Source organism: Starkeya nomas (assembly GCF_902703545.1).
GTDB classification, from domain to species: domain Bacteria; phylum Pseudomonadota; class Alphaproteobacteria; order Rhizobiales; family Xanthobacteraceae; genus Ancylobacter; species Ancylobacter moscoviensis.
Map to the genome: position 1 here is coordinate 4,352,637 of NZ_CACSAS010000001.1, position 56,629 is coordinate 4,409,265.

The following is a 56,629-nucleotide window of genomic DNA, read 5'->3' on the forward strand; positions in this document are numbered from 1 at the left end:
TGTTGATTTCCACTGAGATCTGACCCGGCAGGAGCGGATTTTTCCATCGAGAAGTGACCCATGTTTTCACCACGTCTCACGCGGCCCACGCGGGAGACAGCGGAGTGATCGACATGGAGTTATTGAGCGTCATCCGACGCTGGCATCTTCGGGATCGTTGCTCGATCCGGGAGATATCCCGCCGCACCGGCCTCTCACGAAACACGGTGCGCAAGTATCTGCGGGCGGACAGCGTCGAACCCCGATTTCACGTCCCCGAGCGCCCGAGCAAGCTCGATCCCTATGCCGACAAGCTCGCGGCGATGCTGCGGGTCGAGACCGGCAAGTCGCGCAAACACAAGCGCACGGTCAAGCAGCTGCACGCCGATCTGGTGATCCTCGGCTATGAGGGCTCCTACAATCGGGTGGCGGCCTTTACCCGGGACTGGAAGGCAGCCCAGCTTCGCGAGCACCAGACCAGTGGTCGCGGCACCTTCGTGCCCCTGGCCTTCGTGCCGGGCGAGGCGTTCCAGTTCGACTGGTCGGAGGACTGGGCGATCATCGCCGGCGAGCGCACCAAGCTGCAGGTCGCCCACGTCAAGCTGTCCTACAGCCGCGCCTTCACGCTGCGAGCCTACCTGCTCCAGACCCACGAGATGCTGTTCGATGCCCACAATCATGCTTTCCGGATGCTGGGCGGCGTGCCGCGGCGGGGCATCTACGACAACATGAAGACGGCCGTCGACAAGGTCGGCCGGGGCAAGGAGCGCCAGGTCAACATCCGCTTCTCGGCCATGGTCAGCCACTTCCTGTTCGAGGCGGAGTTCTGCAATCCGGCTTCCGGTTGGGAGAAGGGGCAGATCGAGAAAAACGTACAGGATGCCCGTCATCGGCTCTGGCAACCCCTGCCGAACGTCCCCTCGCTGGAAGCCTTGAACGAGTGGCTGGAGACCCGGTGCCGGGAGCTGTGGACACAGATCGAGCACGGCGCGCAACCCGGCTCGATCGCCGATGTGTGGGCCGAGGAGATCCGCCACCTGATGCCGATGCCGCGGCCGTTCGACGGCTTCGTCGAGCACGCCAAGCGTGTTTCCCCGACTTGCCTCGTCCATCTCGAGCGCAATCGCTACAGCGTCCCGGCCTCCTTCGCCAACCGCCCGGTGAGCCTGCGGGTCTATCCCGACCGGATCGTCGTCGTCGCCGAGGGGCAGGCGATCTGCGAGCATCAAAGGGTGTTCGCACGATCCCATGATCGCCAGAGCCGCACCGTTTATGACTGGCGCCATTATCTGGCCGTGGTCCAGCGCAAGCCCGGCGCCTTGCGCAACGGTGCGCCCTTCGCCGAGATGCCGCCGGCCTTCCGGTCTCTGCAACAGCACCTGCTCAAGCGGCCAGGCGGTGACCGCGAGATGGTGGAGATCCTGTCCCTGGTCCTCCAGCATGACGAGCAGATCGTGCTCACCGCCGTTGAACTCGCCTTGCAGGCCGGCGTGCCGACCAAGACCCATATCATCAACCTGCTGCACCGCCTGATCGACGGCACACCGCTGAGCACGCCGACGATCCCGGCTCCTTCCGCCCTCACGCTGACCACCGAGCCTCAGGCCAATGTCGAACGCTATGACGCCCTGCGCCGGGCCAGGGAGGCACGCCATGCGTCATGATCCGGCCAGCGGAGCCCTCGTCATCATGCTGAGAAGCCTCAAGATGCACGGCATGGCGCAAGCCGTCGCGGAACTCACCGAACAGGGATCTCCCGCCTTCGACACCGCCATGCCGATCCTCTCGCAACTTCTGAAGGCAGAGACCGCCGAGCGGGAGGTGCGATCGACCGCCTACCAGCTCAAGGCCGCCCGCTTCCCGGGCTATCGCGACCTCGCCGGCTTCGACTTCACCAGCAGCGAGGTCAACGAGGCGCTCGTGCGCCAGCTCCATCGCTGCGAGTTCCTCGACGACGCGCACAACGTCGTCCTGGTCGGCGGGCCGGGCACCGGCAAGACCCACATCGCCACGGCTCTTGGCGTCCACGCCGTCGAGCATCATCACAGGCGGGTCCGCTTCTTCTCCACCGTCGAGCTCGTCAACGCCCTCGAACAGGAAAAAGCGCAGGGAAAGGCCGGTCAGATCGCCGGCCGGCTCACCCACGCCGATCTCGTCATCCTCGATGAGCTCGGCTACCTGCCGTTCAGCACCTCGGGCGGCGCCTTGCTGTTCCACCTGCTGAGCAAGCTCTATGAGCGCACCAGCGTGGTCATCACCACCAATCTCAGCTTCTCCGAATGGGCTACCGTCTTCGGCGACGCCAAGATGACCACGGCCCTGCTCGACCGGCTCACCCACCACTGCCATATCCTCGAGACCGGCAATGACAGCTTCCGCTTCAAGAGCAGCTCGGCAAAGCCACCCAAACCCACCAGGGAGAAGCCGCGAAACTTGACCGCCACCTGACCCCAGACCACCATCAACCCGGGTCACTTCTCAGTGGAAATCCAGGGTCACTTCTCGACGGAAATCAACAGCGGCAGGCTGAGCATGATGTCTCCATCCCTGACCAGAAGCGGCAGGGCGAAGCCTATTGCGCCTCGCGCGGCTATCAGCTTGTCGAGACCTACGTGGAGCCGGGCGCTTCGGCGACCAACGACCGCCGCCCCGAGTTCCAGCGCATGATCGAAGCGGGTACGTCAAAGCCCGCGCCCTTTGACGTGGTGGTTGTCCATTCGTTCAGCCGATTCTTCCGAGACCATTTCGAGTTGGAGTTCTACGTCCGCAAGCTGGCGAAGAACGGCGTCAAGCTGGTCTCGATCACGCAGGAAATGGGCGACGACCCCATGCACGTCATGATGCGGCAGATCATGGCGCTGTTCGACGAGTATCAGTCCAAGGAAAACGCCAAGCACGTCATCCGCGCCTTGAAGGAAAATGCGCGGCAAGGCTTCTGGAACGGCTCGCTCCCTCCTATCGGCTATCGCGTCGTCGCGGCCGAGCAGCGTGGGGCCAAGACCAAGAAGAAGCTGGAAATCGACCCGCTCCACGCCGACACGGTGCGACTGATCTATCGGCTCGCATTGGAAGGCGATGGCACGACCGGCCAGATGGGCGTCAAGAATATCGTCTCCTATCTCAACAGCCGCCGCATCTTCACCCGCGACGGCGGGCGCTGGGGCATCGGCCAGGTTCACCGCATCCTGACGCGCCGCACCTATATGGGCGAGCACGAGTTCAACAAGCGCAGCAAGACCAAGGAATTGAAGCCGATCAGTGAGATCGTGGTGGTAGAGGTTCCGCCGATCATCGACCGCGAGACGTTCGACACCGTGCAGGCATTGCTCAAGGCCCGCAACCCCAAGGTCATGCCATCCGCCGTCATCAGTGGCCCGACCATGCTGACCGGCCTGATCCATTGCGCCAAGTGCGGCGGAGCCATGACTATCCGCACCGGCAAGGGCGGGCGCTACCGCTATTACGCCTGTTCGATGAAGGCGCGACAGGGACCGACCGCCTGCACCGGCATGGCGGTGCCGATGGAGAAGCTGGACGATCTTGTCGCCGACCACCTCGAAGACCAGCTTCTCCAGCCCGAGCGGCTGGAAACCATCCTCGCCAGCGTTCTCGACCGGCGGCAGGAGCAATCCGAGCGCCGCCGCGAGCATATCTCGGAACTGAACAAGCGCGCCGCCGAATCGGAACTGCGTCTCAAGCGCCTCTACGACGCCATCGAGACAGGCGTGGCCGACATCGACGATCCCGCCCTCAAGGATCGCATCGACGGCCTCAAGGCCGTCAGGGACCAAGCCAAGGCCGACGCCGAGCGCGCCCAAGCCATGCTCGACAACTCCGGCGCAAAGGCCATTACCCCGCAGATGGTCCGCACCTTCGCCCAGAGCGCCCGCCAGCGCATCCGCCTCGAAGGCGGCGGCTACCGCCGCGACCATCTTCGCGCGCTCGCCCAGCGCGTCGAGGTTGCGGACGGAGAGGTTCGGATCATGGGATCGAAGACCCGGCTGCTTCAGGCGCTGACCGGAAAAAGCAGCGTAAACTCAGTGCCCACTCAGGGACTGAAGTGGCGGAGGGAGCGGGATTCGAACCCGCGATACGGTTCCCCGTATACACACTTTCCAGGCGTGCGCCTTCAACCACTCGGCCACCCCTCCGTCCGCGGGCGCGGTGGCCCGTCGGTCCTCGACGAAGCGTCCGGGCGGGCCGGCGCCGATCCGTCGAAGAGGCGCGGAATATAGCGAAGCATGCCACGCTGGCAAGCCGTCCCGCGGCGGATTTGCGCAGGATGGGGAAAGCCCGCCGCCGACCGGCCGGTCCGCCCTCCCCGGAGAGCGTCCGGTCGCATGGGAGCCGCCGGTGCGGCGCCTCAGTTCAGCGGCGCTCCGGTCGAGGTGATGGAGCAGGTCGCCGCGTCGGCCTTGGGCCCGAGGAGATGCACCTGGTCCTGTCCCTTGGCACCCGCGACGATGTTGTAGAGGGTCGTGCTCGCCGAGCCGACGGGTTCGCCCTTTAGCGTAAACGCGCAGCTGACGGCGACTGAGCCCACGGTGGCCGACGTATTGTTCACCACCGAGACGCCCATCACCGTCCCGACATCGTTGGTGAAGATGTCGCCCTGTTCGAGCTTGAGGCCGGAATCGGCGGCCGCTGCCGATCCGGCCAAGAGAGCCAGCGCTCCCACCGCAAGCCGATGGAAGGCTCGCATTCCCGTCGCATACATGATCACGCCCCGGCATGGCCCGCGGCGGCGTTCGGGCCGTCTTCTGGCTGCAGGTTCACCGCGCGCCGCAGCGTAGAGGAAGCGGGGCAAAAGTCGAGATGAGCCGACGCCGCCACCATGCAAGCCATGGGAGTCGAGTGTGGGGCGGTGAAAGATGACGGTGAGGTTCGCGGCGGGATGCGCGGGGAGGAGCGGGCGCGCAGCGGGTAAACGTGTCGAGAGCTCACCAGTCGTTGCGCGCTGTCGACTGCATAGTCCCACCGCGAAGTTGTCACGGGTGCTGCTGTCCGGCGCAGAGAACCATGAGACGTACATCCGCGGCCGTGTCATGGGTGTGGATAACTTTGCAGAAAATGAAGTATACATGACGTTTCAGGTAAATAATCGTGGCTAGACAATGGTTTCGTCGAATGTATAGTCCGCCCTGCAGGATCGTGTGTCAGGGGGAAGCGGAATGAATCCGGGCGTGTGTCTCGCCGGGCGGCGGCGTGCTGGTATCGGTCTGCTCGGTGCCGGCATGGCGGCTCTGCTGCTTGCGGCCTGCTCGGAAGAGAACAAGTACGTCGCGCCCCCGCCGCCCAAGGTCACGGTCGTCGCGCCGCTTCAGCAGGCGGTGACACGATACCTCCAGTTCACCGGCAACACCGCTTCCATCAACTCGGTCGATCTGGTCGCCCGCGTCGAAGGCTTCCTGATGTCGATCGACTACAAGGACGGCGCGGTGGTGAAGAAGGGCGACCGCCTGTTCCTGATCCAGCAGGACACCTATCAGGCCAATCTCGATCAGGCGAAGGCGCAACTCGCCTCCGCCGAGGCGCAGCTGACCAACAACCAGGCCGAATATCAGCGCCAGAAAACGCTGGGCCAGCAGGACTTCTCCTCGCAGGCCACCGTCGACAAGGCGCGCGCGGCGATGGAGCAGGCGCAGGCCTCGGTCGACGCGGCGAAGGCCAATATCGAGATCGCCACCATCAATCTCGGCTACACCACGGTGATCGCGCCGTTCGACGGCATCGTCACCCGCCACCTCGCCGATGTCGGCCAGCTCGTCGGCCACAGCGAGCCGACCAAGCTCGCGACCATCGTGCAGATGGACCCGATCTACACCTACTTCAACCTGAACGAGAACCAGGTCCTGCGCATCAAGCAGGCGCTCGCCGCGCGGGGCCGGACCATCGAGCAGGTCAAGGAGGTCGAGATCGACATCGGTCTCCAGAACGAAGGCAACGACTATCCGCACAAGGGCCGGCTGGACTACGTCTCGCCGGAGCTCGACCCCTCGACCGGCACGCTGCTGGTGCGCGGCCTGTTCGAGAACAAGGACCTGTCGCTGCTGCCCGGCCTGTTCGTGCGGGTGCGCGTGCCCGTGCAGGACATTCCCGACGCCCTGCTGGTCGAGGACACTGCCGTGGGCGCGGCGCAGCAGGGCAAGTACGTGCTCGTCGTCAACAAGGACAACGTGGTCGAGCAGAAGGTCGTTACCGCCGGCCAGCAGGTCGGGCAGTACCGCGTGATCGAATCCGGCCTCGCCGCCGGCGACCGGGTGGTGATCGGCGGCATCCAGCGCGCGACGCCGGGATCGAAGGTCGACCCGGTCGAGGCGCCGCCTCTGGCGCCTCCGCCCGCGGCCGGCACCGAACCGGCGAAAACCGAACCGGCCGCCCAGCCCGCGCCGGCGAGCAAGACCGGCAACTGAGGCTGGCAACCGACTTTCGCGACCCCTGAACCGGACCGCTCGAACCGAAGGCCCGCAGCATGATCTCCCGCTTCTTCATCGAACGGCCGGTTCTCGCCAACGTGCTGGCGCTGGTCTTCGTGCTGATCGGCGGCGTGGCGCTGATCAAGCTGCCGGTGGCGCAATATCCCAATGTGGTGCCGCCGACCGTTCAGGTGACGACGCTCTATCCCGGCGCCAGCGCCCGCACCCTGGTCGATACCGTCGCGCTGCCCATCGAGCAGCAGGTCAACGGCGTCGAAGGCATGCTCTACATGCAGTCGACGAGCGCCAGCGACGGCACGTACACGCTGACCATCACCTTCGCCATCGGCACCGATCCGGATTTCGCGCAGGTGCTGGTGCAGAACCGCGTCGCCATCGCCATGGCCTCGCTGCCGCAGGCCATCCAGGTGCAGGGCGTCACCACGCAGAAGAAGTCGACGGCGATCCTCCAGTTCGTGACGCTGTATTCGCCGGACGAGCGCTACGACAGCCTCTTCCTCGCCAATTACGGCGTCATCAACCTGCAGGACGAGATCGCCCGCATCGAGGGCGTCGGCAACGTCAACATCTTCGGCGCCGGGCAGTACGCCATGCGCGTCTGGCTCGATCCGGACGAACTGCAGGCCCGCCAGCTCACCCCCGACGACGTGGTCAGCGCCATCCAGCAGCAGAGCCAGGAGGTCGCCTCGGGCGTGGTCGGCATGCCGCCGGTGCCGAAGGGGCAGAACTTCCAGTTCACGCTGCTGATGGACGGCCGCCTCAACGACGCGGCGGATTACGAGAACATCATCGTCAAGGTCTCGAACGCCGATGGCGGGCGCATCACCCGCCTGCGGGACGTGGCGCGGGTCGAGCTCGGCGCGCAGACCTACAGCCAGACCTTCACCTTCAACGGCAAGGCCGCCGCGGCGCTCGGCATCTTCCAGCTGCCGGAGGCCAATTCGCTGGCGGTGGCGACCGCCGTGCGCGAGAAGATGGCCCAGCTCGCCAAGGACTTCCCGCCCGGCCTCGCCTACCAGATCCCGTTCGACACCACGGTCTTCGTCAACGCCTCGGTCAACGAGGTCTACAAGACGCTGTTCGAGGCGGGCATCCTCGTGCTCATCGTCATCCTGGTCTTCCTGCAGGACTGGCGGGCGACGCTGGTGCCGGCGACCACCGTGCCGGTGACGATCATCGGCACCTTCGCCGCGATGGCGGCGATGGGCTTCACGGTGAACCTGTCCACCCTGTTCGCCATCGTGCTCGCCATCGGCATCGTGGTCGACGACGCCATCGTCATCGTCGAGGGCGTCGCGCGCCATATCGAGAAGGGCCTGCCGGGCCGCCTCGCCGCCGAGAAGGCGATGGACGAATTGTTCGGCCCGATCATCGGCATCACGCTGGTGCTGATGTCGGTGTTCCTGCCGGCGGCCTTCATGCCGGGCCTCACCGGTCAGCTCTACCAGCAGTTCGCGCTGGTCATCGCCGCCACCGCGCTGATCTCCGCCATCAACGCCATGACGCTGAAGCCGACGCAGTGCGCGCTCTGGCTGCGCCCGCCGGTGCCGCCGGAGAAGCGCAATTTCTTCTATCGCGGCTTCAACGCGGTCTATGACCGGGCCGAGCACTGGTACGCCGGCCTCATCCGCCGCATGGTGCATGTGAGCTACCTCACGGTCGCGGTCGCCCTGGTGCTGATCGGCGTGGCGATCTGGGGGCTGACGCGCGTGCCCACCGGCTTCCTGCCGACCGAGGACCAGGGCTACGTGCTGATCGGGGCGCAGCTTCCCGATGCCGCCTCGCTCCAGCGCACCAACGAGGTGATGCAGCAGATCTCCGACATCGCCTCCAAGACGCCCGGCGTGGAGAACGTGATCGCCATTTCCGGCGTGTCGGTGCTGGACAACAACGCCACCCTGCCGAATGGCGGCGTCGCCTATGTCATGCTCAAGGACTGGGACGTGCGCGACAAGGCCGGCGAGGGGCTGCTGGAGATCTACACCTCGCTGAACAAGGCGCTCGAGCAGGTCGACGGCGCCATGACCTTCGTGCTGGTGCCGCCGGCGATCCAGGGCATCGGCAATGCCAGCGGCTTCACCATGATGGTCCAGTCGAAGAACGGCAGCTTCGACTTCGCCGAGCTGCAGAGCCTGACCCAGTCGGTGGTGAGCAATGCGTCGAGCCAGTCGTCGCTGCAGCACCTGAGCACGTCGTTCCGGGCCAATGTGCCCCAGCTCTTCCTCCAGATCGACCGCATCAAGGCGGAGACGCTGGGCGTCACCGTCGGGCAGGTCTTCGCGACCGTGCAGGGCTATGTCGGGTCGAGCTACGTGACCCAGTTCAACCAGTTCGGGCAGACCTTCCAGGCCTATATCCAGGCCGAGGCCGATTACCGCCGCACGCCCGAGGAAATCCTCAACCTGAAGATCCGCACGCCCGGCGGCGATATGGTGCCGCTCGGCACGCTGGCGAAGGTGGAGCCGGCCTTCGGCCCGCCGCTGATCACGCTCTACAATCTCTACCCGGCCTCGACGGTGCTCGGCGCGCCGGCGACCGGCTTCAGCTCCGGGCAGGCGCTCGACATCATGGCGCAGGTCGCCGACGACACGCTTCCTCCGGGCACCGGCTTCGAATGGAGCGCCATGTCCTACCAGGAGGCTGTGGTCGGCAACGAGGTCTATTACGTGTTCGGCCTCGCCATCCTGCTGGTCTATTTCGTGCTCGCCGGCCAGTATGAGAGCTGGATCCTCCCCTTCTCCGTGCTGCTCGCCGTGCCGCTGGCGCTGCTCGGCACGGTCGGCGCGCTCACCGGGCTCGGCGTTTCCAACAATCTCTACACGCAGATCGGTCTGATCCTGCTCATCGCCCTGTCGGCGAAGAACGCGATCCTCATCGTCGAATTCGCGCGCGAGAAGCGGGCGGAGGGCATGGAGATCATGGAGGCGGCGGTGGAGGCCGCCCGGCTGCGTTTCCGGCCGATCCTGATGACCTCCTTCGCCTTCATCCTGGGCGTGCTGCCGCTGGTGCTCGCCACCGGCGCCGGCGCCAATTCGCGCAAGTCCATCGGCATCGCCGTGTTCAGCGGCATGCTCGCCTCGACCTGCCTCGCGGTGCTGTTCGTGCCGTCCTTCTACGCCGTCCTGCAGCGCTTCGAGGAATGGCGCGCCGGGCGCAAGGATGCTCCCGCCCAGCCCGCGTCGGCGGCGGGCGAGGAAGCCTCGCCCTCGGCGACCTGACGCCGGATTCGCGCCATGCCAGCCCGTGTCGCCTCAATTTGCGGCAGCGGGCTGATGCTTCCGTGGGCTGCTTCCGCGGGCCGTGGCCGTCGCCCGCATGGCGACGGCCGGTGGTGCCATGACACAGGGCAATCCGGCCGCGCGCCGTTTGCATTGCCGATGCGGCACGATTCGTGCGTTCAGCCCTGTTGTTCCGCTTCGCGCGGCCCGACTAGGATCGGTGTCGCGCGGGTCGATGTTCCGTCTGTCAGTTGGTGCCTATGACAATCTTCGCCAGCCTGCATCACGTCACGGCCTACAAGTATGACCGTCCGGTCTCGCTCGGGCCCCAGATCATCAGGCTGCGCCCGGCGCCGCACTGCCGGACCCCGGTGAAGAGCTACGCGCTCAAGGTCACGCCCTCCAACCACTTCGTGAACTGGCAGCAGGACCCGTTCGGCAACTGGATGGCGCGCTTCGTCTTCCCGGAGAAGGCGACCGAGTTCCGCGTCGAGGTCGACCTCATCGCCGACATGACCGTCTACAACCCGTTCGACTTCTTCGTCGAGGAATATGCCGAGAAGCTGCCCTTCGCCTACACGCCCGAGCTCGCCAAGGAACTGATCCCCTATCTGGAGCAGGAGGAGGGCGGCCCGCTCATCGACGCCTTCGTCGAGGAGGTGCGCCCGTCCGAAGGCACGCCGACCGTCGACTACCTCGTTGCGCTCAACCAGAAGCTCCAGCAGCGGGTCGGCTATCTTATCCGCATGGAACCGGGCGTGCAGAAGCCCGACGAGACGCTGTCGCTCGCCGCCGGCTCCTGCCGCGATTCCGGCTGGCTGCTGGTGCAGGTGCTGCGCCGGCTCGGCCTCGCCGCCCGCTTCGTGTCGGGCTACCTCATCCAGCTCAAGCCCGACGTGAAGGCGCTCGACGGCCCGACCGGTACCGAGGTCGACTTCACCGATCTGCACGCCTGGTGCGAGGTCTATCTGCCCGGCGCCGGCTGGATCGGCCTCGACCCGACTTCCGGCCTGCTGTGCGGCGAGAGTCATCTGCCGCTCTGCGCCACGCCGAACTACGTCTCCGCGGCGCCGATCACCGGCGGCTTCACGGCGGAGGAGGGCACCAGGACCGAGTTCGAATTCGACATGAAGGTCACGCGCGTGGCCGAGAAACCGCGCGTGACTCTGCCCTTCTCCGACGAGGCGTGGGCGGCGCTCGACGCGCTCGGCGACAAGGTCGACGCCGATCTCGCGGCGCAGGACGTGCGCCTCACCATGGGCGGCGAGCCGACCTTCATCTCTATCGACGACTATCAGGGCGCCGAGTGGAACACGTCGGCCGTCGGCCCGACGAAGCGCATGCGCGCCGACGACCTGATCCGCCGCTTGCGCAAGCGCTTCGCGCCCGGCGGCATGATGCATTACGGCCAGGGCAAGTGGTATCCGGGCGAAAGCCTGCCGCGCTGGACCTTCTCGCTCTACTGGCGCAAGGACGGCAAGCCGATCTGGCGCGATCCCGATCTGATCGCCGCCGAGAACCTTGCCGGCGCCACTACCGAGGATTCGCGCGTCTTCACCGAGAACCTGGCCGACCGGCTGGGCGTCGGCGCGAGCTATGCGGTGCCTGCCTATGAGGACCCGGCCCACTGGATCCTCAAGGAAAGCGAGCTGCCGGAGAACGTCGACCCGTTCGATTCCAAGCTCGAGGACGCCGAGGCGCGCGCCCGCATCGCCCATGTCTTCGAGCGCGGCCTCGGTCGCCCGAGCGGCTATATCCTGCCGGTGCAGCGCTGGCAGTCGCGCGCGACCCGCGGCTGGGTCAGCGAGAAGTGGCGCTTCCGGCGCGGCAAGCTGTTCCTGGTGCCGGGCGATTCGCCGGTCGGCTTCCGCTTGCCGCTGGCGGCCCTGCCCTGGGTGCCGCCGGCCGCCTACCCTTACGTGAATCCGGCCGATCCGATGGTGGTGTCGGGCGAGCTGCCCGATGCCGAGACGCTGCACCAGCTCTACCAGCGCACCTCCTTCGACAACGAGAACCAGCAGGAACAGGTCGACCAGGTGCTCACCGGCACCGGCTCGGTGCGCACCGCGCTCGCCATCGAGCCGCGCGGCGGGCGGCTCTGCGTGTTCATGCCGCCGACCGAGCGGCTGGAGGATTATCTGGAGCTGCTCGCCGCCATCGAGGTGACGGCGGCGGAACTGAAGCTGCCGGTGCATATCGAGGGCTACACCCCGCCGGTCGATCCGCGCCTCAACGTCATCCGCGTGGCGCCCGATCCCGGCGTCATCGAGGTGAACGTCCACCCGGCGTCCAACTGGAAGACCTGCGTCGAGATCACCCGCGACCTCTATGAGGAAGCGCGGCTGTCGCGCCTCGGCACCGAGAAGTTCATGGTCGACGGGCGCCACACCGGCACTGGCGGCGGCAACCATGTGGTGATCGGTGGCGCCACTCCCGCCGACAGCCCCTTCCTGCGCCGGCCGGACCTGCTCAAGAGCCTCGTCACCTACTGGCAGCGCCACCCGTCGCTGTCCTACCTGTTCTCCGGCCTGTTCATCGGCCCGACCAGCCAGGCGCCGCGCGTCGACGAGGCGCGCCACGACAGCCTCTACGAGCTGGAAATCGCCATGGCCAACGTGCCGGTGCCGGGGCAGGGGATGGCGCCGCCGCCCTGGCTGGTCGACCGGCTGTTCCGCAACCTGCTCACCGACGTCACCGGCAACACGCACCGCTCCGAGATCTGCATCGACAAGCTGTTCTCGCCGGACGGGCCGACCGGCCGCCTCGGCCTCGTCGAGTTCCGCTCCTTCGAGATGCCGCCGGACTGGCGGATGAGCCTTGCGCAACAGTTGCTACTGCGCGCCCTCGTCGCCCGCTTCTGGCGAGAGCCGCAGGACGGGCCGCTTGCCCGCTGGGGCACGGCGCTGGCCGACCGTTTCATGCTGCCCCACTTCGTCTGGGCCGACTTCATGGACGTGCTGCACGATCTCGGCGCCGCCGGCTATCGCTTCGACCCGATGTGGTTCGAGGCGCAGCGCGAGTTCCGCTTCCCCTATTTCGGGCAGGTGGAGCATGGCGGGGTGACGCTGGAACTGCGCCAGGCGCTGGAACCGTGGCATGTGCTGGGTGAGGAAGGGGCGGTCGGCGGCACGGTGCGCTTCGTCGATTCCTCCGTCGAGCGCCTGCAGGTGCGCGTGGAAGGGCTGAACCCCATCCGTCATGTCGTGGCCTGCAACGGCCGGCGCCTGCCGCTGCTGCCGACCGGGCGTTTCGGCGAGCACGTGGCAGGCGTGCGCTTCAAGGCATGGCAGCCGGCCTCGGGCCTGCACCCGACCATACCGGTGCACGCGCCGCTCACCTTCGACATCGTCGACCTGTGGTCGAACCGTTCGCTGGGCGGCTGCGTTTACCATGTCGCCCATCCGGGCGGCCGTAACTACGAAACTTTCCCGGTGAATTCCTACGAAGCGCAGGCCCGGCGTCTGGCGCGCTTCCAGGATTACGGCCACACTCCCGGCTACCTGTTCGTGCCCCCGGAGGAGGCGTCCGCCGAATTCCCGGCCACGCTCGACCTGCGGCGTCCGGCGAGGGTCTGACCCGCCGGAGCGTAGCCGTGCGCATGCGTCGCGGGCAGGCCGGTTGCGTTCGCCATCCCCGGCGGCGCAGAGAGGGAGCCATGGCCGGTCGCAGTGAGCCGCAGGCCCGCACGCGCCGCTTCGAGGAAGAGGCGGTCGAGGCGCTGCTGGCGGGATATCAGCCCTTGCCGGGCGTCCACGATGAGCTCGTGGACGCGGAGGGGCGTCCGCGCGCGCATTGGACCTCCTTGCTGGCGGCGCTGGCGGAGATGGGCGTCGACGAGGTGAACCGGCGCTTTCAGGCGGCCGACCGTCATCTCTACCGCTCCGGCGTGTTCTATCGCGTCTATGACGATCCGAACGGTGGCGAGCGGCCTTGGCCGATCGCGCATCTGCCGCTCGTCATCGACGAGACCGAGTGGCGCGCGCTGGAGCGCGGCCTGATCCAGCGCGCGCAGATGCTGGAAGCCGTTCTGGCCGATCTCTACGGCGAAGCCAATCTCGTGCGCTCCGGCGCGCTGCCGGCGGCGGCGGTCGCCGGCAATCCGGACTTCCTGCGCCCCATGGTCGGGGTGGACCCGCATGGCGGCAGCTTCCTGAAGATTTATGCGGCCGACATCGGTCGCGGCCCGGACGGGCGCTGGTGGGTGCTCTCCGATCGCACGCAGTCGCCTTCCGGCGCCGGCTACGCGCTGGAGAACCGCATCGCCATCGCCCGCGCGCTGCCGGACCTCGCCCGTTCGCTCAATGTCATGCGCCTGGCCGGCTATTTCCAGGCCATGCGCGCCGGCCTGACGAGGCTCGACCGCTCGGGCGAGGGGCGGGTGGGGCTGCTCACCCCCGGTCCGCTCAACGAAACCTATTTCGAGCACGCCTATCTCGCCCGCTATCTCGGCTTCGTGCTGCTGGAGGGTGACGACCTGACAGTGCGCGACAATGTTGTCTATGTGCGCACCGTGGCGGGGTTGAAGCGGGTCGATGTGCTGCTGCGCCGCCTCGACGCCGACTATGCCGATCCGCTGGAGCTCAATCCGGGCTCGCATCTCGGCGTGCCCGGACTCATGCAGGCGATCCGCGCGGGCAGCGTCGCGGTGGTGAACGCCATCGGCGCGGGCGTTGTCGAGGCGCCGGCCATGATGGGCTTCCTGCCCCGGATCGGCGCGCAGGTGCTCGGCGAGAGCCCGATCCTGCCGAACGTCGCCACCTGGTGGTGCGGCCAGCCGGCCGAGCGCGAGCGGGTTCTCGACGGGCTCGACGATCTCGTGATCGCTCCGGCCTTCCAGCGCACTTTGCCGGGGTTGCTGGACGAGGGGCCGGTGATCGGCGCTGACCTCGATCTGGCCCGGCGGGCGGCGATCCGGCATGCCATCCGCACGCGCGGCGTCGATATCGTCGGCCAGGAGACGGTGCGGCTGTCGACCATGCCGGTCTGGCGCAACGGCAGGCTGGAGCCGCGGCCCTTCATTCTGCGCATCTTCGTGGCGGCCACCGAATCCGGCTGGACCGTCATGCCCGGCGGTTTCTGCCGCGTGTCCGACAGTCTCGACGCGCGCGCCGTGACCATGCAGAGTGGTGGCCGCTCGGCCGATGTCTGGGTGCTGGACGGGGCGCCGGTGGAGCAGACCACGCTGCTGCCGGCCGCCGGCCGCGTGGAGGTCAAGCGCCAGACCGGCCCGCTGCCGAGCCGCGCGGCGGACAACTTCTTCTGGCTCGGGCGCTATGTGGAGCGCGCCGAGAGCACGCTGCGCCTCTTGCGCACGCTGGCCGGGCGTCTCTCCTCGACCGCCGAAGGCGGCGGCGCCTCGGTGCCCAAGCTGCTCGATCTGCTGCAGTCCTGGGGCGCAGCGCCGGACGACGTCACCCGGGCCAAGCCCGTGCGCCACGTCCTCGCCGCCCTGTCGCGTCGCGACCTGCCGGGCGCGCTGCCGAATCTCATCGAGGCCGCCCGCCAGACCGCCTCGGTCATTCGCGACCGCCTGTCGCCGGATGCGTGGCGTACCCTTGCCGATCTGGCGCTGATGATGGCCGAGCCGGTCCCTGCCGCCAGCGCCGAGCCCGACGCCTATGAGCGCACGGACCGGGCGCTGCGTTCGCTCGCCGCCTTCTCCGGCTTCGCGTCCGAGAACATGAACCGCCTGTCCGGCTGGCGCTTCCTCGATCTCGGCCGGCGCATCGAGCGCGCCATCGCCACCTGCCGCGTCACGCGCGCCCTCGTCGGCGATACGCCGACCGCCGGCACGCTCGACGTGCTGCTGGAGCTCTGCGACAGCCAGATCACCTACCGCTCGCGCTACGTCATGGTGGAGAGCCGCGCGCCGGTGCTCGACCTCGTGCTGCTCGATCCGGTGAATCCGCGCTCGCTGGCCTTCCAGATCGACGCCATCGTCGGGCATCTCGATGTGCTCCCCGGCCATTTCGGCGACGAGCCACCGCCTGTGGAGGAGCGTCTCGCCGCCCGCCTCGCGGCCTCGATGAAGGCCTTCAGCGCCGCCGAATTCGACGACGCGCGGCTGCGCGAGGTCGAGGCCGAGCTGATGGAATTGTCGAACGACGTGGCCGAGCACTACTTCATTCATCGGCAGCCGGTGGAGACGCCGTGGGACCTGCTGGCATGAGGTACGACATTCACCAGACCACGGCCTATTCCTACGCCTGGCCGGTGCCGGTGGCGCGGCATGTCGTGCGTATGGTGCCGGTGGACCGCCCGAACCAGCGCGTCCTCTCCAGTCACTTCACCGTCGAGCCCGAGCCGGTGGAGTGGACGGAAACATCTGACTTCTTCGGCAACCGGGTGGTGCACATCCGCATCGAGACGCCGCACACCAGCTTCACGGTCCATACGGGTGCACGGGTGGAGGTGGAGCCGCCGCCGGCCGTCGACGCCGCCTCGGGCCCGAGCTGGGAGCTGGTGCGCGACACTGCCAACGCCAGCCCGGATCTGTCGCCCCGCTCGCCCGTGCACCAGATCTGCCCGAGCCCCGCCGTGCCGCTGAGCGAGCCCATCACCCGTTGGGCGGGCGAGAGCTTCCCGCCCGGCCGGCCGATGCTCGCCGGCGCCATCGACCTGATGAACCGCCTCCATGGCGAGTTCACCTACGACCCCCGCGCCACCGACGTCTCCACCCCGCCGCTGGAGGCGTTCCATATGCGGCGGGGGGTCTGCCAGGACTTCGCGCATATCATGATCGCCGGGCTGCGCGGGCTCGGTCTGCCGGCGGCCTATGTGTCCGGCTTCCTGCGCACCAAGCCGCCGCCGGGACAGGAGCGGCTTCAGGGGGCCGACGCCACCCATGCCTGGGTGGCGGTGTGGTGCGGCGAGGAGATCGGCTGGCAGGGGCTCGACCCCACCAACGCGCTCATCGTCGCGACCGATCATGTCGTGCTGGCGGTCGGGCGCGACTACACCGACGTGGCGCCCATCGGCGGCGTGGTGCTCGGTTCCGGCCGGCAGAAGCTCGACGTTGCCGTCGACGTCATTCCCATTCCTCCCGAGCCGCTTCCCGTGGAAGGGCCGGCGTAAGCGGGACCGCGACAGGACGGGGGACGCGAGCTAGACATGTCGTTGCGCGCCCCGCGCGAATCGCCCCGACAGCCCAGCGAGCCGGACATGACCGACGCTGCCCGCCCCGATGCCCGACAGCCCGACGCACGGGACGAGGATGACGGCTTCCTCGCCAGCCTCGCCGTCTATCTGCGGCCGCGTGTGCTCATCGTCATCCTGCTGGGCTTCTCCTCCGGCCTGCCGCTGGCGCTCTCGGGCGCCACGCTGACCATCTGGATGGCCGAGGCCAAGGTGAACCTCACCACCATCGGCCTCTTCGCGCTGGTCGGGGTACCCTATAATTTCAAGTTCGTCTGGGCGCCGCTGGTCGACGCGCTCGACGTGCCGCTGCTCGGGCGCTGGCTGGGACGGCGGCGCGGCTGGCTGGTGTTTACCCAGTTGCTGCTGGCCGTGGCCATCGTCTGGCTTGGCTTCCAGGACCCGGTACTGTCCCCTTGGCACGTGGCGCTCGGTGCCTTCCTTGTCGCCTGCGCGTCCGCCACGCAGGACATCGTGGTCGATGCCTTCCGCGTCGAGAGCCTGGACACCCGCGAGCAGGCGGCCGGCATGGCCGGCTATGTCGCCGCCTACCGCGTCGGCATGCTCGCCTCGGGCGCCGGCGTGGTGCTGCTGGTCGCGTGGTTCGAGGTGCTCGGCGTGCCGCGCGCGGATGTGTGGGGCTGGGGCTACCTCGCCGCCGCGCTGATGGTCGGCGTTGGTCTCTTCGCCTCCCTGATGGCGAAGGAGCCGGCGGGCGAGCCGGTCATCAAGCACGAAGAGAACGTCTTCAAGCGCATCGGCGAGACGGCGGTGGGAGCCTTCGGCGAGTTCCTCTCCCGGCCCAGCGCCATCGCCATCCTGCTGTTCGTGGTGCTGTTCAAGTTCTGCGACGCCTTCGCCGGGGTGCTCACCGGCGCCTTCGTCATCGACATCGGCTTCGACAAGGCAGCCTATGCGGGCATCGTGAAGGGGGTTGGCTTCGCGGCGGCGCTCATCGGCGGCTTCGCCGGGGGCCTCATCGCCCGCGCTTTGCCGCTGTCCACCAGCCTGTGGATCGCCGGCATCCTGCAGATGGCCTCCAACCTCGTCTTCTCCTGGCAGGCCTGGATGGGCGTCGATCTCGGCGCGCTGACGCTGACCATCATCATCGAGAACTTCACCGGTGCCATCGGCACGGTGATCTTCGTCGCCTACATCTCGGCGCTGTGCGGCGACCGCGCCCACACCGCCACCCAATACGCGCTGCTCACCGCGCTCGCCGCGGTGGGGCGCACCTTCCTCGCCTCTTCCGCCGGCTTCGTGGCGCAGGAGACCGGGTGGATGCTGTTCTTCGCCGTCACCGCGCTCGCCGCGTTGCCGGGCCTCGCCATCCTCGCCTATCTCCAGGCGCGCGGGCATTTCCGCCAGCTCGAGGCGCAGGGCGGGCCCTGACGCGCGGGGCTCGTTAAGCCGCTGTTAACCGAGACGATCCGAACTGTCCCGTGAGCCCGCATCCGCGCTCCGCCGACGGTGGCGGAGCCAGCCTCGGGCTCGGCGTCTTCTTCCGGCCAATGCCATTCCCATCGGAGCCTGCCGTGACCGCTTCATCCAGCCGCCTGCGCATCGCGGTCCTCTATGGCGGGCGCTCCGCCGAGCACGACGTCTCGGTGATGTCGGGCACCAACGTCATGCAGGCGCTGGACCCCGGGAAGTACGACGCCGTTCCCGTCTTCATCACCCGCGACGGACGCTGGCTTGCCAGCCGCTTCGAGGGCGGCGTTCTGGAGACGCCGGAGAGCGGCACGGAACTCTGCCTGCTGCCGGGCGGCAAGGGGCGCCTCGTCGCGCTGCCGGCCGGCGGCGTGCCGCATGAGCTGCCCGCCATCGACCTCCTCTTCCCCGTGCTGCACGGCCTGCCCGGCGAGGACGGCTCGGTGCAGGGCCTGGCCGATGTGGCGGGGGTGGCGCTGGTCGGCTGCGATATTCTCGGCTCGGCCACCGCGCTCGACAAGGACATCGCCAAGCGGCTCTATCTCGAGGCCGGTCTGGCGACCGCCCGCGCCGTCACCATCCGGCAGGGGGCGGAGCCGAGCTTCGCCGAGCTCGCCGGCACGCTCGGCCTGCCGGTGTTCATCAAGCCGGCGCGGCAGGGCTCCTCCGTCGGGGTGAGCAAGGTGAACTCCGAGGAGGAATATGCGGCGGCGCTCGCCGAAGGCTTCCGCTACGACCGCAAGCTCGTCGCCGAGGAGTTCATCCGCGGCCGCGAGATCGAGCTGAGCGTGCTGGAGCAGCCCGATGGCGAGCTGTTCGTCTCGCGCCCCGGCGAGATCCGCCCGGCGCAGAACCACGGCTTCTACAGCTACGACGCCAAATACATCGACGCCGACGGCGCGGCGATCATCGTGCCGGCGCAGCTTCCCGCCGAGGTCGAGGCGAAGCTGCAGGCGATGGCGGCCGATGCCTTCCGCGCGCTCGGCTGCGACGGCATGGCGCGCGCCGATTTCTTCGTGACTGAGGACATGCGCATCCTCGTCAACGAGCTCAACACCATCCCGGGCTTCACCAATATCAGCATGTATCCCAAGGCGATGGCGGCGAGCGGGGTGAGCTATCCCGAGCTCATCGACCGGCTGGTCGCGCACGGGCTGGCGCGGGCGGCGCGGTAGGGCTTTCGCCCGCGATGCCTGCCTACAGCGACGTCCGGGCCTTGATCGCCGCCGCCAGCGTGCCCTCGTCGAGATAATCGAGCTCGCCGCCCACCGGCACGCCGTGGGCGAGGCGCGTCACCTTGACGTTCGCGTCGCGCAGCAGCTCGATGATGTAGTGGGCGGTGGTCTGGCCGTCGACCGTGGCCCCGAGGGCCAGCAGCACTTCCTTGACCGCGCCGCCATGGGCGCGTTCGACCAGTGATTTCAGGTTGAGATCATCCGGCCCCACGCCGTCGAGCGGGGAGAGCGTGCCGCCGAGCACGTGGTAGCGCGCGTTCAGCGCTCCGGCGCGCTCCAGTGCCCAGAGATCGGACACATCCGCCACCACGACGAGAAGCGTGGGATCACGCGTGTCGTCCGTGCAGATGGAGCATGGGTCGCGCACGTCGATGTTGCCGCAGACGCGGCAGGTCGAGATCTTGCCGAGCACGTCCTCGAAGGCGCTGGCGAGCGGGCTCATGAGCTGCTCGCGCTTCTTGATGAGGTGCAGGGCAGCGCGCCGCGCCGAGCGCGGGCCGAGCCCCGGCACGCGGGCGAGAAGCTGGATCAGGCGTTCGATCTCGGGGCCGGCGACAGCGCGGGGCATGGCATCCTCATGGCCGGGGTTGCGACCGGCCGACACCGTTCGTCTAGCGCAGGCCGGCGCCGCCCGCCAAGCTCTGGTGCGTCGCGAAGCACGATCCGGGTCACATCGGCGAAGGTCGTTCCGGTTTTGCTCGACACCCGGAAGGGGCGTTGCTAACCCGGAACGAACGGTCTGTCCGCCGCTGGGGGAGCTCGATGCCGACGACGAAAGCCGCCGCCGTGCCTGTCGCCGTCTGTCTGGCGGTCCTGATGCTGATGGCCTGCGGCGCGCCGGCGCAGGCGGCGGAAGGGCTGGGGCTGGAGGGGGCAAGCCTGCCGCTGCGTTGGGGAATCCCCTTCGTCGGCATGCTGCTTTCCATCGCCGTCATCCCGCTTCTGGCGGGCCATTTCTGGCACCATCACTACGGCAAGGTGGCACTGTTCTGGGCGCTCGCCTTCCTCGTGCCCTTCGTCGCCTCCTTCGGCGCCGGCCTCGCGGTCTACGAGGTCGGGCATGCGGCGCTGCTGGAATACATCCCCTTCATCATCCTGCTGTTCTCGCTGTTCACCATTTCCGGCGGAATCCTGCTCACCGGCAATCTGAAGGGCAGCCCGGCGGTCAATACGAGCCTGCTCGCCATCGGCACCGTGCTCGCCAGCATCATCGGCACGACGGGCGCCTCCATGGTGCTGATCCGCCCGCTGCTGCGGGCCAATGACGAGCGGCGCCACAACGTCCACACCGTGGTGTTCTTCATCTTCCTGGTGTCGAACATCGGCGGTTCGCTGACCCCGCTCGGCGACCCGCCGCTGTTCCTCGGCTTCCTCAAGGGGGTCGACTTCTTCTGGACGATGCAGCACCTCTTCCACGACACCGCGCTGATCGCGGTGCTGCTGCTCGCCGTCTTCTATTTGCTCGATCGCTATTTCTACGCGCGCGAGGAGGGCCTTCCGCACAAGGCCGATCCCACGCCGGAGACCGAGCGGCTCGGCCTGCGCGGGCTGCGCAACCTGCCGCTGCTTGCCGGTGTCATCGGCGCCATCCTCATGAGCGCGCTGTGGCAACCCGGCATCGAGTTCGACATTCTCGGCACCCATGTGCCGCTGCCCTCGATCATGCGCGACGTCGCCCTGCTGGGGCTGGCCGCTATCTCGATCTGGATCACGCCCGCCTTCATCCGCGAGCGCAACGGCTTCGACTGGGAGCCGATCCGCGAGGTGGCCAAGCTCTTCGCCGCCATCTTCCTCACCATCATCCCGGTGATCGCCATACTGAAGGCCGGCGCGAACGGCGCGCTCGCCCCCTTGGTGGCGCTGGTGACGGACGAGGCGGGCGGGCCGGTGAACGCCGGCTATTTCTGGATGACCGGCCTGCTCTCCGGCTTCCTCGACAACGCGCCAACCTATCTCGTCTTCTTCAACCTCGCCGGCGGCGACGCGCAGGAGCTGATGACGAAATACGCGGTGACGCTGGAGGCGATCTCGGCCGGCGCCGTGTTCATGGGGGCGCTGACCTATATCGGCAACGCGCCCAACTTCATGGTGCTCGCCATCGCCAAGAGCCGCGGCGTGCCCATGCCGAGCTTCTTCGGCTATATGGCGTGGTCGGGCCTCTTCCTGCTGCCCTGCTTCGCGCTGCTGACCTGGCTCTATTTCCTTTAGCCGAGCGGCCGCGCGCCGGACGGGCTGAAGGTGCGGCGGAACCAGCGGTCGAGCATGGCCTTCTCGAAGCGCAGCGGCTCGGTCGAGCGCCGGGCCACCGGGTCGGCGAGGTAGTTCATCGCGCGCAGCGTATCCTCGCCGCGCGCGACGACGCGCCCGCCCTTGCGCAGAGTGTAGGCGAGCTTCATCGACGGCCAGGTGTCCTGCCGCATCACGCGCAGCTCGCCCGTGCGCGACCGCAGCGGGTCGACCTTGCCGGCGAGATCGAGATCGAGCACGGCGATGTCGAGTTCATAGCCCGCCGGCAGGTGTTCGCCGGCGAGGCGCTTGATGATGCGCTCCAGCCCGTCGAGGGTCAGTCGCTGCTGGACGGGACCCCAGGACAGGTTGCCGTCCCGGTAGGTCTGCGGCGCGACGAAGGTGACCGTCGTCGCCGCCTGCGCGGCGGCGGGCAGCACAAGCGCCGCTCCGAACATCAGGGTGGCACTCAGGATACGGGGCCGGGCAGAACGGTTTCCGGTTCGGCGCATGGCCGCCTCCGTGATGCGGGAGGCTGGAGTGTCGCCCTATTCCGCCGCGATGGCCATCCCCGGCTGGGCGCCGCGCACCTCGTCGTCGACCGCCTTCTCGAAGCGGGCGAAGTTGGACGTGAACATGCCGACCAGCCGGCGTGCGGCCATCGAGTAGTCGATACGCGTCGGCCAGTTGCGGGCGGGCTCGAGCAGGCGTGTCTCCACGCCCTCGACCGCGACCGGCACCGCGAAGCCGAAATTCGCGTCGGTGCGATACTCGACGCCGTCGAGCTCGCCGCCCAGAGCGGCCGCGAGCAGGCGGCGCGTCGTCTCCAGCGGGATGCGCTGGCCGACGCCGGCGCGGCCGCCGATCCAGCCGGTATTCACCAGCCAGCAATGGACCTCGTTGCGGGCGATGAGGTCGCGCAGCATGTTGCCGTAGACCGAGGGGTGGCGCGGCATGAAGGGGGCGCCGAAGCAGGCGGAGAAGGTCGCTTTGGGTTCGCTTACCCCGGCCTCCGTACCGGCCACCTTGGCCGTGTAGCCGGAGAGGAAATGGTACATGGCCTGCGCCGGCGTCAGCTTGGCGATGGGCGGCAGGACGCCGAAGGCGTCGCAGGTCAGCATGACGACGTTCTTCGGGGTGCCCCCACGGCCATCTTCGCGCGCGTTGGCGATGAAGCCGAGCGGATAGGCGGCGCGGGCATTCTCGGCGAGCGAGGCGTCGTTGAAGTCGGGCACGCGGCTATCGTTGTCGAGGACGACGTTCTCCAGCACCGTACCGAAGCGCTGGCTGGCGGCGTAAATCGCCGGTTCGGCCTCGGCCGACAGGCGGATGGTCTTGGCGTAGCAGCCGCCTTCGAAGTTGAAGATGCCCTCGGCGCTCCAGCCATGCTCGTCGTCGCCGATCAGGGCCCGCGCCGGGTCGGCGGAGAGCGTCGTCTTGCCGGTGCCGGAAAGGCCGAAGAACAGCGCGGCGTCGCCCTCGGCGCCGACATTGGCGGAACAGTGCATCGGCAGCACGCCGCGTTCGGGCAGCACGTAGTTGAGATAGCTGAACACCGATTTCTTCATCTCGCCCGCATAGAGCGTGCCGCCGATCAGCACGAGGCCGTTGGTGAAGTCGCAGGCGATGACGGTCGGCGAGCGCACCCCGTGACGTTCCGGATCGGCCCGGAAGCCGGGGACGCACAGCACCGTCAGCCGGGGCAGGAAGCCGGCGAGGTCGGCGGTATCCGGCCGGCGCAGCATGTTGCGGATGAACAGGGCGTGCCAGGCATGCTCGGTCAGCACGCGCACGCCGATGCGGTGCGCGGGGTCGGCGCCGGCGTGCAGGTCCTGCGCGAAAAGCGTGCGCCCGCCCGCATGGGCGAGGAAATCGGCCTTGAGGGTCTCGAAACTCTCACGGGACAGCGCGTTGGCATTGTCCCACCAGATGCTTTCCTCGGTCGCTTCCTCGCGGACGATATAGCGGTCGTCCGGGCTGCGGCCGGTATGCGGGGCGGTGGTGGCCACGAGGGCGCCGGTGTTGGAAAGCCGGGCTTCGCCGCGGGCGATGGAACGCTCGCACAGAGCGGCCTCGCCGAGATTCCAGAACACCCGTCCGGTCCCGTCGAGCCCGATGGTCTCGACGCCGTGATCCTCGTTGCGTGTGCCGGTTTGATTCAAGGTCGGCTCCTCCCCTGACGCATGACAAAGATGCGACACCATGGGAGGGCAGTCGGGCCTTTTGGCTGAAATTCCGCGCCGATTCTGTGGCCAAACCGGGTCGAAGCGGTGGTTGTCCCCGTCTTCGGTACCTTTAGACCGCCGCCGCCCGCGCCTGGTTGGCGAGCTCGACGAGCACCGCGCGCATGTCCCGCGCCGTGGTCACGCGGCGGTCGAAATCAAGGCGGCGCACCCCGATGCCGTCCATCAGGTCGCAGCCTTCCGGGTCGAGGCCGACCATCTGCCAGTGGCCGGGGCCGGTGCCCAGCAGGTGCATGGCGTAGAGCTGCACCGCGTCGCCATGGTCGGCGTTCATGTGCGCGACCGCGCCTTCCTCCGCCGCGAGCACCTCGCCCGCGTCGCCGGTCGGGGTGCGCAGGGCGTCCCCCTCGATATCGACGATGCGCCCGAAGCCGGCGACCAGATGCGCGCTGTCGATCTCGATCCGGTAGAAGGCGAAGTCGCTGAAGCCGGCGAAGCCCGCCGCGTCCGGGTGGCGGGCGAGGAAGCGGCGGCGGGCGGTGGCGATCGCGGCGTCGTCCGACAGGCGGGCGATGCGTCCGCGCAGGCCGGCCCGCGCGCCCTGCAACTCGTCGCCATGACGGCGCTCGTCCACCAGCAGCGAGACCCGCGCATCCCGGGAGAGGTTGCGCGTATGGCGGGCAAGGCTGGAGAGCAGAAGCAGCGGTGCGCCGTCGGGAAGCGTGGCCAGCTGCACCAGCGAGGCGTAGGGCCCGCCATCCTCGTCGAGCGTGGCGAGCGCGCCCGTCTGGCTCTCGCGGACGAGGCGCTTCACCGTGCGCGCGGCGTCGAAATCACTGTTCTGCTGGGGTATGGGCGACATGAAGCGATCCTCCGCGCGGGCCCGTGACAGGTGAGCGTGCCGGGCCGCAACGTCAAGCATTCGGTGGAGCGTTTGCCGGCTGGATTGGCTATGTGCCTTGAATCGCGCTATTTTCGATTGAATCGATTTGCGTGTCACATTATGGCCACGCCGGCGCGGTTCACCGCCCCGTGTACCGCCGCCGAACAGGAAAGTGCGCAGATGCCGACCATCGCTCTCGTCGACGACGATCGCAACATCCTCACCTCCGTGTCCATCGCGCTGGAATCCGAAGGCTACCGGATCCAGACCTACACGGACGGCGCGACGGCGCTGGACGGCTTCAAGACCAACCCACCTGACCTCGCCATCTTCGACATCAAGATGCCGCGCATGGACGGCATGGAGCTGCTGCGCCGCCTGCGCCAGAAGAGCGACATGCCGGTCATCTTCCTCACCTCCAAGGACGACGAGATCGACGAGCTGTTCGGCCTGAAGATGGGCGCGGACGACTTCATCAAGAAACCGTTCTCCCAGCGCCTGCTGGTCGAGCGGGTGAAGGCGGTGCTGCGGCGCGTCGCGCCGAAGGACGGCGCCCTGCCGCGCGAGACCGACAGCGCCAAGGTGCTGGAGCGCGGCCTGCTGCGCATGGACCCCGAGCGCCACACCTGCACCTGGAAGGGCGAGAACGTCACCCTGACAGTCACCGAGTTCCTGATCCTGCAGGCGCTCGCCACCCGTCCGGGCGTGGTGAAGAGCCGCAACGCGCTGATGGACGCGGCCTATGACGATCAGGTCTATGTCGACGACCGCACCATCGACAGCCACATCAAGCGGCTGCGCAAGAAGTTCAAGGTGGTGGACGACAATTTCGAGATGATCGAGACGCTCTATGGCGTCGGCTACCGCTTCAAGGAGTAGCGGCTCTTTGCTCGATCCCGAATCCACCCGGACCGCGACCGACGAGAGGGACGTCGCGGAAACCGAGGAGACGGTCGAAACCTCCGATGCCGGGCGGGGCAGGGGGATGCTCGCCGCGTTGCGGCGGGCGCGGAACTTCGTTGCCTTCAAGAGCTTCTCCAGCCTTACCCGCCGCATCGTCCTGCTCAACCTCGCCGGCATGTGCGTGCTGGTGTCGGGTATTCTCTACCTCTCGGAATTCCGTGCCGGGCTGATCGACGCGCGCGTGCAGAGCCTCCTGGTGCAGGGCGAGATCATCGCCGGCGCCATTGCCGCCTCCGCGCAGGTCGAGACCAACGCCATCACCATCGATCCCGAGCGCCTGCTCGAGCTGCAGGCGGGAGAGAGCTACGGCCCGGGCGAGGAAGGCTTCGCGCCGCTGGAATTCCCCATCAATCCCGAGCGCGTCGCGCCGGTGCTGAAGCGCCTGATCGAGCCGACCGGGACGCGCGCGCGCATCTATGACCGCGACGGGGGCTTGCTGCTCGATTCCCGTTCCCTCTACTCGCGCGGCGAGATTCTGCGCTTCGACATGCCGGCGCCCAATACGCCCAAGCCGAACTGGATGGAGCGCGGCTGGAACAGCGTGAAGATGTGGTTCGAGCGTGGCGACCTGCCGCTCTACAAGGAGCTCGGGCCCAGCAACGGCAAGGGCTATCCCGAGGTGACGGAGGCGCTGCTGGGACAGAAGGCCAGTGCGGTGCAGGTGAACGATCGCGGCCAGATCATCGTTTCGGTGGCCGTGCCGGTGCAGCGCTTCCGCGCCATTCTCGGCGCGCTGCTGCTCTCCACCCAGGGCGGCGAGATCGACGAGGCGGTGGCGGCGGAGCGGCTGGTCATCGTGCGCGTCTTCCTCGTCGCCATGGCGGTGATGGTGGTGCTCTCGCTGCTGCTCGCCGGCACCATTGCCGGCCCGGTGCGCAAGCTCGCCGATGCGGCCGAGCGCGTTCGGCGCCGCACGCGCTCTCGCGTCGAGATCCCGGATTTCACCAGCCGCTCGGACGAGATCGGCCATCTCTCCGGCGCGCTGCGCGACATGACCGATGCGCTCTATTCGCGCATCGAGGCGATCGAGAGCTTCGCCGCCGACGTCTCGCATGAGCTGAAGAACCCGCTCACCTCCCTGCGCTCGGCGGTGGAGACGCTGCCGCTGGCCAAGACCGACAATTCGCGCGGCCGCCTGATGGAAGTCATCCAGCACGACGTGAAGCGGCTGGACCGACTGATCACCGACATCTCCGACGCCAGCCGTCTCGACGCCGAGCTGCAGCGGCAGGAAGCCGAGCCGGTCGATCTGGTGCGCCTGCTGAACACCGTCGCCGGCGTGCACAACGACGTGGTGCGCGGCGACGAGGTGAGCGTGAAGCTCGCCTTCGAGCACGCGCCAGGGGCGAATGGCGAATTCATCATCCCCGGCCACGATTCCCGCCTCGGCCAGGTCATCAACAATCTGATCGACAATGCGCGCTCCTTTTCCGCCAAGGGCGGCGAGGTGCGCGTCACCTGCCGGCGGACGAAGGACGCGGTTGAGGTCATCGTCGACGATGACGGACCGGGCATCCCGCCGCACGCGCTCGCGCGGATCTTCGAGCGCTTCTACACCGACCGCCCGGAGGAGCAGGGCTTCGGCCAGAATTCCGGTCTCGGCCTGTCGATCTCGCGGCAGATCGTCGAGGCGCATGGCGGGCGCATCTGGGCGGAGAACCGGCCGGCTGAAGGCGCCCCCAAGGAAGGCGCCCCCAAGAAGGCGAAGGCCGGCAAGGTCAAGGCGAAGGCGACCGATGGCGAGGCGGATGCGCCGCGGGCCCGGCCGGCGAAGCCGGGTGGCGCCCGCTTCATCGTCCGTCTGCCGGCGAGCTGACGCGATGGCGCCCGATGCGCAGGGCAATACGCCACCGGCGACGGTCCACGGCTCCTGCGTCCGGGTCGGCACGCGCGGCGTGCTGATCCGGGGTGCGTCGGGCAGCGGCAAGTCGCACCTCGCCTTCGCGCTGATCCTCGCCGGCCGCAGCGGCATGACGGAGCCCGCCGAGCTGGTGGCGGACGACCGCGTGGTGCTGGCGCGTCGCGGGGGGCAGCTTTTCGCCACCGCGCCGCACAATCTCGCCGGGCTGATCGAGATCCGCGGGGCCGGTCTACGCCGGCTTCCCTTCGCCGCGGAGACGGCCGTCGACCTCGTCGTCGATCTCGGCGCCTCCGATGCCGCGCGTCTGCCGGAGCCGGCCGCGCTGCGCACGGTGATCGAGGGGGTGGAAATGGCGCGCCTGCCGGCTTTCGCGCCGGGCGACGTGTTGCAGCAGGTGCTGGCGCTGCTGCTCACCGGGGCGGCGGCGGAGTGAGCCGCAACGTGCGGGAGCGCGCCGCCGCCGGAGCGTCGGAGCCGATTTTCCGCAGCGGCACTTGCCATTCATGTGCGGTGCAACGATGATGTGCGCCCCGCGAAGGGAGTGGCGGAACTCGATACCTCGGGTGCCCCAGGCAAGAACAATGCGGTCGCGCCGTGGGGCGCGCGGCGGAGCAGCATGATAGGTCTCGTACTCGTAACGCATGGACGCCTCGCCAGCGAATTTCGCGCTGCGCTCGAACATGTGATGGGTCCGCAGTCGCAGCTCGAGACGATCACCATCGGTCCTGACGACGACATCGAGCAGCGCCGCAAGGACATCGTCGATGCGGTCGGCGTCGTGAACAGCGGCAACGGCGTGGTGATCCTGACCGACATGTTCGGCGGCACGCCCTCCAACCTCGCCATCTCGGTGATGACCTCGCCGGACATCGAGGTGGTGGCGGGCATCAACCTGCCGATGCTGGTCAAGCTCGCCACGGTGCGCGGCGAGGTGCCGATGGCCGACGCGGTGGCGCAGGCCCAGGAAGCCGGGCGCAAATACATCAACATCGCCAGCCGCGTGCTGGCCGGGAAGTGACCGTGACGACGACCGCCATCCAGCGCGAGCTCGCCATCATCAACAAGCGGGGACTGCATGCCCGCGCCTCCGCCAAATTCGTCCAGACGGTCGAGCGCTTCGCGGCGGATGTACGCGTCACGCGCGCCGGCGAGACGGTGGGCGGCACTTCCATCATGGGCCTGATGATGCTCGCCGCGGCGCCGGGCACGACCATCCTCGTCGAGGCCAGCGGGCCCGAGGCGCAGGCGGCGGTGGATGCGCTCGACGCGCTGGTCTCCGACCGTTTCGGCGAGGGCGAGTAAAGCTTCGCCCCGCACCGACGGCATTCGCGGTCGCCGTCATATAAAGACATCTTTATATCGTTATTGTTTTCGCGAGGCTGGGCTGCTATCACCCGGCCAGCTCAACCGCGCCCAATCCGCGCGCCAATCGCGTCAGGCAGAAGGGAAGCCGCACATGGCCGTCGCCAGCGAATACATTGTCAAGGATATCAGCCTCGCCGGTTTCGGCCGCAAGGAGATCGAGCTCGCCGAGACCGAGATGCCGGGCCTGATGGCCATCCGTGCCGAATACGGCCCGTCGCAGCCGCTCAAGGGCGCGCGCATCGCCGGCTCGCTGCACATGACGATCCAGACCGCGGTGCTGATCGAGACGCTGAAGGCTCTCGGCGCCGATGTGCGCTGGGTCTCGTGCAACATCTTCTCGACCCAGGACCACGCCGCCGCGGCCATCGCCGCCGCCGGCACGCCGGTCTTCGCCTTCAAGGGCGAGACGCTGACCGAATACTGGGACTTCACCGCCAAGCTGTTCGACTGGCACGGCGCGAAGGAAGGTGAACTTCTGGTCCCCAACATGATCCTCGACGATGGCGGCGACGCCACCATGCTGGTGCATCACGGCCTGCGCGCCGAGAATGGCGACACGGCGTTCCTCGACAAGGCGGAATCCGAGGAAGAGGTGATCTTCTTCGCCCTGATCAAGAAGCTGCTGGCCGAGAAGCCGAAGGGCTGGTTCGCCGAGGTCGCCAAGTCGATCAAGGGCGTCTCCGAGGAGACCACCACGGGCGTGCACCGGCTCTACAAGCTCGCCGAGCAGGGCAAGCTGCTGTTCCCGGCGATCAACGTGAACGACTCGGTCACGAAGTCGAAGTTCGACAACCTCTATGGCTGCCGTGAATCGCTGGTCGATGCCATCCGTCGCGGCACCGACGTGATGCTCGCCGGCAAGGTCGCCTTCGTCGCCGGCTTCGGCGATGTCGGCAAGGGCTCGGCCGCCTCGCTGCGCCAGGCCGGCGCGCGCGTCATCGTCTCGGAAGTCGATCCGATCTGCGCCCTGCAGGCGTCGATGGAAGGCTACGAGGTCACCACGATCGAGAACGCCTTCGACCGCGCCGACATCTATGTCACCGCCACCGGCAACCGCGACATCATCACCGTCGACCACATGCGGCAGATGAAGGACCGGGCGATCGTCTGCAACATCGGCCACTTCGACAACGAGATTCAGGTCGCCGGCCTGAAGAACTTCAAGTGGACCAACATCAAGCCGCAGGTCGACGAGATCGAGTTCCCCTCGGGCAACCGCATCATCCTGCTGTCCGAAGGCCGCCTGGTGAACCTCGGCAACGCCATGGGCCACCCGTCCTTCGTGATGTCGTCCTCCTTCTCCAACCAGACGCTGGCCCAGATCGAGCTGTGGGCCAACCCCGGCAAGTACGAGAAGCAGGTCTACACGCTGCCGAAGTTCCTCGACGAGAAGGTCGCAGCGCTGCACCTCGAGAAGCTCGGCGTGAAGCTGACCACGCTGCGCCCCGAGCAGGCCGACTATATCGGCGTGCCGGTCGAGGGCCCGTTCAAGCCGGACCATTACCGCTACTGAGCGGGACGGGCGCTTCGGCACCGTTCCTACGGATCAACGCGAAGGCCGGGCTCGTCCCGGCCTTCGTCGTTCAGAGGCGGTGAGCCGAAGCGATCCGTAGGCCCGGCGCCTAAAGTTCCTTCTGCACCAGTACCAGATCAAGCCGCTGGCCGAACTTGATGCCGATGCCCGGCATGTGGCCGGTCTCGACGAAGCCGAGCGCGGCGTGCAGCGCCAGCGAGGCGGCGTTGCCGCCGGTGATGCCGCCGATCATCACCTTCTTGCCGATGGCGCGCGCGGGCCCGAACAGGCTCTCCACGAGCCGCCGGCCGATTCCGCGCCCGCGCGCGGCTTCCGCCACATAGACCGAATGCTCGACGCTGATGCGGAAGCCGTCGAAGGGGCGGAAATCGCCGAAGCTGGCATAGCCCAGCACCTCGCCATTCTCCTCGGCGACGATCACCGGATAGGACTTGTCCCGGCGGTCGCGCAGCCAGGCGAGACGGTTGGCGAGATCGGTCGGCGTATCGTTCCAGATCGCCGTCGAGTTCAGCACCGCGTGATTGTAGATGGCGAGGATGCCGGGCAGGTCGGCTTCCACGGCGTCGCGTAGCATCATGATGCCGAGCCTATGCGCAATGGGAGGGAAATTCCACGCCTGCCGTTGGCGCCGGCTCTCCTCGTCCCCATATCGAATGTCCGCGGGGCGACCGCTCTTGGAGGAAAGACCTTAAGGATGAGCTCGACCGATCCGTTCGATCGAATGCGTTTCACCGTCAAGCGAGTGAGCTGGTGGCAGGTGGCGATCGTCATCGCCGTGGCCCTCGCCGTCGGCACCGCGCTGGCCCTGGTGGCGGCCAGCGTGTTCCTCGTGGTCTTTCCCATCGTCGTCATCGCCGGCCTCGCCTATCGCCTGTTCGGCGGACGCAAGCCGAACGGCGCCGCCGGCGGCCCGACCATCATCGAGGCCGAATACCGCGTGCTCTCGCCGGAAGAGGCCGCCCGCGCCGATGCCCGGCGCGAGGACGAGGAACGCTGGGATTCGGACCGGCGCCTGCGCTGAGGCCCGGCCGCTTCCTCGTTCACTTCTCGACGAAGGCTTTCTCGATCACGAAGTCGCCCGGCTCCGTGGTCGAGCCCTCCTCGAAGCCGCGATCCTTGAGGATGACGCGCATGTCGTCGAGCAGCTGCGGGCTGCCGCAGAGCATGACGCGGTCGTCTTCCTTGTCGAGCGGCGGCAGGCCGAGCTCATCGAACAGCTTGCCCGAGGTGATCAGGTCGGTGATGCGGCCCTGGTTGCGGTAGGGCTCGCGTGTCACCGTGGGGTAGTAGATCAGCTTCTCCCGCACCAGCTCGCCGAAATACTCGTTCTCCGGCAGTTCGCGGGTGATGAAGTCCTGATAGGCGAGCTCCGCCACGGTGCGCACACCATGGACGAGGATGACCTTCTCGTAGGTCTCGTAGGTCTCCGGGTCCTTGATGAGGCTCATGAAGGGCGCGAGGCCCGTGCCGGTGGAGAGCAGGTAGAGCCGGCGGCCGGGCACCAGATAGTCGACCAGCAGCGTCCCGGTCGGCTTGCGGCCGACGATCACCTCGTCGCCGACCTTGAGGTGCTGCAGGCGCGAGGTGAGCGGGCCGTTCTGGACCTTGATGGAGAAGAACTCCAGCGTCTCCTCGTAATTGGCGCTGGCGATCGAATAGGCGCGCAGCAGCGGCTTGCCGTCGACGGGGAGGCCGATCATCACGAACTGCCCGTTCTTGAAGCGCAGAGCCGGATCGCGCGTCGTGGTGAAGGTGAACAGGTTGTCCGTCCAGTGGTGCACGGACAGGACGCGCTCGTGATGCAGGTTGCTCATTTACAAACCGTCTAAGTGAAAACTTCCGCAACCCGGAAGTCCGTTGTGATTATCTGGATCGGGTTTACTGCGCAACCGCGCCGCTGTCGAGGCGCCGGGCACTCGAAATTCCCGCGCCACCGCGGCAGGATAGCGCGCCACGGCAGGAAAGTGCCCCATGTTCAGCCACATCATACTCGGCGCCCGCGATCTGGCGCGGCTCACCGCCTTCTACGACGCCGTGCTGGCGCCCCTCGGCCTCCTCCGGGTCGATGCGGAGGATGACGGCGGCCCGCCCGGTTCCATGTGGGTCATGCCGGGGCGCGCCTGGCCGCAGTTCTACGTGCAATTGCCGTTCAACGGGCTGCCGGCCACCTGGGGCAACGGCACGCAGGTCAGCTTCGCCGCCCCCTCGCCGGCGGCGGTGGACGCGGCCTGGCGCGCGCTCGTGGAGCATGGCGGCACCGACGAGGGGGCACCGGGCCTCAGGCCCAACTATGCCGCCGACTATTACGGCGCTTACGGCCGCGACCCCGAGGGCAACAAGCTCTGCTTCGTGCATCTGGCGGAGCTGGAGAACCTGACCGTCCGCGCCGGCGGCTGAGACGGCTCAGCGCCCGGCGGAGGCCGCCCGGCGGAGGTCGCTGTTGCGCTTGGCCTCGTACATCATCGCATCCGCGCGCTTCACCACCCCTTCCAGCCGCTCGCCGGGCGTGCTGGTCGCCATGCCGATCGAGAGGCTGAGCGTCGAGGCGGAATAGAACTGGTTGTTGAGGGTCACCAGTTCCTCGATGCCTTGCATCACCGCGAGCCCGCCATCCTCGTCGACGCCGGGAAGCAGCACGGCGAACTCGTCGCCGCCGATGCGGGCGGCACAGTTCGGATGGTCGATCGCCTTCGCCAGCACCTCGCCGGCCCGGCGCAGCAGCGTGTCGCCGGCGGCGTGGCCGAGCTGGTCGTTGACCTGCTTGAGGTCGTTCAGATCGATCATGATGACCGTCACCGGGAACGGGCCCCGGCGTTCCAGCCGGTTCATCTCGTCCACGTAGAAGGAGCGGTTGTAGAGCTTGGTGAGCACGTCGTGCTTGCCGAGATATTCGAGATAGGCCTCGGCCTTCTTGCGCGCGGTGATGTCGGTCAGCGCCACCTGCACCAGCGACCAGTCGTGCTCGTGGCCCGGCAGCACCGAGAACTGCAGGTGCACATGCAGCATGTCGCCGCCGAGCGTGTAGTTCACCACCTCGCGCGTGTGGAACAGCTTGCCGTTCCAGAGGTCGATGAGCTGCTCGCGGAAATGGCGTTGCATGTCCTCGCGGAAGATCCCGGCGGCGTTGAGGATCAGCTCCTTCTTGCTGGTCGCCCCGAACATCTCCAGCGTGTGCCGGTTGACGTCGATGATGCGGATCTCGCTGATGCAGCGCTGCACGAATTCCGGGTGCACGTCGGTGAACACCCGGAAGTCCTCGATGCCGCGCAGGCGCACGTCGTCCATCAACTGCTTGATGGTGGAGAAGTCCTCGACCCACAGCGAGACCGGCGAGTGCTGGAACAGGCCCTGGGCGTATTCCTCCGCACGCGCCGCCTGCCGGCGCGCCGTCTCTCGCTCCGTCACGTCCTCGGCCGAGAGCAGCACGCGCTCCAGCGTCTCCTCATGGCCGGGCTGCACGATGCCCTTGAGCTGGATGTCGAGCCGCTGGCCGGTCAGCGTGTAATTGACGGCCTGGCTGGCGAAGCTGGTGTAGCCGTCCCAGAGCTGCGCCAGCTCCTCGATATGGGTCTTCAGCATGTCGCCACGGAACACCTTGTCGAGATTTCCGACGAGGTGGTCGAGGTCGTTGGCTTCGAACAGGGACAGGGTGCGCCGGTTGACCTTCAGCACCTTGATGCGACTGGAGCACTCCGCGACAAGCTCCGGCCGCCCGCGCAGATGATCGCGCAACGAGGTGACGCCGTCGGCGCGCCATTGCTCGAACAGCGCCTTCACGGCGCTGAAATCCTCCAGCCAGAGCGAGATCGGAGCCAGCTCGAACATTTCGGCGTTCTCGTCGACGACCGACGGCACGACCACCTCGTCCTGGCGCTCGGGTATGCCCGGCTTAATCGGCTTCATGGTGGAGTGCACCGACTCTGCTCATGGATAGATACGCAGCTGCAGGAGGATAAAGGCGGCACAAGGGGCGGAAGTTGGGCAGCTTTGACGCACCTACGGTAGAATAATGCCGTTCAATCCAATCTCCGGTATAGGTTACGGGAGATTCGCGAGGCCGGCAAACTGCACCATCGGCGTCAGATCCGGCAATCCGCCTCGGCATGCCGGGGCATGGGGCCGCGCGGGGCCCGGACGACGGCCGACGTGGACGCGCCCAAGGCGGGGTGTATTCTCCGTAGAGCATATGCTCCTCTCTCCCGGCGCCCGCAGCGGCGCTCGCCGTTCCGGTGTGTCCATGAGCGATATTGTCTGTATCTCCCCGATCGACGGTTCCGAACTCGTCCGCCGCCCGGCCGCTGCCGATGCGGCCGTGGCGCAGGCGGTGGCGGTGGCGCGCGCGGCCCAGCGCGAGTGGCGCAAAGTGCCCATCGCCGAGCGTTCCGCCCATGTGCTGCGCTTCCTCGACGCGATGCTGGCGATGAACCAGGAGATCGTGCCGGAGCTCGCCCAGCAGATGGGGCGTCCGGTCCGCTATGGCGGCGAGTTTCGCGGCTTCGAGGAGCGGGTGCGCTATGTCGCCGGGATGGCGGAGGACGCGCTCGCGCCAGTGGTGCCGCATGACGAGCGCGCCGGCTTCCGCCGCTACATCAAGCGCGATCCGCTCGGCCTCGTGCTGGTCGTGGCGCCGTGGAACTACCCCTATCTCACGGCGGTGAACACCATCGCGCCGGCGCTGATCGCCGGCAACGCCGTGTTGCTCAAGCATGCCGCCCAGACCATCCTCGTCGGCGAGCGCTTCCAGATGGCGATGGACCATGCCGGCCTGCCGAACGGGCTGTTCGCCAATCTCGTCCTCACACACGACCAGACCTCGCGGCTGATCGGCTCGGGGGCGGTGGATTTCGTCAACTTCACCGGCTCGGTGGAAGGTGGACGGGCCATCGAGCGCGCGGCGGCGGGCACCTTCACTCCGCTGGGGCTGGAACTGGGCGGCAAGGATCCCGCCTATGTGCGCGCCGACGCCGATCTCGACTTCGCGGTGGAGAACCTTGTCGACGGCGCTTTCTACAATTCCGGCCAGTGCTGCTGCGGCATCGAGCGGATCTACGTGCATGAGAGCCTCTATGACCGCTTCGTCGACGGTTTCGTGGAGCTGACCGGGCGCTATGTGCTGGGCAATCCGCTCGACGAGGCGACGACGCTCGGGCCGATGGCGCAGGGCCGCTTCGCCGATCTCATCCGCCGGCAGACGGCGCAGGCGCTTGCCAGGGGCGCGACCGCGCATATCGACCCCGCCGCCTTCCCGGCCAATCGCGAGGGAACGCCCTACCTCGCCCCGCAGGTGCTCACCGGCGTCGACCATTCCATGTCGGTGATGACCGAGGAGAGCTTCGGGCCGGTCGTCGGCATCATGAAGGTAAAGGACGACGCCGAGGCGCTGGCGCTGATGAACGACAGCGTCTACGGGCTGACCGCCTCGATCTGGACCGCCGATCTCGACACGGCTGAGGAACTGGGCAACGAGATCGAGACCGGCACGGTCTTCATGAACCGCTGCGACTATCTCGATCCCGGCCTCGCCTGGACCGGCGTGAAGGATACCGGGCGCGGCGCCTCGCTCTCGCGCATCGGCTTCGAGATGCTTACGCGGCCGAAGTCCTTCCATCTGCGTTACGGCTGAGATCGCCGTAGCGGCGGGCGGCCTCGATGGCGAGGCCGGTGCCGACCGAGCCGAAGGTGTCGCCGTCCACCACCCGCGCTTGCGGGAGCGTGGCGAGGATCGCCGCCCGCACATGGGCGAGGCGCGTCGAGCCGCCGGTGAGGAACAGCGCATCGATGTCGCCGGCCGTCAGTCCGGCTTGGTCGAGGCAGAGGGCTACGCGCGCGGCGATGCGTCCGGCGAGCACATGGGTGTGCGTCACCAGCTCCTCCGGCGTGATGCCGACCGAAAGCCCGGCCTCCAGCCAGCCGAGGGCGACATCCGCGCGCGAAACGTCGGCGAGGGCGATCTTGGCCGCCTCGGCTTCCATCGCCAGCGTGTGGCCGCGCTGCTCCTCGATCACCCGGATCAGCCGCTCGACCAGTTCCGGCCTCGCGGCCTCGCGGCGGACCTCGTGCAGCTCGCGCACCGTCTTCGAGGAATAGAGCCGGTTGATACTGGACCAGGTGGCCAGCTCGTGGAAATAGCCGCTCGGCACGTCCCGGCCGGGACGCTTCATCGGGCTGCGGAAGCCCAGCAGCGGCATCAGCGTGCCGAGGCTGAGATGACGGTCGAAATCCGTGCCGCCGATTCGCACGCCGTCATTGGCGAGGATGTCGCCGGAGCGGTCGGCGCGGGCCCGGCGCGCGGAGCCGAGGCGGACGATCGAGAAGTCCGAGGTGCCGCCGCCGATGTCGGCGATCAGCGCGATCTCCTCCCCGCGAACCTGCCGCTCGTAGTCCAGCGCGGCGGCGATGGGCTCGAACTGGGTCGAGACCGCGCGGAAGCCGATGTCGGCGGCGATGGTGCGCAGCGTTTCCTCGGCCTTGCGGTTGGCCGCCGCGTCGTCGTCGACGAAGAAGACCGGACGGCCCAGCACGACGCTGTCGAGCACCTCGCCCGCGCTGGCCTCGGCGCGCGCCTTCACGGTGCGCAGATAGTCGGCGATGACGTCGCGAAAGCCGATGGCGCGCCGGCCGATCTGGGTCTTTTCCTCGATCAGCGCGCTGCCGAGCACCGCCTTGAGGCTGCGCATCAGACGTCCGTCCTCGCCGCCGACATAGCGCGCCATGGCGGCGCGGCCGATGGTGAGCTGGCCCTGCCGGTCGTAGAACACGGCGCTGGGCACCGTGACCTTGCCGTCCTCCAGCGCCGCCAGTTCGGGCGCCTCGTGGCGCCAGAAGGCGAGGGTGGTGTTGGACGTACCGAAATCGAGGCCGCAGAACGCCATGGCGAAGCTCCCGCAAAAGGGCGCCTTGTTAATGGGTTCGGCTCGCCGCATCAATCCGCATCGTGGTGACGACGCTGTGTTGACGCCGCGCGCGCAAGGCGCCACAGCTGGTATCTCAGCAGGGAGGAGTGACACCGTGACGATGCACAACTGGACGATGAAGCATTCGATTGCCGTCGTGGTGATCACGCTGCTGGCGGTCGGCGCCTTCCTGTTCAGCTGGACCTGACAGGCGATGCGGCCGGCGGGTTTCTGGCCAATGTCACACTCGGCTCCTATCTGAGGGGTAGGGGCCCCACGCGGGCCCCTCACGAAGACGTCCCCGGGAGGAGTGTCGCCCGCCGTGCTGTCACATCCGCCGACCGACAAGAGCGCCGAGCCCGATCAGGCCGGTCCGCTGGACGACACGCTGCGGCTGTCGGAGGTGCTCACCCGCATCGCCGGGGACACGACGCGCGACCGCATCGCGGTCGGCGATCTGCTGAAGGCGATGCAGGAGCGGGCTTTCGGCCCGCTGATGCTGGTCTTCGCGCTGCCCAACGTCCTGCCGACCCCGCCCGGCACGTCCTCCGTGCTCGGGGCGCCGCTGGTGTTCCTGGCGGCGCAGCTGGCGCTGGGCCGGCGCCCCTGGCTGCCCCCGATCATCGCCCGCCGCTCGATCGCGCGGAAGGACTTCGCCGCCTTCGTCGCCAAGGCGACGCCCTGGCTCGCCAAGGCGGAGCGGCTGCTGCGCCCGCGCCTCGGAGGGCTGGCACATCCGCCGGCCGAATACGTCGTCGGGCTGATGTGCTTCGTGCTGGCGGTCGTGCTGGTGCTGCCGATTCCGCTCGGCAACATGCTGCCCGCGCTCGCCATCTGCATCCTGGCGCTGGGCATTCTGGAGCGCGACGGGGTGTGGATCCTCGTCGGCATGGCGCTTGCCATCGCCTCGCTCGGCGTGGTGTCCGGCGTGGTGTGGGCCTTCGTGAAGGCGGGGCTGTTCCTGCTCAGGAGCCTGCTGGGCTAGCCATGCAGGCGCGCCCGATCAGGCAAGGGCGCGGGCGTTCTCCAGCGCGCGCGTGAGCATGTCGAGGCATTCCTGCGCCTGCTCCTGGCCGCTGACGTCGCCGCGCAGCCGCTGGGCGAGGTCGCGCAGGTCCCGGATGGCGACATCCACGGCGGTGAAGATGTCGATATCGTACTCGAACTCCGACTCGGGTTCGGCAACGCGCACAGGAAACGGTATTACATTACTCATACGGCTCAGGACTCGGGTTCGGCGAATCGCCTCGGGCAATGTCCAGAACGATGCCCGGAATTGGTTAACGCGATCCTCCCGCCGCCGTCTGCGCTGCCGGCGGCGGCGTGTGCCGGGGCGCAAGGACACAAGGTCGCAAGGGCACCCCGCAAACACTCCGTTCCGGTAAAGCTTGTAGAAGGAAGGCTGCGAAAAGCGCTCTCGAATTGAATGCATTCAATATACAGTCAATTTGTTATTGTATTGACATTGAATGCTTTCATTCCTACTTATTGATTGCATCGCGCGGGCGGCTTCCGTTCTGGCGCGTGCAGGAGGTTCTCGCCATGCTTGCCCGCAGCCCGTCCGATCCGGCCGCGTCCTATCCGAAGCTGTCGCCCTTCGAGTGCGGCATGCGGGCCTGTTGCCCGCGCTGCGGCCAGGGCAAGCTGTTCAAGGGCTTCCTGACGCTGGCGCCGCGCTGCGAGGTGTGCGGCCTCGATTATTCCTTCGCCGATCCGGCCGATGGTCCGGCCTTCTTCGTCATCTGCTTCGGCTGCGTGCCGTCGGTGATATTCGGCCTCTGGATCGAGGTCGCCTTCCAGGCGCCCTACTGGGTGCATCTCGTCACCACGCTGCCGGTGATGCTGCTCACCTGCGTGCCGCCATTGCGGCCGCTCAAGGGGTGGCTGGTCGCGAGCCAGTATTACCACAAGGCGGAGGAGGGGCGGCTCGTCACCTCCAGCGACCCGGCGCCCGCGCCGGGCTCACCCCCGCAGGGCTGACGCTTCCGTCTCCTGCGGCGCGCCGGTTTCGTGGAAGCGGGCAGGCCGGATACCGGCGGCGAGCAGGTCCTCGCCGCATGCCGTCGATGCCAGATAGTCCAGTTCGCGCTCTCGCGGTTCCAGCAGCGGATCGAGCCGGCGCAGCTCTTCGTCGACGATGCCGGGATGGCAGTGCACGAGGATGCGCGTTCCCGGACCCGCGAGAGCGGCGCGGAAAACCTCGCGATAGGGCGGCTCGGGCGTGAAGTCGTAAAGCCCGCGAAAGCTGTCGTTGACGGCGAAGCCGGCGCGGATGGCGGCCGTTCCCGCCCCGGCGGCGAGACGGCCGATGATCGCCGCCTTGCGCCAGCCGATCCGGCGCCGCCGTGCCCAGGCGAACGGCTCGGTGCAGTTGCGCAGCCAGGGCAGGCGACCCGCATAGCGCGCCGACAGTTCCTCCGTGACGATCTCGCATATGCCGGGCAGCGCATGGGCGTGCTGGTGGCCGTCGAGGAAATCCGGCGGCCCGTCCCAGGCGTCCTCGAAAGCGTCGAGCTGGGCGCGCAGCTCGTCGCGTATCGCCGCGAGCGGCAGGGCGCGCGCGAAGGCGCGCAGGATGAGCGGGCCGATCTCCGGCAGCTTGCCGTCCCGCGCGAGGCCTCGCGCCGGCGACAGGGGGCTCTGGCCGGTGAGCGTGAAGTGTAGCCCGATATCGGCGGGATGCGTGCGCACGAGCGCCCGGAGCCCTTCCGCCCGATGCCGCCAGGACGGCAATCCGGTCATCGCGCCCGTCGCCGAGAGCCGGCCGCGCTCGATCAGGGTTTCGATCGCGTCGCACACGCCCATGCTGAGGCCATAGTCGTCGGCGCAGATTACTACCGCTTTCAGGTTGTCGTTCATCTGTACTGGGCAGCCAAACAAAAATCACAATCACAGAATATGTGATCATGGGCTTCAGGAAAGCCGAAAACTGTCGCGGAAATTTGGCAGCGGCCGGAAGTTCCGGCGAGCACAAAGTAAAACCGGCCCAACATCATGACGATCTCTTCCCTAAGGTCGCCCCGGCTGATTTCGGTTGTCGTCCCCGTCTATAACGAGGCGCGGTGCCTCGAAGCGCTGCACGCGCGCCTCTGTGCTGTGCTCGACAGCTATCCCGACATGCAGCGGGAGTTCATCTTCGTCGACGACGGCAGCCGCGATGGCAGCTTCGACCTGCTGGCCGAGCTCGGCCGCCGCGATCCGGCGGTGAAGGCGCTGCGCTTCGCCCGCAATTTCGGCAAGGAATCGGCCATGGCCGCCGGCCTGCGCGCCGCGGTGGGCGATATCGTCGTGCTGATGGATTCCGATCTCCAGCATCCCCCGGAGGTCATCCCGCAGATGATCGAGCGGTGGGAAGGCGGCACCCAGATGGTGATCGCGGTGCGTCGCTCGCGCCGCACCGATCCGCTGGGAAGGCGGCTGTTCACGCGCGGCTTCTACCATTTCTTCCACGCCCTCTGCGAAGTCGAGATCCCCGAAGGGGCGGGCGATTTCCGTCTGTTCGACCGCCGTGTCGTCGACGCTATCAACGCCCTTCCCGAACGTAACCGCTTCATGAAGGGCATCACCAGCTGGGTCGGTTTCCGCCAGGAGGAGGTCGAGTTCGAGGTGGCCGAGCGCGCCGGCGGCGTCTCTTCTTTCTCGACGCTGCGCCTGCTGCGCTACGCGATCGACGGGCTGTCCTCCTTCTCCATGGTGCCGCTGCGCGTCTGGTCGCTGATCGGCGTGGCGCTGGCGGGGATTTCCGGCCTCTACGGCCTCTACCTCATCGGCGAGGTGCTGGTGTTCGGCGTGCGCACCCCCGGCTTCCCCACCATCATGGTCAGCATGCTGTTCGTCTCCGGCGTCCAGCTCATCAGCCTCGGGGTGATCGGCGAATATGTCGGGCGCATCTTCACCGAGGTGAAGGCGCGCCCGCTCTATCTCGTCGCCGACGAGATCGGTTTCGCGCGCCCTGTCACGCTTTCCCCCGCTCATGCCGGCAATCATCGGCATGCCCACTCGCTCGTGCCGGACGGTCCTTCCTCGTGAGTCTCGACAGTTCCGATTTTCCCGCGCCGGCCGGATCGGCCTGGCCGGTCTCTTTCGTCGCGCGCGGCTGGCGTTCCTCCGCCCTCACGCGGGTGGCGAGCCTGGCCCTTTTCGCGGCGGTCGCGGTGTGGATCGTCCTCGCCTTCCGCGATTACGGCATCAGCAATGACGAGCCGGTGCAGCACACCTACGGCCAGCTGCTCATCGCCTGGTATGCGAGCGGCTTCACCGACGACCGGGCCTTCCACTACATCAACCTCTATCTCTATGGCGGCCTGTTCGACCTGATCGCCGCCGGCCTTGAGCCCTATGTGCCGCTGCCGCTCTACGAGTGGCGCCATCTTCTCTCGGCGGGCTTCGGCTTCGCCGGGCTGATCGGCGCATGGCGGCTGGCGAGGCTGCTCGGCGGCGAGAAGGCCGGCATCGCCGCCGCGCTGCTGCTCGCCTTCACCGGCATGTATGGCGGGGCGATGTTCACCCACACCAAGGACGTGCCCTTCGCGGCGGCGATGGTGTGGAGCCTCTACTTCATCGCCGCCTGCGCCGTGCAGCTGCCGGCGCCGCCGCGCTGGCGGAGCGTGCTCGGGCTCGGGGTTTCCATCGGCTGCGCCTTCGGCCTGCGCGTCGGCGGCGTGTTCGCGGTGCTTTACCTGCTGCTGACGCTCGGTGCGGCGATGTTGCTGCTGCGCGACATCCGCCTGCCGCTGCGCGTGCTGTCGCGGCTCGTCGCGGCGGGGCTCGTCGCGCTCGCGGTCATGGCGGCGAGCTGGCCGTGGTCGATGCTTCCGCCCACCAACCTGTTCAAGGCCATGGGGGCGTTCAACAACTTCGCCTTCGATCTCACCACCCTGTTCAACGGCAAGGCGGTGCCGATCGATCAGATCCCGCCGACCTACATGTCGGAATATCTGCTCATCAAGCTGCCGGAGGTGACGCTTCTCGGCCTCGCCGCCGCCCTGGCGATGGCGCTGGTCGCGCTGGTGCGGCTCGTCCGCGAGCACCGCGCGTCGCGCACGGCCTTCGTCCATCCCCGCCGCATCCTCGGCTATCTGCCGCTGCTGTTCGCGGTCGCGGTGCCGGTCGTCTTCACGCTGCTCGACGATCCGCCGCTCTATAACGGCATCCGCCATTTCCTCTTCGTCCTGCCGCCGGTGACGATCCTGGCGGTTCTCGGCCTGCAGGCGGCGTGGCGCGCGCTGTGGCGGCGCTCGCGCGTGGTCGGGGGCGGCTTCGCGGCGGCGGCTCTGGCGCTCTTCCTCGTCAACGCTGGCGGCTTCCTGCGGCTGCACCCTTACGAATATGTGGGCTACAACCAGCTCGTCGGCGGCACGGCCGGCGCCTGGGGGCGCTTCGAGGGCGACTACTGGTCGACGAGCCTGCGCGAGGCGGCGCTGGCCTTGCGGCAGGGCCTCGAACGGGATGGGCGCTCCGGCCGGCACTACAAGGTTTCGGTCTGCGCGGAGGACGTTCAGGCCTCCACCTATCTCGGACCGAACTTCGACATGGTCGAGGAATGGGATGACGCGGACTTCCTGCTGACCTCCCGCAACATCGGCTGCGATGCGGCGCCCGGCCTGCCTTATGCGACGGTGAGCCGGATGGGTGTTCCACTGGCCTCGGTGATGGACATGCGCATGCACCGCGCCCCGGTCGAAGTGCCCCTGCCGCCCGGCAGTGACGGGCTCGACCTCAACGCGCCGGCGGTGTCGCTGAAGGATGCGGGGCCGCTGGTCGCCAAGGCGAAGCCCTGAGGAGCGGAACGGCATGGAAAGCCTGGTGCAGCAGGGCGGAGGGGAGCGGCGGGCCGGGCGCCTGCCGGCGGCCCTGCTTGCGCGGCTGCGCCATATCCTGCTGTTCGCCGCGCTCGGCGCCCTCGGCACGCTCGCCCATTACGCGGTGCTGATCGGGCTGGTGCAGGGCGGCGTCGCGGGGCCGGTGGCCGGCTCCACCGCCGGCTTCCTCGTCGGCGCGCTGGTGAACTACCAGCTCAACCGCCGCATCGTCTTCCGCTCGCACAAGCCGCACCCCGAGGCGCTGGCGAAGTTCTTCGTCATCGCCGGCATCGGGCTGGTGCTGAACGCTCTGCTCATGGCGCTGGCCACGGCGACGCTGGGCGCGCCCTATCTGCTCGCCCAGATCGTCGTGACCGGCCTGCTGGTGCTCTGGCACTATGGCGGCAACGCCCTGTGGACCTTCCGCGAGGCGCGCCGCCCCGTTTCCTGAAGGAGCGGCACGGCCGGCTTGACTCTCGGCCCGGAAAGAGTCGTTCTATAGAACAAAACATGAACAATCTTGAGCGCGCTTATCATGGATACGGTCCGCGATATCGCTGCGCTGAGGCAGATGCTCGCCGGGCTTGAGGCGGAGCGCCTGCCCGGCGCGGCCTCCGTCTTCTCCCTCGGCGCCGCCGGGCCGGAAGGTGGGGGCGTCCGGCTGGCGCGCGGCGCGTTGCACGAGGTGCAGGCCGTCCATGGCGCGGATCTGCCGGCCGCCACCGGCTTCGTCCTCGCGCTCGCCCTGCGGGCCGGTGGCGCGGATGTCCGCCGGCCGATCCTCTGGGTGCGGCAGGACTTCGCGGAAGCCGAGCTTGGCCGTCTCGACGCGCCCGGCCTCGCTTCGCTCGGGCTCGATCCCTCGCGGCTCATCCTGGTGCGGGCGCCGGACGCGGCCGAGGTGTTGCGCGCGGCGGGCGACGCGGTGCGCTGCCCCGGCCTCGGGGCGCTGGTCATCGAGCCCTGGGGCGAGCCGAAGACGCTCGATCTCACCGCGACCCGGCGCCTGTCGCTGCGCGCGGCATCCTCCGGCGTCACCAGCTTTCTCCTCCACGCCGCCGCGCGGCCCGCCCCGACGGCGGTGGCGACGCGCTGGCGGGTGGCGCCGGCGGCCTCCGGGCCCGGCGCGCCGGAGGAGGCCGATGCACCCGGCAACCCGGCCTTCACGGCCACCCTGCTGCGCCATCGCGGCGGCGAGGGTGGACGGCCGGTCGAGGGCGGCACCTGGAATCTGGAGTGGGACCATGAGGCATGTTCCTTCCGCGATCTCGCCCCGCTACCTCGCGCTGTGGTTCCCGTTCCTGCCGGCCGACCGGCTGGAACGGCTGCGGCGCGGCAAGGGGATGCCGGCGCGGAACGCGGCGAGGTTGTCGCGCTTCGCCGCGCCGGCTGACGGCTCGGCGGCCGGGGGCACGCCGGCGGAGCATCCGCTGGCGCCGCCGCCGCTCGTCTTCGTCGAGAAGGCGCAGAATGCGCTGCGCCTCGCCGCCGTCGACCGCGCCGCGCATCGGCGCGGCCTCGCGCCCGGCCTGACGCTGGCGGACGCCCGTGCCCGCATTCCCGCTCTCGCGGTGATCGATCACGACCCGGCGGCCGACGCGGCTTTCCTCGAGGAAGTCGCGGACGATTGCGACCGCTGGACGCCGCTCGTCGCGCTCGACGGAGGCGACGGGCTGGTCCTCGACATCACCGGCTGCGCGCATCTGTTCGGCGGCGAGGCGGCGATGCGCCAGCGGCTGCTGGCCCATCTCGCGCGCCACGGCCTCGGCGCCTGCGCCGTCGTCGCCGGCACGCCGGATGCCGCCCGGGCCCTCGCCCGCTCCGGCGGGGGCCGCGTACGGGAAGGCATCGTCGCGCCGGGCGGCGAGGCGGCGGCCGTCGCCGTCCTGCCCATCGCCCGGCTCGATGTGGGAGAGGAAGTGGTGACGGGCCTCTCCCGCGCCGGCCTCAAGACCATCGGCGACCTCGCCGCCCGCCCCGGCACGCCGCTCGCCGCCCGCTTCGGCGAGGACCTGCTGGTGCGGCTCGACCGGGCGCTGGGCCGCGAGGATGTGCGTATCGTGCCGCGCCGGCCCTTGCCCGCCTGCATCGCCGAGCGGCGCTTCGCCGAGCCGATCGCCCGCGTCGAGGATATCGAGGCGACGCTCGGCCTGCTGGTGGACGATCTCGCCCTGATGCTGGAGGCGCGGGGCGAGGGCGGGCGGGCCTTCGAGGCGTCCTTCTTCCGGGCGGACGGCGCGGTGCGGCGCCTGAAGGTCGAGACCGCGCGCCCCTCGCGCGACGCGCGGTCGTTGCGCCGGCTGTACCGCGAACGGATCGAGACGCTGGCCGATCCCATCGACCCCGGCTTCGGCTTCGATCTCGTGCGTCTCGCGGTGCTGCGCGCCGAGCCGCTGACCCCTGCGCAGGTCAGCCTCGACGGGCGCGCCGTGGAGGAAGAGGAGGTGGCGGCACTCATCGACCGGCTCGCCGTGCGGCTCGGGCGCGAGCGGGTGCTGCGCTTCCTCCAGCGCGACACCCATGACCCCGACCGCGCCAGCGCGCTCATTCCGGCCGCCGCTCTCGCGGGCCCGCCTCTTGCGCCGATGCCGGAGATGCTGCCGCGACCGCTGACCCTGTTCGATCCGCCCCAGCCCATCGAGGCGTTGGCCGAGGTGCCGGACGGCCCGCCCCTGCGCTTCCGCTGGCGGCGCGTGGTGCACGAGGTCGCCCGCGCCGAGGGGCCGGAGCGCATCGCGCCCGAATGGTGGCGCCGGCCGGAGGGGACCCCGACGCGGGATTATTTCCGCGTGGAGAATCGCGAAGGGCGACGCTTCTGGCTGTTTCGCGCCGGCCTTTACGACCGCGAGCCGGGGACGCCGCGCTGGTTCCTGCACGGCCTGTTTCCATGAGGAGGCCAACTGATGCTCTCGAAGCGCCGGTTCCAGGCTTCATCATGGCCGGGCTTGACCCGGCCATCCCTGCCTTCGTCACGGTGCGACCGATCCGGGCCGTGGATCCCCGGGTCAAGCCCGGGGATGACGGCGTGAGGTGGAGGAGCCGCCTATGAGCACGCCCTTCTTCGCGGAGATGGTGGCCGCCTCCAACTTCTCCTTCCTGCGGGGTGCGTCCAAGGCAGAGTGTCTGGTGCTGCGGGCGCTGCTGCTCGGCCATGCCGGCATCGGCATCGCCGACCGCAACACCGTGGCCGGCGTGGTGCGCGCCTATGCGGCGCTGAAGGATGTCGGCGCACGTTTTGCCAGCTTCTGGGCGGTGCCGAAGCAGGAGAGAAAGACGCCGAAAGAGGGTGAGGAGGACGAGGCCACCCGTCTCCTGCGCGAGTGGGCCGAGGCGGCGGCCGATGCCGGCCGTGGCCTGGAGCTGCCACCCTTCACCCTCGTGGTCGGCGCGCGCCTCGCCTTTGCCGACGGCACGCCGGACATCGTGGCCCATGCGCAGGACCGCGCGGGCTGGGGGCGGCTCTGCCGCCTGCTCACCGCCGGCAATCTGCGCGGCGCCAAGGGCGAGTGCATCCTGAGGCTCGACGATCTTCTCGCCGATGCCCGCGGTCTCTCGCTCATCCTCATTCCACCATATGAGTTGCCGGCTAAAAACATAATTGAGCTGAATGATGTTCTGACGCGGCTGCACGAGGCGGCGCCCGGCTCGCTCTGGCTCGGCGCCACCATGCGGCGCCGGGGGGACGACCGCCGCCGCCTCGCCGCCCTGAAGGCGCTGGCCGGAAAGGCCGGCGTGCCGCTGCTCGCCACCAATGACGTGCTCTACCATCATCCGGACGAGCGCGACCTTCAGGACGTGCTCACCTGCATCCGCGAGGGCGTCACCATCGAGGCGGCGGGGCGCCTGCTGGAAGCCAATGCCGAACGGCACTTGAAGGCCCCGGAGGAGATGGTCCGCCTGTTCCGCGATGCGCCGGAGGCGGTGGAGGAGACGGCGGCCTATCTCGCCCGCATCGATTTCTCGCTGGGCGAGCTGAAATACGAATATCCCGAGGAGCCGGTGCCGCCCGGCTACACGCCGCAGAGCCGGCTGGAGGAGCTCACCTGGCAGCGCGCGGCCATCCGCTATCCGGACGGTGTTCCCGACAAGGTGGCGAGCCAGCTCAGGACCGAGCTCGCCCTGATCGGCGAGCTCGGCTACGCCTCCTATTTCCTCACCATCCGCGACATCGTCGATTTCGCCGAACGCAACCGCATCCTCTGTCAGGGCCGCGGCTCGGCGGCCAATTCCGCGGTCTGCTACGTGCTCGGCATCACCGCCGTCGACCCCGCGACTAGCAATCTGCTGTTCTCACGCTTCATCGCCCGCGAACGCAACGAGCCGCCGGACATCGACGTCGATTTCGAGCATGAGCGGCGCGAGGAGGTCATTCAATACGTCTATGAACGCTACGGCCGGCATCGCGCCGGCATCGTCGCGACGGTGATCTCCTATCGCCCGCGCAGCGCCTTCCGCGACGTCGGCAAGGTGCTCGGCCTCACCGAGGACGTCACATCCCGCCTCGCCGGCACGGTATGGGGAAGCTGGGGCAGCGAGATCAAGGACAGCCAGACGCGCGAGGCGGGGCTCGATCCCGCCAACCCCACGGTCGCGCGGGCGGTGGGCTTCGCGGCGCGCCTGCTCGGCTTTCCGCGCCATCTCTCCCAGCATGTCGGCGGCTTCGTCCTGACCCAGAACCGGCTCGACGAGACCGTGCCCATCGGCAATGCGGCGATGAAGGACCGCACCTTCATCGAATGGGACAAGGACGACATTGACACGCTCGGCCTGCTCAAGGTCGATGTGCTGGCGCTCGGCATGCTCACCTGCATCCGCAAGTCGCTCGACCTGATGGAGGAGCACGAGGGAATCGACTGGGGGTTCGCCGAAATCCCGAAGGAGCAGGGCGATGTCTACGACATGCTCTGCCGCGGCGATTCCATCGGCGTATTCCAGGTGGAGAGCCGGGCGCAGATGAACATGCTACCGCGCCTGCGGCCGCGCGAGCTTTACGACCTCGTTATCCAAGTGGCGATCGTCCGTCCCGGCCCGATCCAGGGCAATATGGTGCATCCCTATCTGCGCCGGCGCGAGAAAAGTGAGCCCGTCTCCTATCCCTCGCCGAAGCCGCCCTACGATCCCGACGAGCTGAAAGGCGTGCTCAAGCGTACCCTCGGCGTGCCGCTGTTCCAGGAACAGGCGATGCAGCTCGCCATGACGGCGGCGGAGTTTTCCGATGTGGAGGCCAACCAGCTCCGCCGCGCCATGGCGACCTTCCGCCACCTCGGCACCATCGGCCAGTTCCGCGACAAGCTGGTCAACGGCATGGCGGCGCGCGGCTATGAGCGCGCCTTCGCCGAACGCTGCTTCGAGCAGATCAAGGGCTTCGGCGAATACGGCTTCCCGGAGAGCCATGCCGCCTCCTTCGCCAAGCTGGTCTACATCTCCGCCTTCATCAAATGCCGCTATCCCGCGGTCTTCGCGGCGGCGCTGCTGAACTCCCAGCCCATGGGCTTCTACGCTCCGGCGCAGATCGTGCGCGACGCGCGCGAGCATGGCGTCGAGGTGCGCGGCGCCGACGTCAACTACAGCGGCCACGACAACACGCTGGAGCGCGATGCGCCCGGCGTGCCGCTCGCCCTGCGCCTCGGCTTCCGGCAGATCGACGGCTTCAGCGCGGACTGGTCGGAGCGGCTCGCCGAGGCGCGGGCCGGCGGCTTCTTCGCCGATATCGAGACCCTCGCCCGCCGCTCCCGCCTGCCGGTGGTGGCCCTGCGCAAGCTGGCGGATGCCGACGCCTTCCGCTCGATGGGGCTCGACCGGCGCGCGGCGGCATGGGCGGTGCGGCGGTTGCCGAACGACGAGCCGCTGCCGCTCTTCGCGGCGGCGGATGCGCGCGAGCTTGGAGAGGATACCGATGCGGCGCTGCCGCTCATGCCGCTGCCCGAGCAGATCGCTGTCGATTACCAGACGACGCGGTTGTCGCTGAAGGGCCATCCCATGGGCATGCTGCGGGCGGTCTTCGCCGCCGAGGGCATCGCCTCGAGCGCCGATGTCGCGAGATCGCGCGACGGGGCCTATGTGCGCACGGCCGGCGTGGTGCTGGTGCGCCAGCGGCCGGGCAAGGGCAACGCCATCTTCATGACGCTGGAGGACGAGGCCGGGATCGTCAACGTGCTGCTGTGGACCCGCCAGTTCGAGCGCTACCGGGCGCAGGTGATGGGCGCGCGTCTCGTCGTGGTGGAGGGGCGGGTGCAGAAGAGCAGGGAAGGCATCGTGCATGTGATGGGCGAGCGGGTGCATGACCGCACGTCCGAGCTTTCCCGCCTGTTCGACGGGTCGGCCCGTCATCTTTCCCCGTCGCACGAGCCGGCCCCGGACGGGCGCGAGAGGCCGCCGGCCGAGGGCCATATGCTGGCGGGCCGCCGATCCGGCCATGGCCATCCGCGGCAGGTGCGGATCCTGCCGAAGTCCCGCGACTTTCACTGAGGAGCGACGGCGGGCCGTCGGCCTGTCGCGGGCGGACGGATTGATGCTAGACCGGCGTGGAAAGGCGCCCCGGATGGCGCCCACGCCAGAAAACGACGAGGAGACTTCCATGGCCGGCCGGTTCGACGATTGGGAGAAGGACGACAAGGGCCATCTGAAGGTATGGCCGATGCTGGCTTTCACCACCGCCCTGTTCGGTACCGAGAAGGTGGGCCTGCGCATCGAGATCGGCACCGAGCAGCCGAAGCCGGGCGAGCCGGTGCCCGCGCTTCAGCTCGTGCTCGATCCCGCCCAGGTGCGCCAGCTCGCCGAAGCGCTGGCCGAAGCGGAGGCGCGGCTCGCCGACGCCCGCTTCACCACGCACGCCACTCCCGGCCGGGGCTGACCTTGGCGGTTCCGGACAGCAAGCAGGCCCTGCTGGCGGAGCTCGCGCGCAGCTACGCCGCGCTGGAGAAGGAACTGGCGACGGTGCCGCCCGAGCTCTTCGGGGAGAAGACGCTGGAGGGGCATGCCAAGGGCGAGGTCATGAGCGCCCATGACCTCGTGGCCTATCTCATCGGCTGGAACGAGCTGGTGCTCAAATGGCATGCCCGGCGCGCGGCCGGCGAGGAGCCGGATTTCCCCGACACCGGATTCGGGTGGAACGAGCTTGGCCGGCTCGCCGCCAGGTTCTACCGGGATTATGAAATGCTCGCCGTGCCGGAGCTTCTGGCGCGCTTGTTCGAGGCGAAGGCGCGGATCCTGCGGCTGGTCGAGCGCCAGGACGCCGCCGCCCTCTATGGCGCGCCCTGGTATAGGCGGTACACGATGGGCCGGATGATCCAGCTCAACACGTCCTCGCCCTATATCAATGCGCGCGGACGCCTGCGGAAATGGAAGAAGGCGAGGGGCCTCGCCTGAACGCGCGCGCAGATCGCGTCTTTGCCAGAGACGAGGTCTTCACGCCGCCAGGAACTGCGCGTCCGCCTGGTCGAGGCGGCGGCGGATCTGGGTGACGAGGAGCTGGTCGTCCGGCGCGCAGTTCTCGTAGGTGAGCCGCTCGCCGACCTTGATCGGCTTCAGCACCCGCGCCTTCTCGGCGATGCCGAGCGGCAGGGCGAAGCTGTCGCGCGCGTCGCGCCATCCCATGGTGTAGCCGCGATAGTCGTATTCGCCGATCTTGCCGAGCACGTCGCCGGGCTTCAGGTCGCGTTTGGCGACCGCCGTGCACTCGGCCACCGGATGGTCCAGCACCTCCATGTCGGGCGTGCCGTGCAGCACGGCCCGCACCGCCGAGAGCGGCACTTCCAGGCTGGTGAGGTGATAGGGGCGGATCAGCGCGAAGCAGGGGCCGGGGCCGACCTTGAGGTCGGTCATGCGCTCCATCACCCGCGGATGGCGCGGCTTGACGATGCAGAACACGCCCGGCGCCACGCCCTTGCCGAGGGTGAAGTCCACCACGCCCGAGCGCGAGAGGATGCCGCCATCCTCCTTCGTGCAGAGCACCTGCGCCAGCACGTCCCGGTCGGCGTGGGGGCCGTGCATGCCCGGCACGTCCGGCACCAGGCCGGTGGCGTTGGCGAGCGCGGTCATCTCCACCATGGTCTTGGAGCCGTCGACGAACTCGACCAGCATGCGCGGGTTCATGTTGCGCGCCTTCGCCTCCTCGGCGAATTCGTCGGGCACGGCGTCCGGCTTGAAGGCGTTGTTCTTCGCCTTGCCGGCGCAGACGATCTCGAAGCCGAGGGACTGGGCGAAGCCGATCAGCTCGACCGTGGCGGCCGGCTCGTCGCCGGCGGCGCCGGTCAGCACCACGCCGGCCTTGCGCGCTTCCTGCTTGAGGAAGCGGCCGATGGTGATGTCGGCCTCGACGCTGAGCAGCACCACATGCTTGCCGTTGTGGATCGCTTCCAGCGATACCAGCGTGCCGATGTTCGGGCTGCCGGTGGCGTCGATCACCACGTCGATATGCCCGGCGGCGCACATGGCGCGGTAATCGTCGGTGATGACGAACTGTCCGGCCTCGATGGCGCGGTCGATCTGGCTGCTGGAGGAGGCGGAGACGATGTCCTCGCGCCGGTGGCCGGCCATCAGTGCGGCGTCGATGGCAACCTGCGCGTTGAGCTCGGTGACGGCGCCGATGCGCACGCCGGGCATCAGCGCGGCCTGCACGATGAGGTCGGTGCCCATCTGGCCGGCGCCGGCGAGCCCGATCGTCACCGGCCCGTGCTTCGCGGTCCACTCTTCCAGTTCGGCGGCGATACCCGTCCGCACGATCCCGCTTGCACCGAGCATACGCTCAACCCTTCCTTGAAGCCCTCGCGCCCGCGCGTCCCGGCGCAGGTGTCATCCTGTCTTCGGTACTCGACATTTGTTCCAAGGCAAATAGCGAGGCGCCGATCCGTCCCGTCCTTCCGCCGTCAATAGGCGGCGCCGACCGCTTCCAGAACGGCGGCGGCGGTGATCTCGTCGGTGATGAAGACGGTCGGGCGCAGCATGCGCAGCGCGGCGACCACGGCCTTGCTCTTGCCCGGTCCGCCGGAGGTGAGGATGCGCTCGGGCGTGGCCTGCAGCGTCTCGATCGGGATCGACATGACGCGGGTGTTGATCGGGTGGTCGACCGGCCGTCCCTCGCTGTCGATGAAATTGTAGACCACGTCGCCCACCGCTCCGGCGGCGATGAGCGAGGCCCAGTCGGCATCGGAGAAGAAGCCGAAGCGCAGCGAGGTGCTCTCCTCGTCCATCGCGCCGACGCTGAGCACCACGGCATCCATCTCGCGGGCGAGATTGTAGACCGTGCCGAGGCCGCAGCGCTCGATCAGCGCCTTCTTGGTCTCGATGCTGTCGACGATGGCCGGGGCGGCGATCAGGTGGCAGTCGGCCTGGAACAGGCGGGAGAGCTGCCAGGCGAATTCCGACGGATTGTACTGCTTGGCCTTGGTGATGCCGCCCAGCAGCGAGATGACGGAGAGGTTGGAGACCGTCTTCTCGTCGATGAAGCCCAGCGCCCGCATCAGCGTGCGGCCCCAGCCGAAGCCGATCTTCATGTCGGAGCGGATGAAGTCGGAGATGAACTGCCCGGTCGCCGCGCCGATGGCGCTGGTGGGATCGGCGAGCGGCCCGGAAAGCGGGGTCACCACCGCCTCGCGCAGGCCGAAGGCCTTCTGCAGGCCCATCTCCAACCGCGGCAGCTCGGCGATCTCGCGGCTAAGGGAGATCTTCACCTCGTTGAGCTGGCGGGCGTCGGCGAGCAGGCGGACCACGGTCACGCGGCCGATGTCCAGCGCCTCGGCGATGGCGCTCTGCGTCATCCCCTCGACATAGTACATCCAGGCCGCGCGCAGCCGCAGCCGCGCCGAGCGCCGGCCCGTCGGGCTCAGATCGGCGAGCGATTCCGGCTCGCTCAGGCCGCTCGGCCTGGTCGTGGCGGCTCCTCCCGACATCGCTACCTCACCCCCCGCGAATGACGCGCTCGCGCTGCTATAGAGGAGCAGGCGTCATCTTCAAATAGCGCGGCGGTCCGCCGACCACCTGCGCGAGCGTCCACAATGCCCCCGAAGCTTACGCAAAAACCCGCTTGTCGTCGCGTCATGCCGGGGGCACGCTGGAAAGCCTAGACACTTTCGGTCCCGGCATGTCCAGCACAGACGACACATTGAAGCTCGAGGATTTTCTCTGCTTCGCGGTCTATTCGGCCAACCACGCCTTCAATCGCGTCTACAAGCCGATGCTGGACCGGCTGGGGCTGACCTATCCGCAATATGTGGCCATGGTGACGCTCTGGGCCGAGGACGGGCTGACCGTCGGCCAGATCGGCGACCGGGTGCTGCTGGAGACCAACACCCTCACCCCGCTGCTCAAGCGGCTGGAAAGCGCCGGGCTGGTGCGCCGGGTGCGCGACGCCGCCGACGAGCGGCAGGTGCGCATCCACCTGACCGAGAAAGGCCGGGCGCTGCGCCATGAGGCGGAGCGCATTCCCCGCGAGATGGGCATGTGCCTCGAGCGCGACCCCGCCGCGCTCGGCGCCCTCACCGACGAGCTGACGCGCGTGCGCGACAAGCTGCTCTCGCGCCTCAAGCCGTAGCCGGACTGGCTTCCGCCGTCTCTTCCTGCAGGCCGATCTGCCCTTCGATGAGGCGGCGGTGGCGGCCGATCTCACCCGCGAGGAAATCGAGGAAGGCGCGCACGCGCGGCGAATGGCGCAGGTCCGGGTGGGTCAGCAGCCACAGATCGGCCGCGTAGTCGTCGTCCGGCGTGCCGAGGCGTACCAGCGACGGACGGGCGTCGCCGATCAGGCAGGGCAGGTGGCCGATGCCGATGCCGGCTTCCACCGCCTCCGCGAGGCCGAGCACCGAGTTGATCTTGTAGGCCACCCGCTCGGGCGACACGTTCTCCTGCACGAACTTCACCGCCTTCAGCGCGCCGAGACTGTCGCCGAGCGATACCCAGTTGCGGCTGTCGAGCTGTCCCGGCGAGATGCTGCCCGGCTCGGGAAAATCGGCGGCGCCCCCGTAGAGCGCCCAGGCGATGCGCGCGACGCGCCGGCCGACGAGGTTCTCCGGCGGATGATCGGTGGCGCGCACCGCCACGTCGGCATCGCGCTTGGACAGGTTCAGCGCCTGGTTGCTCAGTACGATGTCGAGCCGCACCTCGGGGTAGCGCTGGCGGAAGGTCGCGAGCATCGGCATCAGCAGATGGATGAGCAGCGAATCCGGCGTGGTCACGCGCAGTTCGCCCGACGGCGCGGGCTCGCGGCCGGCGAGCTTGCGGCCGACGGCGGTGATCTCCTCGTCGAGCCGGTTGGCCAGCGCGACCATCTCCTCGCCGGCGGGGGTGAGGGCATAGCCGGTGCGGTGGCGCTCGAACAGCAGCGTGCCGAGCTGTTCCTCGATCTGTTTGAGCCGGCGGAACACCGTGGAGTGGTTCACCCCCATCGCCGCCGCCGCCGCCGGCAGCCCCTTGGCGTCCGCCACCGCCTTGATCAGGCGGAAATCGTCCCAGGCGAGATTCTTGAAAGGCTCGGCCATGCTGCTCCCCCGAGTCGATGCGGCTCTTAAGTCATTGCAAGACAAATCGATTTCTCTCGCATTGACGCCGGGGACGATAACAGCAGAAGTGCCATTGCGTCAACGCAATCGAAGATGCATGGCATTGCGCCGCTGCCGGGCTATTTCTTGTCCCAAGAGAGCGCGAGGTTGCGCTCGGACGAGGGCAAGATCATGAACCGCAATGGCATCCATCATGTGACGGCGATCGCGGGCAACGCACGCCGCAACGTCGAGTTCTACACCCGGACGCTTGGTCTGCGACTGGTCAAGAAGACCGTCAATTTCGACGATCCCGGCACCTATCACTTCTATTACGGCGATGAGGCCGGCTCTCCCGGCACCATCCTCACCTTCTTCCCGTGGGACCATGTGGCGCCCGGCCGGCTCGGCATCGGCGAGGCCCAGGAGACCACGTTCCGCGTGCCGGAAGGCTCGATCGGCTACTGGACGCAGCGCTTCGTCGAGAAGGGCGTGTCGCACAGCGCGCCGGTGAAGCGCTTCGGCGAGACCGTGCTGGCCTTCAAGGATCCGCACGGCATGCGCCTTTCGCTGGTCGGGGTACCCGGCATCGAGAACGCGCCGGCCTGGATCGGCACGGACGTTCCCGCCGAGCACGCCATTCGCGGCTTCCACTCCGTGAACCTGCTGCTGGCCGAGGCGGCGCCCACCGGCGCCATCCTCACCGACATCTTCGGGTTCCGCGAGATCGGCCGCGAGGGATCGCTGGTGCGCTTCAAGGCCGAGGGCACGGAGATCGGCGGCATCGTCGACATCCACGAGGCCGGTGGTTTCCTGCCCGCCCGCATGGGCGGCGGCTCGGTGCACCACATCGCCTTCCGCGCGGCGGACGATGCCGGGCAGGAGGAGATGGTGAGGAAGCTGGTGGAGAACCACGGCATCCGCACAACGGAGCAGAAGGACCGCAACTACTTCCGGTCCGTCTACTTCCGCGAGCCCGGCCACGTGCTGTTCGAGATCGCCACCGACATCCCCGGCTTCGCCGCGGACGAGGCGCCGGCCAAGCTCGGCGAGGCGCTGAAGCTGCCGGACTTCCTGGAGAAGCGGCGCAGCCAGATCGAGGCCGTGCTGCCGGAGATCGCCTGACCACCCCGACCATGGCGCCGCCCCGCGCGGGCGGTGCCTCCCCCTTTCCAGACGAGGAGGCCGTCATGACCGACACCGCGCTTTCCTTCGTGCATCGCTTCGAGCCCGCCACCGATGCGGGCGCCCCGCCGCTGCTCCTGCTCCACGGCACCGGCGGCGACGAGAACGACCTGATCCAGCTCGGCCGCATGCTCTCGCCGGGCTCCGCTTTGCTGTCGCCGCGCGGCAAGGTGCTGGAAGGCGGTGCGCCGCGCTTCTTTCGCCGCCTGCGCGAAGGCGTGTTCGACGAGGAAGACGTGCGCTTCCGCGCCGCCGAGCTCGCGGACTTCGTCACCGAAGCCCGCAAGGTGTATAATGTGGCGGCGCCGGTGGCGGTCGGCTTCTCCAACGGCGCCAACATCGCCGCGGCGATGCTGCTGACGCGGCCGGAGGTGCTTGCCGGCGCCGTTCTTCTGCGCGCCATGGTACCGCTCGCCGCGCCGCCGGCGGCGGATCTCAAGGGGCGCGGCGTGCTGCTGCTTTCCGGCGGGATGGACCCCATCGTGCCGGAGGAGAATGCTGAACGTCTCGCGGCGCAGCTTCGCGCGGCGGGGGCTCGGCTCGACCACCGGACCCTGCCGGTCGGTCACGGCCTGTCGCAGGCCGATATCGGCCTTGCCCGGCAGTGGCTTGCCGCGCCGCAGCCGGTCGCCGCGTGACGTTTCGCCGGTGAGGAACCTTCCGGCGCATTGCCGTCACGATGCTGGTGCATCACTATGGCACCGTGGCGCGATGCCGCCGTGCAGTGGAGGACGAGAATGCGTTGGGAGGATTTCCGGCGGAGCGACAACGTCGAGGATCGACGTGGCCAGAGTGGCGGCTTCGGCGGTGGAATCGGCGGCGGCCCG

The 56,629-nt window shown here is 68.3% G+C and carries 48 protein-coding genes, 1 tRNA gene and 1 pseudogene (1 of these 50 running past the window's edge); 35 read left to right on the top strand and 15 right to left on the bottom strand.

All coding sequences use genetic code 11. The features are described from left to right. Positions 1-113 precede the first annotated feature (113 nt). The 3 genes and pseudogenes from istA to STARVERO_RS23870 all read left to right on the top strand — a co-directional run. Positions 114-1,643 (top strand): IS21 family transposase, encoded by a 1,530-nt coding sequence (istA, locus tag STARVERO_RS20625; protein WP_159601952.1) that lies wholly within the window; start codon positions 114-116, stop codon positions 1,641-1,643. Next, a complete protein-coding gene (gene istB, locus STARVERO_RS20630) occupies positions 1,633-2,427 on the top strand; it encodes an IS21-like element helper ATPase IstB (protein WP_159601245.1) in 795 nt (264 codons plus the stop codon). Before istA ends, istB begins: the two co-directional genes overlap by 11 nt. Further along, positions 2,424-4,070, top strand: a pseudogene (locus STARVERO_RS23870) (recombinase family protein); the annotation flags it as partial. The gene istB and the pseudogene STARVERO_RS23870, both read left to right, overlap by 4 nt. On the opposite strand, the gene STARVERO_RS20640 reads toward STARVERO_RS23870, so the two are convergent. Both STARVERO_RS20640 and STARVERO_RS20645 read right to left on the bottom strand, forming a co-directional pair. Beyond that, positions 4,041-4,130 (bottom strand) — tRNA-Ser (locus tag STARVERO_RS20640). The pseudogene STARVERO_RS23870 and the gene STARVERO_RS20640 sit on opposite strands and share 30 nt — an antisense overlap. Positions 4,131-4,342: 212 nt before the next feature. Then, positions 4,343-4,639 (bottom strand): hypothetical protein, encoded by a 297-nt coding sequence (locus STARVERO_RS20645; RefSeq protein WP_244616854.1) that lies wholly within the window; start codon positions 4,637-4,639, stop codon positions 4,343-4,345. Positions 4,640-5,150: 511 nt separating this feature from the next. On the opposite strand from STARVERO_RS20645, the gene STARVERO_RS20650 reads away from it, so the two are divergent. From STARVERO_RS20650 to STARVERO_RS20680, 7 genes are all read left to right on the top strand, one after another. Beyond that, positions 5,151-6,392, top strand: a complete 1,242-nt coding sequence (locus tag STARVERO_RS20650; RefSeq protein ID WP_422802161.1) for an efflux RND transporter periplasmic adaptor subunit — start codon at positions 5,151-5,153, stop codon at positions 6,390-6,392. A 59-nt stretch (positions 6,393-6,451) separates the two neighbouring features. After that, a complete protein-coding gene (locus tag STARVERO_RS20655) occupies positions 6,452-9,634 on the top strand; it encodes an efflux RND transporter permease subunit (protein ID WP_159601247.1) in 3,183 nt (1,060 codons plus the stop codon). Positions 9,635-9,894: 260 nt separating this feature from the next. Beyond that, positions 9,895-13,209: a transglutaminase family protein gene (locus tag STARVERO_RS20660; protein WP_159601249.1), complete on the top strand. Its 3,315-nt coding sequence runs from the start codon at positions 9,895-9,897 to the stop codon at positions 13,207-13,209. A gap of 80 nt (positions 13,210-13,289) precedes the next feature. Further along, the gene (locus tag STARVERO_RS20665) at positions 13,290-15,803 is read left to right on the top strand and encodes a circularly permuted type 2 ATP-grasp protein (RefSeq protein ID WP_159601251.1); all 2,514 of its coding nucleotides are present in this window, start codon (positions 13,290-13,292) and stop codon (positions 15,801-15,803) included. Beyond that, the gene (locus STARVERO_RS20670) at positions 15,800-16,708 is read left to right on the top strand and encodes a transglutaminase family protein (protein ID WP_159601253.1); all 909 of its coding nucleotides are present in this window, start codon (positions 15,800-15,802) and stop codon (positions 16,706-16,708) included. Before STARVERO_RS20665 ends, STARVERO_RS20670 begins: the two co-directional genes overlap by 4 nt. A gap of 87 nt (positions 16,709-16,795) precedes the next feature. Beyond that, a complete protein-coding gene (locus tag STARVERO_RS20675) occupies positions 16,796-18,160 on the top strand; it encodes an AmpG family muropeptide MFS transporter (RefSeq protein WP_159601255.1) in 1,365 nt (454 codons plus the stop codon). A 143-nt stretch (positions 18,161-18,303) separates the two neighbouring features. Next, complete coding sequence (locus STARVERO_RS20680) at positions 18,304-19,374, top strand: D-alanine--D-alanine ligase family protein (RefSeq protein ID WP_159601257.1); 1,071 nt, start codon at positions 18,304-18,306, stop codon at positions 19,372-19,374. A 22-nt stretch (positions 19,375-19,396) separates the two neighbouring features. On the opposite strand, the gene recR is transcribed toward STARVERO_RS20680, so the two are convergent. Next, on the bottom strand, positions 19,397-20,002 hold the full coding sequence (gene recR / locus STARVERO_RS20685; protein ID WP_159601259.1) for a recombination mediator RecR: 606 nt from the start codon (positions 20,000-20,002) through the stop codon (positions 19,397-19,399). A gap of 194 nt (positions 20,003-20,196) precedes the next feature. Between recR and STARVERO_RS20690 the strand changes: the two genes are divergently transcribed. Then, the gene (locus STARVERO_RS20690) at positions 20,197-21,642 is read left to right on the top strand and encodes a sodium:proton antiporter (protein ID WP_159601261.1); all 1,446 of its coding nucleotides are present in this window, start codon (positions 20,197-20,199) and stop codon (positions 21,640-21,642) included. Here the strand turns inward: STARVERO_RS20690 and STARVERO_RS20695 are convergent. The 3 genes from STARVERO_RS20695 to STARVERO_RS20705 all read right to left on the bottom strand — a co-directional run bounded on the left by STARVERO_RS20695 (position 21,639) and on the right by STARVERO_RS20705 (position 24,705). Then, positions 21,639-22,172, bottom strand: a complete 534-nt coding sequence (locus STARVERO_RS20695) for a DUF3016 domain-containing protein (protein WP_159601263.1) — start codon at positions 22,170-22,172, stop codon at positions 21,639-21,641. The genes STARVERO_RS20690 and STARVERO_RS20695 overlap by 4 nt on opposite strands. Before the next feature lie 36 nt (positions 22,173-22,208). Continuing rightward, positions 22,209-23,822, bottom strand: a complete 1,614-nt coding sequence (locus STARVERO_RS20700) for a phosphoenolpyruvate carboxykinase (RefSeq protein ID WP_159601265.1) — start codon at positions 23,820-23,822, stop codon at positions 22,209-22,211. A gap of 133 nt (positions 23,823-23,955) precedes the next feature. Continuing rightward, positions 23,956-24,705, bottom strand: coding sequence for a HugZ family pyridoxamine 5'-phosphate oxidase (locus STARVERO_RS20705; protein ID WP_159601267.1), 750 nt, complete (start codon positions 24,703-24,705; stop codon positions 23,956-23,958). 201 nt (positions 24,706-24,906) lie between these two features. Between STARVERO_RS20705 and STARVERO_RS20710 the strand changes: the two genes are divergently transcribed. From STARVERO_RS20710 to ahcY, 6 genes are all read left to right on the top strand, one after another. Next, positions 24,907-25,605 (top strand): response regulator transcription factor, encoded by a 699-nt coding sequence (locus tag STARVERO_RS20710; protein ID WP_144341662.1) that lies wholly within the window; start codon positions 24,907-24,909, stop codon positions 25,603-25,605. Further along, positions 25,577-27,505: a stimulus-sensing domain-containing protein gene (locus STARVERO_RS20715; protein WP_159601269.1), complete on the top strand. Its 1,929-nt coding sequence runs from the start codon at positions 25,577-25,579 to the stop codon at positions 27,503-27,505. The genes STARVERO_RS20710 and STARVERO_RS20715 overlap by 29 nt, the downstream gene beginning before the upstream one ends. A gap of 4 nt (positions 27,506-27,509) precedes the next feature. After that, positions 27,510-27,983, top strand: a complete 474-nt coding sequence (locus STARVERO_RS20720) for an HPr kinase/phosphorylase (protein ID WP_159601271.1) — start codon at positions 27,510-27,512, stop codon at positions 27,981-27,983. Positions 27,984-28,166: 183 nt separating this feature from the next. Then, positions 28,167-28,568 carry a PTS sugar transporter subunit IIA gene (locus STARVERO_RS20725; RefSeq protein ID WP_159601273.1) on the top strand — a complete coding sequence of 134 codons (402 nt, stop codon included), beginning with the start codon at positions 28,167-28,169 and terminating at the stop codon, positions 28,566-28,568. Continuing rightward, complete coding sequence (locus STARVERO_RS20730) at positions 28,565-28,852, top strand: HPr family phosphocarrier protein (RefSeq protein ID WP_159601275.1); 288 nt, start codon at positions 28,565-28,567, stop codon at positions 28,850-28,852. Before STARVERO_RS20725 ends, STARVERO_RS20730 begins: the two co-directional genes overlap by 4 nt. Positions 28,853-29,006: 154 nt before the next feature. After that, the gene (ahcY, locus tag STARVERO_RS20735; protein WP_144341667.1) at positions 29,007-30,428 is read left to right on the top strand and encodes an adenosylhomocysteinase; all 1,422 of its coding nucleotides are present in this window, start codon (positions 29,007-29,009) and stop codon (positions 30,426-30,428) included. Positions 30,429-30,537: 109 nt separating this feature from the next. Here ahcY and STARVERO_RS20740 read toward each other — a convergent pair whose 3' ends face one another. Beyond that, positions 30,538-31,026 carry a GNAT family N-acetyltransferase gene (locus tag STARVERO_RS20740; protein WP_200837879.1) on the bottom strand — a complete coding sequence of 163 codons (489 nt, stop codon included), beginning with the start codon at positions 31,024-31,026 and terminating at the stop codon, positions 30,538-30,540. 117 nt (positions 31,027-31,143) lie between these two features. Between STARVERO_RS20740 and STARVERO_RS20745 the strand changes: the two genes are divergently transcribed. Beyond that, positions 31,144-31,470, top strand: a complete 327-nt coding sequence (locus STARVERO_RS20745) for a hypothetical protein (protein WP_144341668.1) — start codon at positions 31,144-31,146, stop codon at positions 31,468-31,470. Positions 31,471-31,489: 19 nt separating this feature from the next. Here the strand turns inward: STARVERO_RS20745 and STARVERO_RS20750 are convergent, their stop codons facing one another. Then, the gene (locus STARVERO_RS20750; RefSeq protein WP_159601277.1) at positions 31,490-32,263 is read right to left on the bottom strand and encodes a ferredoxin--NADP reductase; all 774 of its coding nucleotides are present in this window, start codon (positions 32,261-32,263) and stop codon (positions 31,490-31,492) included. A 157-nt stretch (positions 32,264-32,420) separates the two neighbouring features. On the opposite strand from STARVERO_RS20750, the gene STARVERO_RS20755 reads away from it, so the two are divergent. Further along, positions 32,421-32,846, top strand: a complete 426-nt coding sequence (locus STARVERO_RS20755; RefSeq protein ID WP_159601279.1) for a VOC family protein — start codon at positions 32,421-32,423, stop codon at positions 32,844-32,846. 6 nt (positions 32,847-32,852) lie between these two features. Here STARVERO_RS20755 and STARVERO_RS20760 read toward each other — a convergent pair whose 3' ends face one another. Then, positions 32,853-34,352 (bottom strand): sensor domain-containing diguanylate cyclase, encoded by a 1,500-nt coding sequence (locus STARVERO_RS20760; protein WP_144341671.1) that lies wholly within the window; start codon positions 34,350-34,352, stop codon positions 32,853-32,855. A gap of 334 nt (positions 34,353-34,686) precedes the next feature. Here STARVERO_RS20760 and STARVERO_RS20765 point away from each other — a divergent pair, with 334 nt between their 5' ends. Further along, positions 34,687-36,072, top strand: coding sequence for an aldehyde dehydrogenase family protein (locus tag STARVERO_RS20765; RefSeq protein WP_159601281.1), 1,386 nt, complete (start codon positions 34,687-34,689; stop codon positions 36,070-36,072). On the opposite strand, the gene STARVERO_RS20770 is transcribed toward STARVERO_RS20765, so the two are convergent. Then, positions 36,035-37,321: an Hsp70 family protein gene (locus tag STARVERO_RS20770; protein ID WP_159601283.1), complete on the bottom strand. Its 1,287-nt coding sequence runs from the start codon at positions 37,319-37,321 to the stop codon at positions 36,035-36,037. The two genes, STARVERO_RS20765 and STARVERO_RS20770, sit on opposite strands and share 38 nt — an antisense overlap. On the opposite strand from STARVERO_RS20770, the gene STARVERO_RS20775 reads away from it, so the two are divergent. Then, complete coding sequence (locus tag STARVERO_RS20775) at positions 37,320-37,550, top strand: hypothetical protein (protein WP_144341674.1); 231 nt, start codon at positions 37,320-37,322, stop codon at positions 37,548-37,550. The genes STARVERO_RS20770 and STARVERO_RS20775 overlap by 2 nt on opposite strands. A 114-nt stretch (positions 37,551-37,664) precedes the next feature. Continuing rightward, the gene (locus STARVERO_RS20780) at positions 37,665-38,327 is read left to right on the top strand and encodes an exopolysaccharide biosynthesis protein (RefSeq protein ID WP_144341675.1); all 663 of its coding nucleotides are present in this window, start codon (positions 37,665-37,667) and stop codon (positions 38,325-38,327) included. An 18-nt stretch (positions 38,328-38,345) separates the two neighbouring features. Here STARVERO_RS20780 and STARVERO_RS20785 read toward each other — a convergent pair whose 3' ends face one another. After that, on the bottom strand, positions 38,346-38,534 hold the full coding sequence (locus STARVERO_RS20785; protein ID WP_244616855.1) for a hypothetical protein: 189 nt from the start codon (positions 38,532-38,534) through the stop codon (positions 38,346-38,348). Positions 38,535-38,884: 350 nt separating this feature from the next. Here STARVERO_RS20785 and STARVERO_RS20790 point away from each other — a divergent pair, with 350 nt between their 5' ends. Continuing rightward, complete coding sequence (locus STARVERO_RS20790; RefSeq protein ID WP_159601285.1) at positions 38,885-39,322, top strand: DUF983 domain-containing protein; 438 nt, start codon at positions 38,885-38,887, stop codon at positions 39,320-39,322. Here the strand turns inward: STARVERO_RS20790 and STARVERO_RS20795 are convergent. Continuing rightward, on the bottom strand, positions 39,305-40,201 hold the full coding sequence (locus tag STARVERO_RS20795; protein ID WP_159601287.1) for a ChbG/HpnK family deacetylase: 897 nt from the start codon (positions 40,199-40,201) through the stop codon (positions 39,305-39,307). The two genes, STARVERO_RS20790 and STARVERO_RS20795, sit on opposite strands and share 18 nt — an antisense overlap. 135 nt (positions 40,202-40,336) lie before the next feature. Here STARVERO_RS20795 and STARVERO_RS20800 point away from each other — a divergent pair, with 135 nt between their 5' ends. The 8 genes from STARVERO_RS20800 (at position 40,337) to STARVERO_RS20835 (ending at position 50,511) form a co-directional block, all read left to right on the top strand. Further along, entirely contained in the window at positions 40,337-41,371 is a 1,035-nt protein-coding gene (locus STARVERO_RS20800) for a glycosyltransferase family 2 protein (RefSeq protein ID WP_159601289.1), read from the top strand. Beyond that, positions 41,368-43,122: an ArnT family glycosyltransferase gene (locus tag STARVERO_RS20805; RefSeq protein ID WP_159601291.1), complete on the top strand. Its 1,755-nt coding sequence runs from the start codon at positions 41,368-41,370 to the stop codon at positions 43,120-43,122. The genes STARVERO_RS20800 and STARVERO_RS20805 overlap by 4 nt, the downstream gene beginning before the upstream one ends. 13 nt (positions 43,123-43,135) lie before the next feature. Next, on the top strand, positions 43,136-43,594 hold the full coding sequence (locus STARVERO_RS20810) for a GtrA family protein (RefSeq protein ID WP_159601293.1): 459 nt from the start codon (positions 43,136-43,138) through the stop codon (positions 43,592-43,594). Between the two features lie 69 nt (positions 43,595-43,663). Further along, the gene (locus STARVERO_RS20815) at positions 43,664-44,536 is read left to right on the top strand and encodes an ImuA family protein (RefSeq protein ID WP_244616856.1); all 873 of its coding nucleotides are present in this window, start codon (positions 43,664-43,666) and stop codon (positions 44,534-44,536) included. Further along, positions 44,487-46,034 (top strand): Y-family DNA polymerase, encoded by a 1,548-nt coding sequence (locus STARVERO_RS20820; RefSeq protein ID WP_244616955.1) that lies wholly within the window; start codon positions 44,487-44,489, stop codon positions 46,032-46,034. Before STARVERO_RS20815 ends, STARVERO_RS20820 begins: the two co-directional genes overlap by 50 nt. Positions 46,035-46,188: 154 nt before the next feature. Then, positions 46,189-49,611 (top strand): error-prone DNA polymerase, encoded by a 3,423-nt coding sequence (locus STARVERO_RS20825; RefSeq protein ID WP_159601295.1) that lies wholly within the window; start codon positions 46,189-46,191, stop codon positions 49,609-49,611. A 109-nt stretch (positions 49,612-49,720) separates the two neighbouring features. Further along, positions 49,721-49,996 carry a hypothetical protein gene (locus STARVERO_RS20830; protein ID WP_144341683.1) on the top strand — a complete coding sequence of 92 codons (276 nt, stop codon included), beginning with the start codon at positions 49,721-49,723 and terminating at the stop codon, positions 49,994-49,996. Positions 49,997-49,998: 2 nt separating this feature from the next. Further along, on the top strand, positions 49,999-50,511 hold the full coding sequence (locus tag STARVERO_RS20835; RefSeq protein ID WP_159601297.1) for a ClbS/DfsB family four-helix bundle protein: 513 nt from the start codon (positions 49,999-50,001) through the stop codon (positions 50,509-50,511). A 39-nt stretch (positions 50,512-50,550) separates the two neighbouring features. Here the strand turns inward: STARVERO_RS20835 and STARVERO_RS20840 are convergent, their stop codons facing one another. Together STARVERO_RS20840 and STARVERO_RS20845 are read right to left on the bottom strand one after the other, a co-directional pair. Continuing rightward, entirely contained in the window at positions 50,551-51,885 is a 1,335-nt protein-coding gene (locus STARVERO_RS20840; protein ID WP_159601299.1) for an NAD(P)H-dependent oxidoreductase, read from the bottom strand. A gap of 125 nt (positions 51,886-52,010) precedes the next feature. After that, complete coding sequence (locus STARVERO_RS20845) at positions 52,011-53,033, bottom strand: sugar-binding transcriptional regulator (RefSeq protein WP_159601301.1); 1,023 nt, start codon at positions 53,031-53,033, stop codon at positions 52,011-52,013. A gap of 191 nt (positions 53,034-53,224) precedes the next feature. Here STARVERO_RS20845 and STARVERO_RS20850 point away from each other — a divergent pair, with 191 nt between their 5' ends. Next, positions 53,225-53,674 carry a MarR family winged helix-turn-helix transcriptional regulator gene (locus tag STARVERO_RS20850; RefSeq protein WP_186291829.1) on the top strand — a complete coding sequence of 150 codons (450 nt, stop codon included), beginning with the start codon at positions 53,225-53,227 and terminating at the stop codon, positions 53,672-53,674. Here the strand turns inward: STARVERO_RS20850 and STARVERO_RS20855 are convergent. Continuing rightward, positions 53,664-54,617 carry a LysR family transcriptional regulator gene (locus tag STARVERO_RS20855; protein WP_159601303.1) on the bottom strand — a complete coding sequence of 318 codons (954 nt, stop codon included), beginning with the start codon at positions 54,615-54,617 and terminating at the stop codon, positions 53,664-53,666. The genes STARVERO_RS20850 and STARVERO_RS20855 overlap by 11 nt on opposite strands. 192 nt (positions 54,618-54,809) lie before the next feature. Between STARVERO_RS20855 and STARVERO_RS20860 the strand changes: the two genes are divergently transcribed. From STARVERO_RS20860 to ypfJ, 3 genes are all read left to right on the top strand, one after another. Next, positions 54,810-55,742 (top strand): ring-cleaving dioxygenase, encoded by a 933-nt coding sequence (locus STARVERO_RS20860; RefSeq protein WP_159601305.1) that lies wholly within the window; start codon positions 54,810-54,812, stop codon positions 55,740-55,742. 65 nt (positions 55,743-55,807) lie between these two features. Continuing rightward, entirely contained in the window at positions 55,808-56,440 is a 633-nt protein-coding gene (locus tag STARVERO_RS20865; protein WP_159601307.1) for an alpha/beta hydrolase, read from the top strand. Between the two features lie 99 nt (positions 56,441-56,539). Then, on the top strand, positions 56,540-56,629 hold the 5' end (the start) of the coding sequence (ypfJ, locus tag STARVERO_RS20870; protein WP_144341691.1) for a KPN_02809 family neutral zinc metallopeptidase. It continues 822 nt past the right edge of the window; only the first 90 of its 912 coding nucleotides appear in the window; it begins with the start codon at positions 56,540-56,542; its stop codon lies off the right edge, out of view.

What these genes read in the sequence shown, in the direction of transcription:
- STARVERO_RS20755 (WP_159601279.1), top strand. Translation starts at nt 32,421, where the DNA reads ATGTTCAGCCACATCATACTCGGCGCCCGCGATCTGGCGCGGCTCACC.
- STARVERO_RS20745 (WP_144341668.1), top strand. Translation starts at nt 31,144, where the DNA reads ATGAGCTCGACCGATCCGTTCGATCGAATGCGTTTCACCGTCAAGCGA.
- ahcY (WP_144341667.1), top strand. Translation starts at nt 29,007, where the DNA reads ATGGCCGTCGCCAGCGAATACATTGTCAAGGATATCAGCCTCGCCGGT.
- STARVERO_RS20740 (WP_200837879.1), bottom strand. Translation starts at nt 31,026, where the DNA reads ATGATGCTACGCGACGCCGTGGAAGCCGACCTGCCCGGCATCCTCGCC.
- STARVERO_RS20750 (WP_159601277.1), bottom strand. Translation starts at nt 32,263, where the DNA reads ATGAGCAACCTGCATCACGAGCGCGTCCTGTCCGTGCACCACTGGACG.
- STARVERO_RS20800 (WP_159601289.1), top strand. Translation starts at nt 40,337, where the DNA reads ATGACGATCTCTTCCCTAAGGTCGCCCCGGCTGATTTCGGTTGTCGTC.
- STARVERO_RS20770 (WP_159601283.1), bottom strand. Translation starts at nt 37,321, where the DNA reads ATGGCGTTCTGCGGCCTCGATTTCGGTACGTCCAACACCACCCTCGCC.
- STARVERO_RS20695 (WP_159601263.1), bottom strand. Translation starts at nt 22,172, where the DNA reads ATGCGCCGAACCGGAAACCGTTCTGCCCGGCCCCGTATCCTGAGTGCC.
- STARVERO_RS20660 (WP_159601249.1), top strand. Translation starts at nt 9,895, where the DNA reads ATGACAATCTTCGCCAGCCTGCATCACGTCACGGCCTACAAGTATGAC.
- STARVERO_RS20655 (WP_159601247.1), top strand. Translation starts at nt 6,452, where the DNA reads ATGATCTCCCGCTTCTTCATCGAACGGCCGGTTCTCGCCAACGTGCTG.
- STARVERO_RS20690 (WP_159601261.1), top strand. Translation starts at nt 20,197, where the DNA reads ATGCCGACGACGAAAGCCGCCGCCGTGCCTGTCGCCGTCTGTCTGGCG.
- recR (WP_159601259.1), bottom strand. Translation starts at nt 20,002, where the DNA reads ATGCCCCGCGCTGTCGCCGGCCCCGAGATCGAACGCCTGATCCAGCTT.
- STARVERO_RS20795 (WP_159601287.1), bottom strand. Translation starts at nt 40,201, where the DNA reads ATGAACGACAACCTGAAAGCGGTAGTAATCTGCGCCGACGACTATGGC.
- STARVERO_RS20650 (WP_422802161.1), top strand. Translation starts at nt 5,151, where the DNA reads ATGAATCCGGGCGTGTGTCTCGCCGGGCGGCGGCGTGCTGGTATCGGT.
- istA (WP_159601952.1), top strand. Translation starts at nt 114, where the DNA reads ATGGAGTTATTGAGCGTCATCCGACGCTGGCATCTTCGGGATCGTTGC.
- STARVERO_RS20825 (WP_159601295.1), top strand. Translation starts at nt 46,189, where the DNA reads ATGAGCACGCCCTTCTTCGCGGAGATGGTGGCCGCCTCCAACTTCTCC.
- STARVERO_RS20670 (WP_159601253.1), top strand. Translation starts at nt 15,800, where the DNA reads ATGAGGTACGACATTCACCAGACCACGGCCTATTCCTACGCCTGGCCG.
- STARVERO_RS20790 (WP_159601285.1), top strand. Translation starts at nt 38,885, where the DNA reads ATGCTTGCCCGCAGCCCGTCCGATCCGGCCGCGTCCTATCCGAAGCTG.
- STARVERO_RS20865 (WP_159601307.1), top strand. Translation starts at nt 55,808, where the DNA reads ATGACCGACACCGCGCTTTCCTTCGTGCATCGCTTCGAGCCCGCCACC.
- STARVERO_RS20765 (WP_159601281.1), top strand. Translation starts at nt 34,687, where the DNA reads ATGAGCGATATTGTCTGTATCTCCCCGATCGACGGTTCCGAACTCGTC.
- STARVERO_RS20840 (WP_159601299.1), bottom strand. Translation starts at nt 51,885, where the DNA reads ATGCTCGGTGCAAGCGGGATCGTGCGGACGGGTATCGCCGCCGAACTG.
- STARVERO_RS20710 (WP_144341662.1), top strand. Translation starts at nt 24,907, where the DNA reads ATGCCGACCATCGCTCTCGTCGACGACGATCGCAACATCCTCACCTCC.
- STARVERO_RS20830 (WP_144341683.1), top strand. Translation starts at nt 49,721, where the DNA reads ATGGCCGGCCGGTTCGACGATTGGGAGAAGGACGACAAGGGCCATCTG.
- STARVERO_RS20775 (WP_144341674.1), top strand. Translation starts at nt 37,320, where the DNA reads ATGGCGAAGCTCCCGCAAAAGGGCGCCTTGTTAATGGGTTCGGCTCGC.
- STARVERO_RS20820 (WP_244616955.1), top strand. Translation starts at nt 44,487, where the DNA reads ATGCCGGCGCGGAACGCGGCGAGGTTGTCGCGCTTCGCCGCGCCGGCT.
- STARVERO_RS20715 (WP_159601269.1), top strand. Translation starts at nt 25,577, where the DNA reads ATGGCGTCGGCTACCGCTTCAAGGAGTAGCGGCTCTTTGCTCGATCCC.
- STARVERO_RS20760 (WP_144341671.1), bottom strand. Translation starts at nt 34,352, where the DNA reads ATGAAGCCGATTAAGCCGGGCATACCCGAGCGCCAGGACGAGGTGGTC.
- STARVERO_RS20855 (WP_159601303.1), bottom strand. Translation starts at nt 54,617, where the DNA reads ATGGCCGAGCCTTTCAAGAATCTCGCCTGGGACGATTTCCGCCTGATC.
- STARVERO_RS20665 (WP_159601251.1), top strand. Translation starts at nt 13,290, where the DNA reads ATGGCCGGTCGCAGTGAGCCGCAGGCCCGCACGCGCCGCTTCGAGGAA.
- STARVERO_RS20850 (WP_186291829.1), top strand. Translation starts at nt 53,225, where the DNA reads ATGTCCAGCACAGACGACACATTGAAGCTCGAGGATTTTCTCTGCTTC.
- STARVERO_RS20675 (WP_159601255.1), top strand. Translation starts at nt 16,796, where the DNA reads ATGACCGACGCTGCCCGCCCCGATGCCCGACAGCCCGACGCACGGGAC.
- STARVERO_RS20810 (WP_159601293.1), top strand. Translation starts at nt 43,136, where the DNA reads ATGGAAAGCCTGGTGCAGCAGGGCGGAGGGGAGCGGCGGGCCGGGCGC.
- STARVERO_RS20725 (WP_159601273.1), top strand. Translation starts at nt 28,167, where the DNA reads ATGATAGGTCTCGTACTCGTAACGCATGGACGCCTCGCCAGCGAATTT.
- STARVERO_RS20720 (WP_159601271.1), top strand. Translation starts at nt 27,510, where the DNA reads ATGGCGCCCGATGCGCAGGGCAATACGCCACCGGCGACGGTCCACGGC.
- STARVERO_RS20705 (WP_159601267.1), bottom strand. Translation starts at nt 24,705, where the DNA reads ATGTCGCCCATACCCCAGCAGAACAGTGATTTCGACGCCGCGCGCACG.
- STARVERO_RS20860 (WP_159601305.1), top strand. Translation starts at nt 54,810, where the DNA reads ATGAACCGCAATGGCATCCATCATGTGACGGCGATCGCGGGCAACGCA.
- STARVERO_RS20845 (WP_159601301.1), bottom strand. Translation starts at nt 53,033, where the DNA reads ATGTCGGGAGGAGCCGCCACGACCAGGCCGAGCGGCCTGAGCGAGCCG.
- istB (WP_159601245.1), top strand. Translation starts at nt 1,633, where the DNA reads ATGCGTCATGATCCGGCCAGCGGAGCCCTCGTCATCATGCTGAGAAGC.